The organism is Paenibacillus apis (assembly GCF_018333295.1).
GTDB lineage: Bacteria > Bacillota > Bacilli > Paenibacillales > Paenibacillaceae > Fontibacillus > Fontibacillus antibioticophila.
This window is the reverse complement of the sequence record NZ_BORS01000012.1, coordinates 1-57,671: the sequence shown is the minus strand read 5'-3', so window position 1 is coordinate 57,671 and position 57,671 is coordinate 1. Positions and strand designations below refer to the sequence as shown.

Below are 57,671 nucleotides of genomic sequence, written 5' to 3'. Positions count from 1 at the left end.
ATATTCACGCTCATAATCTCCGCAAATCTTGATATAATTCCGATCGTAATCTCCCCCTGTTCCACTCCGGATTTTTCACCTATGTAAATAATACTCCATTTTGCAGGTCTGGGTTTCATAAACATTCTGGCAGGTGTCAAAAAAAGAGGGCAAGACCACAGTATCGGTCCTGCCCTATCCATATCCTTAGGAGTAAAACGTAAAGACGGTCATTCAAAGTGAACGAATATTAACGGGAAATGACGTGAATTGGATGACCCTCAACCAATTCAGCAGCTTCCATCACGATTTCGCCAAGTGTAGGATGCGCATGAATCGTAAGGGAGATATCTTCGAGCGTCGCCCCCATCTCGATAGCAAGCCCAAGCTCGGCAATCAGGTTGGATGCTTCGATACCAACGATTTGCGCGCCGAGAACAACCTCGTTCTCTTCATTCGCTACGATCTTGATGAAGCCTTCAGGCTGATTCAAGGACGTTGCACGGCCATTGCCTGCAAATGGGAACTTGCCCGATTTTACCTTGAAGCCTTGCTCTTTTGCTTCCTTCTCGGTAAGACCCACGCTGGAGCATTCAGGATCTGTGAATACAACCGCTGGGATTGCTTTGTAATCCACTACGGATGGCAGGCCGGAAATCACCTCGGCAGCTACCTTGCCTTCGTAAGAAGCTTTATGCGCAAGCGCAAGTCCAGGAACGATGTCGCCGATTGCGAAAATCTTCGGATTGCTTGTGCGGCCTTGATGGTCAACCTTGACCAGACCACGGTCGGTCAATTCCACACCAGCAAGCTCCAGACCCAGATCTCCATCCGTGTTTGGACGGCGTCCAACAGTTACAAGCAGGTAGTCTGCAGTAACTTCCTTGTTCTCACCGTTCACAGAATATTTCACAGTAACACTCTTATCGGTTTGTTCTGCACTTTCCGCTTTTGCATTTGTTACGATTTCAACGCCAGTCTTCTCCATACTCTTCGCAACCAGGCGAGTCATATCCTTGTCAAAGCCAGGGAGAACCGTGTCCATGCCTTCGATGATCGTCACCTTGGTTCCGAACTTGGAGAACATTTGACCAAGCTCTGCGCCGATGTAGCCGCCGCCGATTACAACGAGGCTGCCTGGAACTTCTTGAAGCTCAAGCGCTTCAGTCGAGGACAGGATGCGTCCGCCGAACGGGAATGGCTTCAATTCAATTGGACGGGAGCCAGTAGCCAGGATGCAATGCTTGAAACGGTAACGCGGGGATTCATGATCGTTGAATGCGCGCGCTTCGCTCTCATTGATGAACATCACTTCGCCGCTGAATACTTCAATCTTGTTGCCTTTAAGCAGACCCGTTACGCCTTGAGTCATTTTCTTAACGACACCGCTCTTGAATTCCTGGGTCTTCTTGAAGTCAACCTTTACGTTTTCAGCCGTAATCCCGAAGGCTTCGCCATGAAGTGCAGCTTCATATTGGTGGGCAGCTGCGATCAGAGCCTTCGATGGGATACATCCGCGGTTCAAGCACACGCCGCCAAGTTCCGATTTATCGACGATGACGACCTTTTGGCCCAGCTGGGCGGCACGAATGGCCGCCACATATCCGCCGGGACCGGCGCCTACGACTAGAGTATCAATATCTAAAGAAGCGTCTCCTACTACCATGTTGTTATACCTCCATTACGAGCAGCTCTGGGTTGCCGAGCAGCTGTTTGATATAGTTCATGAAGTTTTGTGCCGTTGCACCGTCGATGAGGCGATGGTCAAAGCTGAGCGACAACGCCATGACAGGAGCCACTACAACCTCGCCGTTTCTCACAACAGGCTTCTCACTAATACGGCCCGTACCAAGGATAGCTACCTCAGGGTAGTTAATGATTGGTGTGAAGAACATACCGCCGGCAGATCCGATATTCGAGATCGAAATCGTGCTGCCCTTCATTTCATTAGCAGACAGCTTGCCATCGCGGCCGCGTGCAGCCAGATCACTGATGGCTTCGGCGATCATCCAGATGCTCTTGCGGTCTGCCGATTTGATTACCGGAACGATCAGGCCGTTGTCGGTATCCGTAGCAATCCCGATATCATAGTGCTTCTTGTAGACAATTTCGTTGTTCACTTCATCAATCGAAGCGTTAAGCGCAGGGAATTTACGGGATGCAGCTACCAGCGCCTTAACGATAAATGGCAGGTAAGTGACCTTGATGCCCTTCTTCTCGGCAACCGGCTTCATCCGTGTACGGAAGGCTACCAGCTCGGTTACGTCCACTTCGTCCATGATCGTAACGTGAGGAGCTGTATAGGCCGATTTAACCATCGCATTGGAAATCGCCTTGCGGATGCCCTTGAACGGTACGCGTTCTTCTTCCAGATCAGCGCTGCTCGAAGCTGCAGAAGCCGCTGCAGGTGCGCTAACCGATTCTTCGGATGCTTGGGAAGCTGCAGCTGCCGGAGCAGCAGAAGCACCGCCACTCTTGAATGCATCTACGTCCTCGCGAGTCACCTTGCCAGCTTTACCGCTGCCGGTTACTTGCGCAATATCAATCCCTTGCTCACGAGCATATTTGCGTACGCTTGGTGTTGCCAGCACTTCATGATTAGGAGCCGCCGGTGCAGCACCCGCTGCCGCGCCTTCTTTAGCGTCAGCAGGACTGGAAGCCGCAGGCGAAGAAGTCGTATCCGCTCCGCCCTTCGCCGAATCGGCTTCTTGGGCTTGTGCTTCTTCATGTGCCGGCTCTTGCTCAGGGATGTCGCCTTCCGCATCAATTACAGCCACAACTTGGCCTACGCGGAAAATCGCGCCATCCGTACCGAATACTTCAAGCACTGTACCATTGACTGGGCAAGGCACCTCAACGACAGCCTTGTCGTTTTGAACCTCCATTACGATATCTTCGTCAGTTACTTTGTCGCCGGCTTTGATGTGCATTTTAATAATTTCGCCTTCATGCAATCCTTCGCCGAGCTCAGGGAAGCGATATTCAAATTTAGCCACCTGGAAGACCTCCTGTTTCAATTTAGGATAGTTATAGTACGTGTTCGAAAAGTCAGATTTTCAGCACCGAGAAGGTTGTGAGAACCCGAAGAAGGAGGAACGGAGTGTAGGCAAAACCTACATGAGCAAAATGCTTCTAAAGGAAGCATACCTCGTAAGCATCCGCTCGGACTTCTAGGGTGAGCGCAAAATTCGATGTCGAATTAACCTCATGAATTACTTCGTGATCAAAAGATGACTTTTTGAACAACCTCTTATGATTTTGTCAATTAAAATTCAAGAACCTTGTTGACCCCTTCAATAATCCGGGCCGGGGTTGGAAGCCACTGATCTTCAATTTGTGCGAACGGATATACAGTATCCGGAGGCGTGATACGAAGCACTGGAGCTTCCAGATGCAGAATAGCTCTTTCATTGATCTGAGCGATAATCTCAGCCGCCATACCTGCGGATTTTTGAGCCTCCTGAACCACGATCGCACGATTTGTTTTCTTCACGGAAGCAACGATCGTATCGATATCAAGCGGCACCAGGGTACGAAGATCGATGACTTCAGCCTTGATTCCCTTTGTTTTCTCCAGCTCTTCAGCGGCCTTCACCGCTGTGTGAACCATCATGCCGTAAGCAATAATCGTAACATCGGAGCCTTCGCGCACAATGTTAGCTTTACCAAGCTCAACCGTATATTCTCCTTCCGGCACTTCCGCACGGAAAGCATGGTACAGATTCAAGTGCTCCATGAAGAACACGGGATCGTTATCGCGAATGGCAGAGATCATCAGACCCTTGGCATCATAAGGATTCGACGGAATAACCAGTTTGATCCCCGGAGTTTGGGCAATCAAGCCTTCGAGAGCATCCGTATGAAGTTCAGCCGCTTTAACACCGCCGCCGTATGGCGTACGGAATACAATTGGAGAATGATAGCGTCCGCCGGAACGGTAACGCATGCGCGCTGCCTGAACCAGAATTTGATCGAGCGCTTCGAAAATAAAGCCGACAAATTGAATTTCCGCTACAGGGCGGAAGCCTTGAATCCCGAGGCCGACAGCCATACCGCCAATTGCGGATTCAGCCAGCGGCGTATCAAATACACGCTCTTCTCCGAACTCCTTTTGCAAACCTTCTGTAACGCGGAATACCCCGCCGACATTACCTACGTCTTCTCCGAACAGCAAGACATTCGGATCCCGGTTCAACTCTACGCGCATCGCATCGCGAATTGCTTCTTTCATATTCATTTGTGCCATTGCTTCATATCCTCCTCAATAGAACTTCTTTCAGGCTTATTTAAAATCCGCTTTTTGCTCTTCCAGATGCTTAGGCGTTTGCTCGAACATGCTGTCAATCAAACCAGGAATCGTCATCTTCTCGGTTTGTTCCGCTTTCTTGATCTGTTCGTTCACTTTTGCCTTTGCTTCTTCCTTCACGCGGGCCGTTTCTTCATCGTTCCAAAGTCCTTTTTTCTCCAGGTACTTGGCAAGACGGACAATCGGATCCTTCTCGCTCCATTGTCCTTCCTCTTCCTTCGTCCGGTACTTACTTGTGTCATCGGACAAGGAATGCGGACGGAAACGGTAAGTCACAGCTTCGATCAACGTTGCTCCTTCACCGTTGCGCGCACGCTCAGCAGCTTCCTGAACCGCACTGATCACGGCAAATACGTCCATGCCGTCGATCTTGATACCGCGAATCCCTGCCGCTACCGCTTTATGAGCAATCGACAAAGCCGCTGTTTGCTTCGAGAACGGAGTTGTAATGGCGTAACCGTTATTTTGCACGAAGAAAATAACCGGCAGCTTATATACGCCTGCATAGTTCAATGCTTCGTAGAAATCTCCTTCAGACGATCCGCCGTCACCGGTATAAGTAATGGCAACTTGCTTCTGCTTCTTCAATTTATAGCCCATGGCAATACCCATGGCATGAAGAACCTGTGCGCCGATAATAATCTGAGGCATAAGTACGTTAACACCCTCGGGAATTTCTCCGCCGTGTTGATGGCCGCGGGAATACAGGAAAGCCTGGTACAATGGAAGACCATGCCATACGAGCTGAGGCATATCGCGGTAACCCGGGCAGACAAAGTCATTCTTGTCCAGTGCAAACTCACTGCCGACCATCGTCGCTTCTTGTCCGGATACCGGAGCATAAAATCCGAGACGACCTTGGCGTCCGAGGTTAATGGCGCGTTCGTCCCAAGTACGTGTAAATACCATACGGTACATTAATTCTTTCAACTGATCGTCCGACAAATTCGGGACCATATCTTTGTTAACAATTTCTCCATCCGGCGAAAGCACGGTTAAAGCTTCGACTTCCTCCGTATATACTTCATAAGGAATCTTGCTCATTTTCTTCACCTCGACAAAATATTTGATTATCATGTTCCTCTGTTATAGAATTATTATACAACTGTTTCATCCGATTAGTCAAAGGGATTGCGATAAAATGACTAAACTTTTTATCTTTGTACGTATAACAGTCGATAAATAATTGTATAACAGAAATCCTGCATTTGGCTTGTATGCGTTTTCTGTACTACTGGATATCTTAGCTTAAAGAGACTCCAAAAGCAAAATCTAAGAAAGCAGGGAGTGTGCCTAACTATGACAGATTCGCGTTATTTAAAGCGGACGATTATTAAGGAAGAGCTCGAAAGCCGGTATCTCGGAGAGAAGCGAAAGCTTCGAATCTACCTGCCGCCTGGCTATAACGAAATCTTAAGTTACCGCGTTGTATATTGTCAGGACGGTGAAGAGTTTTTTAACTTTGGGCGAATCGCGACCCATGCCAATCAGCTGATATTAGATGAAGGCATTGATCCATTCATCATTGTCGGCATTGAAGTCGATACTTCGATCCGAACTGAAGAGTATGCTCCCTTCGGGAATCGCTTTGAAGCCTACATGAACTGTATAACTGATGAGATTATTCCCTTCATTGAAAACAAATATCCCGTGCGGCGGGAGAAGCAAGAGCGTATTCTGGCCGGAGACTCGCTTGGCGGCTCCTTCTCTCTTCACCTGGCAATGAAACACAGCGATCTGTTTTGCAACATTATCAGCTTATCCGGCGCATATTACGAAGCATCGTTGAACATCATCGAATCCCACTCGGATCTCTCTTCCCTATCCGTCTTTATGGTTGTAGGTCTTCAAGAGCAGGCCTACACGACAGACACGGGAACCTATAACTTTGTCGAATTAAATCGGAGGGCCAAAGCTTTGCTGGAGGAGCGCGGAGCTAAAGTCTCCTATGCGGAGAAGGACGGGAAGCACCTTTGGGGCTTCTGGCAACAGGAATTACCGGATGCGCTTGTTCATTTTTTAGGCTAACTGCAAATAAAAAAAGTTGAGCGAGAAAACGCAAGGTTTCTCTGTTCAACTTTTTTTAATGTGTTTCAGTACTTATTTCGCTGCAGAAGGCTTCCATGTCAGCAATTTTGGCACTTTCAGCTTCGGGATAGCCCTTTCTTTATCTATAAAAGGCTGCTGTGCTCTGAATTCACGTTTTTGTTCGCGGATTTCAGGGAACGGCGCGGCAGCTTCCATTTAAAATGAACAGATAGCATGCGGGCAAAAACGATCAGAACGAACAGGAATAACAAGCCTACTGTATTACTGAAGATGCCCAGTCCAACACTAAGACCGCCAAGCATTGCCCATACCGCATAAATCTCATCTCTGAGCACAAGCGGCTTCCGTCCGGCAAGACAATCCCGAATCATGCCTCCGCCAATCCCCGTAAGCACGGCAGCAACGACAACCGCAATTAATGGATGGTTCATGTTTGTAGCATATAGAGCCCCTTGGATTGCAAAGGCGGATAAACCAATTGCATCAAACAACGCTTCCGTCTTCTTCCAATGGGGAATCCATTTGATCGGAAGCAAAAAAGCGGCAAGGATCGATAACACCGCCCACAGAATCAATTCCCCTTGTGACCATAAGGTTGTAACAGGAACTCCAATTAATACATTGCGGATGACCCCGCCTCCAAAAGCCGTTACTAATCCCAGGACAAGCACACCTAGGATATCATAGTCCTCCTCCATTGCCACGAACGCGCCTGACATAGCAAAGGCAGCTGTGCCAATGATGCTGAAAATATCAAATAAATGCATTTTCTGTTCTCTGCTCCCTCTCACATGCAATGTTTCTCCGTCCATTGTATTCCGGGCAGCTTAAATTGTGCAAGCTTAAAAGTTGAATTATACTATATAAGTTGAACTATATACGTAGAAAGGGTATAAGTGTGAAGTGTGCTGTAGAAGCGCAAGCGTTCGCCTTTGTGAGTGGATTTCCACCTTATGATGGCTTAGTTCAATCAGAGAAATCCGCGAGCAACAGCGATCGTAAGCACACTTCACACGTTGCCCTCAAACGTAAAATTCAATAGTTCAACTTATATAATATTTAATATTGATAAGATGAACTACCGGATTGAGACCAAGAAAGGAAGATTTCAGACATGGAAGAGAAACGGGTATATATTTTTGCCGGCGGCCAAATTGACCCCTCCTGTCTTGAGCAAATCGCATTCACTGAAACTGATATGATCATCGGAGCTGATCGCGGCGCTTTATTTCTAATCCAACACGGCCTGTCTCCTGATATTGCAGTCGGTGATTTTGATTCCGTCAGCCCTGAAGAACTGGATTTGATCACCGCAAACAGCAAGCAATTCATTTCTTGTGATGCCATAGACAAAGATTTAACAGATACGGAGTTGGCTTTTGATCTGGCAATCGACAATAAAGCCACCGAAGTGACGATGCTCGGCGTATTGGGAACCCGGTTTGACCACTCTCTGGCCAATGTACACATTATGATGCGCGGGCTGCAGCATCAAATCACAAGCTCCATCTGGGATGCGAATAATTATATTACCCTGACCGGAACGAGCTGCGAGCTGGAAGAACGAGGCTATACATATGTATCTTTGCTTCCTCTGACCACAGAGGTAACAGGAATAACACTGGAAGGCTTCATGTATCCCCTGGAGAACGCAACGATTAAGATGGGACAATCCCTTGGTGTCAGCAATCGCCTGACCCATGGCCGAGGAGTAATCCGGATAGACAGCGGCTTGCTGTTAATTATTCAGAGCAAGGACTGAAACAGAAGAAAACGTCTTTAAAAATGACAGAATCGTAATATCTGCAAGTCTATCTTTATACGAATTAAAAGCACGGAAATCCCTTGATGTATCAAGGAATTTCCGTGCTTTTTCTTTTCCTCCCCCACTTAAATTCTTACTTTTTTGTAACTTTAATCTGTTTTTAATAATCAGAGGCAATCCCTTGCCCTGCAAGCAATACAGCAATTATGGATGATTTTGGGTAAATAAAAAGCTGTTATACTCGGTTTACAAGCTAGTCGACAAAATACAAGAAATTTGGAGGTATACTAACATGAACAGACACACACTATTCCAAAAAGTACTGACAATTGGAATCGCATCGACTATCGGATTCGGCACATTGCTTGCTGGCGGAGCCGAAGCGGCACCGGTACAACAAGCGGAAAGCACTGCAGTATCTAAAGGCACACAGGTTGTTAATTACGGAAAAAAATTCATGGGTACCCCATATAAATTCGGAGCCTCTACGTCTACAACCAGAGTATTTGACTGCTCTTCCTTTATGAAGCATATTTTCAAGAAATACGGCGTGACATTGCCTAGAACTTCTGCTCAACAATCCAAAGTCGGCGTTGCCGTATCCAAATCTAATCTGAAGGCAGGAGATTTAGTATTCTTCTCAAGCGGCAGCCGCTCCACCGGAAAAAATGTTACCCATGTCGCCGTATATATGGGGAATGGCAAAATTCTTCACACGTATGGCAAACCAGGCGTAACTGTATCCAACTTGAATTCTTCTTTCTGGAAAAAGGCTTATGTTAAAGCTCGCAGAGTACTCTAGTAATTGATCTCATAGCATGACCTCGACCGCACAAGGGCTGCTGCCTGGCAAAACTGCCAGAAGGCAGTCCTTTTGTCATCGAAGCACATATCCCGTTCCCCTTACGGTATGAATCAGCTTATGGCGATGACCTTTATCAATCTTTTTTCGTAAATGCCTGATGTATACATCCACCACATTCGTGCCCGTTGAGAAATCATAGCCCCATACCTCCTGGAGAATAAGTTCTCTCGGGCAAACCTGTTCAGCCCGCTTCACCAGAAAACGCAGCAATTCAAATTCCTTGACAGTTAATCTAATCAACTCTTCGCCCCGAAACACCCGCTTGGCCTTGAGCTCCATCCTCAAGTCAGCATATGCAAGCTCTAAAGGATTGCCGTCCGCAATGCGTCTGAACAACTCAATCCAGTGACGTACACGAATGGCTAGCTCCTCGGTTGGGATACTTCCCTGCAATACCTCATGCGCTCCAGCAGAATAGGCTTGGGCTAATTGCCCGCTGGTCCAGTCCTCTACAATAAAAATCCAGGGCAAGGATAACCGGATATCCCAGGCTCTCAGCCGATTCCAGGCAATATCTTTCAGCGATGACGCGAAGATAAGGCATGCTTCCGGGGCGATTCGATCCATGTGCGCCTTCGCTTCATCTATATCCGGATACAGCCAAGGCTCAAAGCCAAGCTGCTCCAGCTCCTCCTTGCGCTCGGAAGCGTCAAAATGATTTGCCTCAACGATTAATATACTGTCCTTCATTTCATCTCTGCCTCCAGCCTTGTTAGATCCGGGTAATTCCAATTACAGTTAAGATGGGCAAAATAAAAGCAAACCATTCCTTACCGAAATGGTCTGCTCCAAGAATACTGTATGCCGCTACCCCCCCACTAGAGCACTTCAGCGCAACAGCAGGCGAACACGGGAGCCTTCAGCGGCAATTCCACTCATAGTATCCAGCCTCTGCGGCATCTCGTTTATGGGCATACACTTCCTCCGCTGCAAAAGGCAGATTGCAAATTCCCGATGAGACATAAGGAAGTCCTGATACGGAATCCTTATCGGCCAGAAATCCCTTGGCTCTCACCACTCTCCCTCCCCCCAGGGCATAGTTGTTGAACCGGCTTACTCCTGCAGGAATCCCTTGGAGAAATACCAGCATACCGGGTTCATCCAGCGTATTGCTCCAATCTTCCTGTGAAATTGTCGGCATCGTGAACAAGTAAGTCCATCCAAGCCGCCGCACGGCCGTATTGTGGCTTTCTATAGCTCGGGAAAGGTCCTGTTCAATGGAGCGCACAATCGTCGATCTTCGCAGCTGGTCGAATTTCTCTGGATCTGAGAGCAAATTCGGAAACAAGGTATCCGGAAGCTCCCCGCGCTTGCCTTGAATTTGCTCACCTGTCAGATGGTCAATGACAGTAACCTGATCATCCAGTGTAAATGCGGCACTATAGCCTTGCTTGTCCTCATAGATAAACGGTTTTTTGGGCATCCATTGATGGGAGGACTGGATAACATGGCTCCCGTCCATTTTATCCGCAAGTTCATACATATAGTATCCGTCATAATCAATAACAACCACTGCCGGAATGTACAGCATGAATGCATTCATCGCCGCCTTATCGTCTGCAATGTCAAAATTGTAGCCTAGAGAGCTCTGCAGCACGGATAGCGCCTCTTCTTTGTTTACCCTTGATTGCTTGTCCGAAGCATAGCCGTACTCGTCAGCCTGTAAATAGTTGCGAGTCAGAACAACACCCGCATCCTGCACTGCTGTCCTAAGCGCTGTTGTATACTGGATTTCCAGCACTCGAGTCTGCCGGAGCTGTCCGGTGTCCCATCCCGCCATCACACAGAGCGGCAAGAGAATGATCACGAAGATCAATGACCAATCAGTAATCTTCATTTAGGATCATCCCTCCGTATGTAAGTTTTCCGCTGCTCCCTTCTTTCCCGGTCAGCCCAACCAAGTACCCGGATAAAATCTCATAGGTCGATCGTGAGCGGGGAATAAGTGTCACCACCCAGAAGTCTCCCAGTTCCATCATATACAGATTTCGGTCCAGACTCGCATTCCCGCCGGAGTCGTCAGGATATAACACCTCCATCACATCTTCAGTAAAGTAAGCATCATAGACCACCTTAAATTCATGTTGAAAGGTCGCTGCATCTGCCGGGTCACCGTATTCCGGATGGTATTTCTTGTGTCTATGCTCCAGCTCAATATCGAACACGACACCGCTGCGCGCAAGCTCCCCGCTGAAGTCCTCGACCATCTCTGGCGATACATACCCTTTATTTCTTACCGCATCGGTAAATTGCACCAGACTGTTATAAGCAGCAAGCATGCGCAAATCCTCTTCGCGCTGAGCTGTCTGCATGAACGGGAAAAACAGGATCAGCACAATGGCCAGCAATGCGGCAGTAATTGTTGATAGCGCATTCCCCACCTTTCTCCCCCTAATCTTTGTTAAATTGGATGGTTATCAGACCATCAGCTCTTCCCGTTGTTACCGAAGCCGTATAGGATGCTGATAAATCAATCACACCAAGCAGGCTGCGAAGATCCTGATCGTATAATGCAGCGGGATCATTCAAATCCGGAAGAATCGGCTGGATGACCTCCCCCTCAACCACGATTTCGGCACCTTCGGCCGCCCAGCCGCGCATTCCGTACAAGACCTGCAATCCGCTGTATGCACCTGGACCCGGAATGCCCGACCCATCAATTCTAGGCAGCGCCTCTTTGCCATAGGCAACGGTGTGCTTCTGATTTTGAATATAGGCTTCAGTATGTTTGAGAACAGCATCCTGCATTTGAGCCTGCTGCAGGACACCCCATAATGCCATGACAGCGATCGAGGCTCCGGTGCCTGCCCACAGCAACACTTTAATCGGACTATTCATAGCAAGGTTCTCTTACGGACTAACTGTAGTTTGCGTGAAGACCAGACCGCGTACAACATTTGAATTGTCTTTAATCACCTTGGCCTTGAACTTGCCGCTTGGATTCACGTATTCGTCAAGCTTCTCATTCCAGGTATTGCTGATATTGGCCCCGCTCGCCCCGATAACAGAGCCATACTGCTCATTCGTCAGAGTCCCTGTGATACGCAGCATATCCCCGTACCATTCACCGGCTGCATTTTTACCCGTCTTTACCTGAATTCCAAACTCTACGCGATCCTTGAACTTTCGCAGCGCATTGGTGACCTGGGATCCGCTGACTGTGGTATCGTCATACACCGTGAAGGAAGCTTGCGACAGCTCGGTTTGGATATCCGAGAAATTATTTTGCGCCGTTTTGGTAGCCTCCTGTGCGGATACAAATAAAATGACCACAATCGTAATCAATGCGATTGTCAAAAAGATTCCTGCGGCTACTTTCAAAGCGGAAGACGCATTATTCATAACTATTACCTCCTGTGAATAAGTAAATTGCTTTTTGAACTCACATTATAAGTGCTGAATTTGTTCAAAATAGATGTCCATCTGCCGGAAGCTCATCCAGATTAACGGGATGACCAAGTATCCGAATATCAGGGAATACATCGGTGCGAACCCGAAGATCCGCCCCAGCTCAGCCTTCGTATCCAGCGATTTTTCAAAATGAAGGCGTCTTTGTTCAAATTGAAAGGACATGTCGCTTTCCAGATCATCAAAAGCCGCGTGAATCGTTATTTTCTCATTGGCCAGGATCAGCTTGTCTACAAGCTGGCGAAATTCCTCCAGTCCGGCTTCTTCTTTTAGTTCCAGAAGAGCAGCTTCCGATCCATGCGAGAAATGCAGCAGGCATTTTTGCAGCGGCTGTCTGAAGATGACGGCATAGCTGTACATCCATTCCAAAATCTCTTCGACCGAAATCCTGTCTAATTCCCTCAAAATATAAATCATTGTCTGAAACTGATAGACTTCATTCTTTCTGTCCATCATCCTGATTCTTCGCTTTAGCAACAGCATCAAGTACGGCATGTAATAACCGGCCATACCGATTCCGGCCGCCGCCGGAAGCTCCCACCACTTAAAATACTCCCGATCAAGCCGGTTCAGCTTATCGATAATCCGGGCAGAAGCAGCCTCTGCCTCGAGCTCTGGTGCGGATCGCTTATGGCTCCTTTCTATTGCAGTTCTCATAATCTCGGCCTTTAACTGCTCCCTGTCCATCTCTGAACGAACGGCACTGGAGTGTAGAAGCTGCTTGTCCATGGCAACAGCTCTTTCAGCAGCCTCCCGATCCTGGGAGGAAAGCGAGCCGAAGAAGGTGTATCCGGCAGGAGGCTCATTCTCGATCCACTGCTTGCTTTTCCAGTGCATACTGAATGCTCCGCCCACTGCGAGCGTCGTGCACAGGATAAACAGCAAGATTCGGCGAAGCTGAAACAGCTCCAGGCTCTGTGAATGGTTGGTGTCCTTCAATAGCTGCTGGAGGTGAACCCGTGCTCGGGAGCCCGGGAGCGGGATAAAGCAAAGTGCGACTTTCCTGAACCCGCGAAGCCGGTAGAGCTTCGTCTCCCAGTTTAATTTGTCTTCCCGGTGACGAGCAGCGTACTCTTCCTCGCCCTTCAGCTTCTGCAGCAGCAATGTACTCATCAATACGATGAGCAAAAGACCCGCCTTCACAAGAAGCCCTGGCTTGCTTAAGTAGAACTGCTCTGTTAAAGGAAAGCTGGAAATGGCCCAGCGTTCGACCAACCGGGTAAAGAATACCGGAAGCAGCGCGATGAAGCTTAGTCCTTTCAGCAGATAATCCAGTCTTTTTCTACGAAGCACATCCAGCTGAATTTCTCCGGTCAAATTGCCCAGTCCGCGCAAATAGAGCGATCCCTTTCCCTTGTTCTGATCCCCGAACTCCATGATTAACTGGGATATTCCGGCGAATGCCTTCAGAAAGCGATTAGGAGCGGTCTCATAATAATGCTCCAATGCTTCTGCAGGCTTGCTGTCCGTAAGCGCATCATGAATGAATCTTGCATGGCGGCGGATCGGTTCAGCGGCATCTTCCCCCGCTTCTTCAACTGCGTCCGCTGCCATACCATGTCGTTGATAAGCATGTCTCACACCCGACAAAAGAGAGAGCATGCCCTCAAGCAGCATGACCTCCATCCGATTCACCTTCAGTTCCAGCAGCAGGCCTTGAATGACCGCGCCGACGATGATCGAGGTAAGGGCGAAGATTACGCCGGGGTTCATGACCAATAGGCCAACTAATGTTGCCGCATTTATTCCGGCCAGCGCATAGAGCATTTGCATACTCTGGATCCGGAGTGTTCGTTCCTCATACATTTGCATTACCGACATTCTTGAACGTACCTTCATCAGCAAGTAGCGTATCCACGCCGTCCTTACGGCAAGCGAATAAGATCTCAGCAGGAATTGCTGCCAAAGCCCTTTATAGCCTGCTTGGGACTGCATTTCTTCACTTGATCCCGCAGTAACAGCTTCCATCCTTCCCTTGCGCCGGCCAAGCATCATAAGAAGCAGGAAGAGGACAAGGGAACCGCCGGCCGTCAGCCAAAGCAGGGCTCTAAGCTCCAATATTCTCCCTCCAGACCTCATCGGTAAAATCCAGAAATGAGACAGCATCCTGACTTTGCATGGACTTTGCCATTTCTGTACGGCTAATCAAGGATAATGGCTCGACAGCTACATAAGCCCCATCTCTGTATTCCACAATCGTCCGCTCATTGTAGCTCTTTCTCCTTCCGAGGAACCCTCTGCCTGTCTCCTCGTCGCCGGCCTCTCTGCAGCATTCGGTAATCCGCTCAATATACCGATTTCCCTGGGCATCCTTGCACAGGTGAATATCAAAATCGATGACATCGGCTACCTGTTGCTCAGCAATAGTCTCATCACGGAAAACACCGCTTTTCAGCAAAGAATTGCGTAAGGACTCGATCAGATTGCGGAAGGTTTTGGCGTGATGCGTGAATACGGTAAACAAGCTTGCCACTTGTGCTGTCTGAATCATCCAGGAGGCGACCTCATCGGTTGCCACCTCACCGAGGATATGTACTGTCCCGTCCGTCTTCTTCTGTAGATCCAGTCCGGCTTGCCCTGAGACTGTATTTGTCTCTTTAAAGCTGAGAATATTCCGCGAAGAATAGATTCGCCGCAAATTCAACTCGAAGGACATCTCCTGAACACGCAACGTATAGGTCGGATCGATATGTCTGACCAAAGCCATTAGCAGAGTTGTCTTGCCGGAGCCCTGCGCTCCCGTAATTGCCGTAATTCTTCCGCCCTTCATCAAATATTTCAGCAATGTAATGGGAAGGACGGCGTTTCTGCCCAGAATCAAGTCCGGCAATGTGGCATTTTGAATATCAAATTTCCGGATAAAGAATGCCCAGGTCTCGGCAAATGGCGGCCGCACCACAACAACACGGGAACCGTCCTTCATTTCATTGACCTTATAGCCGTTTGCTTCCGACAATTGTCCAGGCAAATTGTACTTATAAATGTTTTGACACACACGCTTTAATTCAGCCTCACTGCCAAAGGTTAGGAATGATAGCCGGATACTTTTCCCCTTATAAAAAATCCAAACACTGTCCCAAGCCGAAGTTACCGGCAACCCGTCGCCATCAAGCCCCTTCCCTTTGTCAGGGGGGTCCGATTGATCCAAAATATTTCTTAGCGTAGTACCGGTAACTCCGCTCACCCCGCCGCTCACGCCATCAATCCGCTGCTCCCGAATGGCATCAATGACGGAATAACCTTTATACAATTGATAAATCCGCTGAACGACCAGCTCCAGCTTCTCTTCAAATAACAGCCGCCGGCCTTCCCGATAATAAATGTCGCAGATGTCATCCGCATTGATCTCATAATATCCGCCCAGCTCCCCGCCAGGAGGATGTCTAAGCCTGTCCAGTTCATATTCCTCCATTAATGCTGTGAGAGCCCTCTCACCATGCCTCAGCGCATACAGATAAAGAAGGATCTCGAACTGGTCCTGGGCGCTTAATCGCTCACGCTCTTCAAAGGGAATAACTCTGTCAATATTATCCGGCTGAACCCCATAGCCATTAAGCAGTAAATCTTTAATAAATGACTTAACGTACGCCTTGTCCTGCACATCGCCAAATGCGGCTCCTCTAAGCGCCTGTCTCAGCTCTGTCCGCACCCTTACCCTTCGTGCCCAGGCCTCTTCGTTCAAGCTCCATTCGCGCTCGGGGTTTCGGCTTAATTCATGGAGCTCCCGCTTTACGTATTTAATGAGCTCAGGAATTGCATAAGGATCATGGACAGGCAAGATACTTGCCGAGGCCGAATTGTATGTGCGTATTTTAAACCACAAAAAGGCAAGCATTGCGGTAATGATCGAGACCAGGATGAATGTATTCCACCCATGAGAGTTCATCCATCATCTCTCCTCTCCGCCAACGGCTGACAGTGTCCTGCCCATCGGTATTTGCTGCATAATCTGCTCCGACAATCTCTCCAGACCGGAGAAGAACGGACCTGATGTCCTTTTGCCAAGCGGTTCGGAGGTGTAATAGTACATGAACCTCAATAAGTCCCGATGATTGACCGCATCCCGGAAAGCAGTACAATAATCCAGTGCGATGACCGGAACGCGGGCTTTATACCGGCGCCGGATGTTGTTCACGGTCCAGCGGGAGTTCCTGTCAAAGTCTCTCAACACCAATACCTCACATGATGACCGAATGTCAGATCGATCTGCTCTGTCCTTTTCCTCAAAAAATCTTTCCAGCAGCATTCGATTTTGTGACAATACAGCAACTCGGGGCTCAGAATGGGGCAAGGTCTGAACCTCGCTGGAATATGTAATTGTGAGCTCATAAATCTGCTCGGCTAAACGATAAAGTCCAGCAGCGGGTATCTTGCCATGAACAAATCCGGAGACGACGTCCAGTTGCTCCGCGATCAAGGAGTAGGTATAATCCCTGAAGTTAACCGCAGACAGCCTTTGATTAGCCTGTAATCTGAGCAACGACTCAATACCATGCTCGCGAACCTGGAACCCCGAGGAATCCTGCAAGCCATCGACATGAAGCTTCAGGCCAGACTCCAAGCCTTCCCCCACTTTATGCTCATTGAGCAGCAGGACCTTTCCGGGCCGTTTTAATCCATGGTAGACAGCAATAGCAGCAGCGATATCAGCAGCCCCGCCATCTCCGTAATCCCAAAATAAAATCCGGCTCATGCGCCTCTCCTTTCTGCATGACGAAATACACCCCTCACCTCAGTGCGCGTCCAGCCCGTAAGCTCCCTTACCAGTTCTATTAAAGCTTGCTTGTAGGCTCTGGTTATTCGTTTCATCCGAATCATGCCAGTATGCTCATTGGAGAAGCGAATCTCTTCATTTCCTTCATTCCACGGAATCGAGATCATCTTCTCCTTCCAGACCAGCGGCAGCTCGGTAAGCAAGTCAAGTGCATAATCGTGATTCCTGATGGCATCCAATGCCCTGATGAGGACTGGCTGAATCTCCCTTCCATGAAACTGCGGATATTGCTTACAGATATTATGGAGCCATTCTTTACTTCGACCTAACTCGCAGTGATCAGACGTACTTACCCAGACCAGTCTATCTTCGCCTACTAATTGCATATCGATAGATTCACGGGCAGTTCCTATGTCATACAGACAATAGTTATACTCTGCTAATTCTGCATCCTCCGTTGACCAGGTAATATCAAATCCGTTGTACTCTGTTACTGCCAGCTCTTCTATCCCTGTTTTGATCAAATAACGGTACGAATGTCCGTCTGTCCAATCCACCAGCAGCACTTTGCTTCCGCCAAGCGCCATCATTTTGCAGGTATACAGCAAAAGATCCCGCTTATCGCATCCACCCATAAACAGCCATTGCTTCAATTCATTCTCTCCTCTCCCCGCAAGATGTGCATCAATCGGACGGGCTCATCACAAATTGGGCTTCATTGTCGGAAATCCTTCGTTGACCGGATGTTGAGCTTAAGCCAGCTGCATAGGCCGCGGATGACTGTCCGTCCAGAACGGCTAATTCTCCATCCAGTCTTGCCCGGGCGGAAGCCGCCAGCTCAAGCTCAGCTTGCTTTACAATATTAGGATCCTTCTTCATCAATTGAAGAACGGCTTCATTAGCCGGATAGGTTGGGATGGCCTCAGCCTGAATGCCCGGTTCCACATAAAGCAATGCATAAATAGAAGCTTTATGAAGATACGCATCGACGATGGCACTGGAAAGGGACAACAGTTCCTTCTCATCCAAAGTCATGGTCACAACTCCATCCTGGTCACGAAGCTCGCTGATTTTCTTTTTCGAAAGCAATATGTAATCCTGGCCGGTCGGAAACTGAATACGCACATCTACCATACTTCCATTGCCGGCAGCTTCAGGAAGCTGAATAAAGCCCATCTCCCGGTATCTCAAATCATGAGAGAGCGGTTCATTCTCCCAGAGCAGGTTTTCCGTCAGCGGCATGTTCGCTTGAAGAGACAGCTTGGCGACACGGCCAACAATATCCTCGGAAGAGGTAAGTAACTGGTCCGGAATCCGATCCTTGGGCAGCTCTTGCTGCGTCAAGTCTTCGAGCGTAATCATTTGACCGGTCTCCAGCGGTTTTGAAGGAACCCACACTTTTACGGTGCTGTGCTCCACAGCTTCCTTCAGCGCAGATAGCTCCTGATTCCATTTCTCCTCGGCAGCTTGCCGTGCTTCCCTTACCTGCTGCGCATATGCCAGCCATAATGAACCCGCAATAAGAGCAGACAGTATGAAGCCTGCGCCTGCCGCAAAAAGCAGATGGCGCGTCTTTCGTCTCAGCTTAAACATTACATTCTTCCTTTCCAGCGTTGTCTTAATCGGGCAAAGCTGCCGAAACGCTTGACAGGCTCCCCTATCGTCGGGAATATCAGCTTGAGCAATTGGCATGCCGCTTCGATTGCCGCCGCTCCGGGTTGAAACGGATTATCTTCGGCCGGCAAGGCATATACGGGGACAGGAGACTTCAGCCTGCGCATCCGCTTGACGGTTGTCTCTGACGCAAAGGGAATTACGCATATTAATCCCCGCCGCCCGGTCGCAGGACAAATCTCATAAAACTCTGCTTCCGCTCTGCGCCAGACTCCCGCCCCTTCGACCCAAATTGCGAGATCTGCACGGGCAAATTCCTCGAGATCCTCTTTGCTCCGGCTTGCCCCTTGATCGAATATAATACATGCTCTATCACTTGTTAGTAGTTCAAGCCGCTCTGCACGCGACGGTGAAGATAGGTACTCAACTCCTTCCAGACAGAAAGCGCGTGCCGCTTCCGCTTGCTCATCAATCAGCCCTTCTTCGATTGCTGCTGCGGCAAGCTTCCGAAAAGCTGAAGCCTTGCTGTCAGTTTCTATTACAGCTGTCTCAAATCTCAGCTTGGCAAGAATATGAGCTAACAGAATCGAAGTATGCGTAGAGCCTGCTCCGGGAAAACCATTCATAATCGCAATCGTAAGCGGTCTATGCGCGCTTGCTGCAACACTTCCGCGATGCTCTCTTCCGCTTCCGGCGGATGGCTGCTGCGAACAGCTCTGCAGGATGCCTCTTAATGCAAAATAAGTCTGATCCGCGGATTCATATCTTTCTTCCTTCTCTTGCGCCAGCAGCCTGGACAGTACCGGATTCAATGAGGATAATCCTCGTCTCCCCAAAAGCTGCTCCGCCTTTTCGCACCAGAAGCTATACCGGCCCTCCGTCGCCAAATAAAGCAACACGGCTCCAAGCGAATACAGATCACTCCTTCCATCACTCTGGCTTCCGCCATACTGCTCCGGTGCGGCAAAGCCGACAGTGCCAAGCTTTACCGTATCCTCATCACGATGGAAGCTGTACCTTCGCGAAATGCCGAAATCGATGAAGCGAATGTCACCGCTTGCGTCAACCATTAGATTTGACGGCTTTAAATCCCGATGGATTATAGGCGGATCAAGTCCATGCAAATAAGATAATCCTTCACAGATTTGCATTCCGATGACAGCAAGACGCTCCACCGTCAGACGCTGCTTCAGATCGCTTACATATTGATCGAGATGTCTGCCGTCTACGTAATCCATGACTAAGTAATCGCAACCCGTCAGCGGATCAGTCACAAAATCAATAATGGTCGGCAACCGATGATGATTCAATGCGGTTAAAAGATGCGCCTCCTCTTCAGCATCAACTCCCGCTGTTTCTCCGGCGGCAGTGATCTTGACGGCCCACCGCTTTCCGGACAGCTTCAGATCGGCAGCAAGATACACCTTGCTGATGCCGCCTTCTCCCAGCAGCTTCAATAACCGATAGCGTCCTGCCACTACATCGCCGCAATCCGGACCACTCATTTTTCTTCACCTCCTTGGGAACGCAAAAAAGGAAAGTTTCCTGCCTTATCCGCAATCAGCGGACGGACAAAGGATACTTTCCCATGCGTCATTTGTATAATTTTGGAACCAGTATAGACCATACCGGCTATCTTTGTAAAGCAATATTTTGTCCTAATTTAATTAATCGCATTAATATTTCACCATATATAGTGTAATTTCATCCCGGTTGTGGAAGAGCTGCTTGGCCCGTTGAATCTGGAGTCTTGCATCCTGGAAGGTCGTCATGACCTCCTGAATCAATGCCATTGGTTTCTTGGTCAGTAGCTTTACTGTGATAACCGCAGTCCCCCCTGGAACCAAGCAATACAACAGCTCAGTTACCAGCTTGGCAGTCAGCTTCGGACTCCAGCTCATATCGCAGACAAGCAGGTCGAACTGATTATCCTTGAATTGCACTCTCCCGGCATTCTTCTGAATATAAGTCAGTCTAGGTGAAGCGAGCACGGAGGGATGCAGTTTCGCTGGATCCACCGCAGTAACATCAAGACCTCTTTCCAGCAAAAAGGAGGTCCACCCTCCTGGTGCAGCTCCGATATCCAGAGCTTGATGGAAGGAGGAAAAGTCTATTCCGAACACCTTCTCCGCTTCCAGCAGCTTGAACTTGGCCCGGGAGATTTGGCCCTCTTCCTTTTGAAACCGGACAGCGCCGCCATTCCAGTCCGATATATTATGTTCAGGCTTAGCAATCCCCATATACACGGCATCAACAGCTGCGAACACCGAGATAATCCAGTCCGCATCGCGAACTACAAACTCGGCATTCAATTCATCCAGGCCGCCCTGGATCGCATCCTTTAGCTCTGCCGCTGATGAACTCCATGCGGATTGCTCGCTTTTTCTTGTCTGAATGGCAATCCGGCTTTGCTGCAGCCTATCATCCTTTTTCAGGAGTCCCTGTAATTCAGATATCCAAGCAGGATGAACAGCATCCTCTCTTTCGGCCCCGGACTCTCCTTGGCCAGCGACTTCCCAAGCCTGATCAACGACGAACATATGCCGCAGGAAAATTGGAGGCTGGCTTACCAGTTGCTCTACTACATTCTCTGCCGGCTCTTCCAGCGCAGCCACAAATACTTCTCCCGGCACCAAGAAACGGCTCTTTACAGCACCGAACCGGCGACGCAGCTCTTCCTGTGCATATGGTGCAAACCCGTGATTTGCCGAGCATATTAATCTGGTTGTCAACCTAGTATCCCCCTGCTTTACGTTCAATTTCATCCAGGAGATCAAACGGAATCGGGCCGGTATGCAGAATGACATGGTCCGGCTTATTCTGATGCAATATGTCATACATGCTTCTTCTTCCGTACATGCTGGAGGAATGCAGGTAAATTTCACGGGCATACAGCCCCTCCATTGCAATAGCAGTAGCTACATCATTCCCCGTCTTCTCATTGGGTCCCATATCAAAATCAAGCGACAAAATGTCTACCTCTGCTTGCCTGAGCAGCTCCAGACATTCATCGACCGATCTTGCCAAGGTGAATCCTTCGGGACATCGTCGAAAGTCATCCATATATACATGAATCACATTAATTCTTCCTTTCCGCAATTATTCCGGTTGTTCTGCCTCTATCCATTCAAAAACACGATTAATATCTTCCAAGTAGGTACCGTCTTCTCCCGATTCGCTCTCCATAATCATCGGCTTCGTCCGGATTACAGGATGGCTTAACAGACTGCGAAAGCCTGCCTTGCCAATGAATCCCTGACCGACTCTGGCGTGTCGATCCTTCCGGGACAAGACCGGGTACCTAGAGTCATTCAAATGAATGACTTCGAGCGCAGCCAAGTAACCGAGTTGCTCCGCTCTTGGTATAAAGTCAGCATCATTCTCGCCGCGCCACATTCCGGATGCAAACGCATGGCACGAATCCAGGCAAAAACCAATGCTGTCCGGCGCTTGGCACAGGTCTCGAATCTGCACCATTTCTTCCAGTGTCATGCCCATCATGCCATGGTCGCCAGCCTGATTCTCAATCAGAAGCTTGGCAGTACCTCTCCAGCCGGATAGCACTTCATTTATACATTGTATAATATTTTGATATCCTTGTAAGGGGTTTCTTTTCTTATATGTGCCAAAATGAACAACAATTCCCACCGAGCCGCAGCTCTCCGCAATCTCAAGATCATTTCTGAGCGACGACACAACGGCTGCGTATTGCCCTCCATTCTCTTCTTGCCCGATAGCCAGATTTGACGGATAGGGTGTGTGGGCGACCGACACGATTCCATGCTTTAAGCTGATTTCCTTGCAACGGAATGCGTCTCTCTTATCATAATCTTTCACTGCCAAACTGCGAGGGTTTTTCGGAAAATACTGAAACGCCCCGGCACAATGCAGTCTCGCTTCTTCTGCTGCCTTCCCGTATCCTCCCCTGATACTGAGATGGCCGCCGATCCTAATTTTATCGGCCATCCTGACAGCCAGGGCTGTAGAATACTTTGCGTCCATTCATTTCTTCCTTCACAATGCTGTCACCGCACCTTGGACAAGGCTCTCCCTCGCGGTCATAGACCTTCAAGAGGTCATTTGCGCCGCCGGTCACGGTATCCTCTTGTGTTAATGGCAGCTCCATATAACCTCCGGCCTCGGTCATTTCAGACAAAGTCTCCCGCATTGCTTCATACAGCCGCTCAAGATCATCCTCTCCGAGACTCTGTACCTTCACAGTAGGTCTCAAACCGGCCGCAAATGCAATCTCATCGGCATAACAGTTGCCAATACCTGAGATCACATCTTGATTGACCAGCACCGTCTTTAGGCTGCCCCGGCGCTTTTGCAGCAGTTTCTTGAACAGCTCCGGATTCATTTTTCGTCCAAATGGCTCCGGGCCCAGATGGGACAAGGTTTCGTCCGCCTCACGAGCGCTCAATTCATGTAAATATCCCAGCCGCAGCCCGATGAAATAGAGAACCAGCTCAGGACCGAATTCGATTTCGATCTGGGTATTGCGGTTAGGCCGGTCGTCTTTGGCACCTAAATAGATTAAGCCTCCCAGCATAAGATGAAGCAAGAGCCGACGCCCGTTATCCAGATGAAACAACAGATGCTTGGCCCGTCGTTCCACGAAAATAATCTTTCTTCCAACTACCCGTTCTTTAAACAGGTCTGCGGTTATATTCAACGATTTTTCCCTGTTAATCTGCACATCCGTAATTTCTTTGTCCAAGAGGTGCTTGGACAGCTCAATTCGGTAATGCTCCATTTCCGGTAATTCCGGCATCCTCATCGTCCTTTCAACTATTTAAGTCGAACTACTGAATTTTACATTTTGGGGCAACGTGTGAAGTGTTCTTACGATCGCTGTTGCTCGCGGATTTCTCTGATTGAACTAAGCCATCACAAGGTAGAAATCCACTCACAAAGGCGAACGCTTACGCTTCTTCAGCACACTTCACACTTAAGCCCTTTCTACGTGGCTCTTATAGCTCAACTTATATAGCTTTGCATTTACATCTACATTGAACCAAATGATTTTTTTAAGTTGGGGCAACGTGTGAAGTGTTCTCAATTCTTAGAATGCACCTGTGATGCTCTGACGCAATTCATGCAAATCACGGTAAATCAGATCCGGCTGTACTCCCGCATCAGCAATATACCTGTGATGCTCTGACGCAATTCATGCAAATCACGGTAAATCAGATCCGGCTGTACTCCCGCATCAGCAATAAAGCTCTGGAGATTCGCGTCGGTTGTAAGTCCGGTAAGTACAAGGATGGTTCCGCATCCGGCTTGCACGCCTGCAGATATGTCCGTCAGCATATTATCACCGACAACCGCAACATCTTCCGGGCTGAATCCCAAACGATCGATCGCATGCTTCATAAGAATCCCCGAGGGCTTGCCGATGACAACCGGCTTGCAGCCGGTAGCTGCTTGAATCGCGGCTGACAGAGTTCCTGCCCCCGGCATCAGCCCGCCATTCGCAGGCAGCAAGAGATCCGGGTTGGTTAACACATACTTGGCTCCATTTCTGATCCAGCCTGCCGCATTTGCAAGCTTGTCATATGTAAAAGAAAGATCGATCCCTTGCACTACCACTTCAGGATCATCCTCCACAAGCCTCAATCCGGCATCCGCCAGCGCGCTGGACAATCCCTGTTCGCCGATATAAGCGACCCGGCATCCAGGCTGTTCCTGCGCTATATATTCAGCTGCCGCCACAGCCGAGGTGCATACGTGATCCGCCTTGGCAGGAATCCCCATGGAGGATAACCGCCCGGCAACCTCTTCCGGCGTCTTTGAAGAGTTGTTCGTTACAAAGAGATACGGGATCGAAGCCTGCTGTAGTCCCGCTATCAAAATATCTGCTCCATCAATCATACGATTTCCATGATATAAAGTTCCATCAAGATCAATCAGATAAGCTTTCCATCGCATCATGGCCATGTTCATTTATTCGCCCTCTGATCTCTATTGTACCTATAAATACAAAGAGCAGGCAAATTCCTCCAGTTGCTTATTTCCAAAAACTATTTTATTTCCAAAAACAATTTAAATCAGCCTAGATTTTGTCGAATACGCTCAAGAACAGTCCAAATGGCAAACTTATAGCCTGCTAACCTTGGTAGCAACTGTCATTTCCTGCGCTTTCCCGGAAAATATTTTATTCTCCTCGAAGGACCGGGTACAGCTCATGCTCCTGAGCCAGATAGGAGTCCGGAAAAACCTCTCTTGCCTCAGACAGCAGTTGTTGCAGCTGATGCTCATATTTGTAACGCGAGCTAAAGTGGGTAAGATACAAGCTTTTACATTCACTTTGCTTGGCAACCTCGGCGGCTTGGCGCGCCGTACTGTGATGATAAGTATAGGCTGTTTCAGCCAGGTCATGCATGAAGGTCGCTTCATGCACTAATACATCCGCTCTATCTGCAAGCGGATGCTCGGCCGGACAAGGACGCGTATCTCCGAGAATGGTCACGATTCTTCCACGCTTCGGTTCTCCTAGCACATCCTCAGGACGCAGAATGGTCCCGTCCGATGTCCGTATACTCTCCCCTCGCTTCAATTGACCATAGAGAGGCCCCGGCGAGATGCCATGCTTGGCCAGAAGCTCCTGGTTCAGCTTACCGGGCTGACTCTTCTCCACGATTCGGTAGCCGTAGCTGTCAATCCGATGATCCAGCTTCGCAGACTCTACCCGGAACGAGGCATCCTCAAATAAGCTGCCCCCTTCATGCTCTACGATCTCCAGTTTGTAATTAATTCTGGATTCGCTGAGCTCGAGCACAGTATTCACAAACCGTTTGACCCCTGGAGGTCCAAACAGTACGAGCGGCGTATCTCCCCCCTGATAGGCCCTGCTCGACAATAATCCGGGCAGGCCAAACAGATGGTCACCGTGTAAATGAGTGATAAAGATAAATTCAAGCTTGCTCAGCTTTAACGGTGAACGCAAAATCTGATGCTGTGTCGCCTCGCCGCAGTCGAACAGCCAGAAGCTTCTCCGCTCATCAAACAATCTTAATGCTAGGGAGGTTACATTTCTCTCCAGAGAAGGCACTCCGGCATTGGTTCCCATAAAGTACAGATCCATAATTCGCCTCCATCTCATTCCCGGGAATCACCCGCATTGTCAAAACCCTCCGAGATCTCGGAGGGTTCCTGGAACGGGGATTCTAAGCTTTGTCGACATTAAAGTACTGTGCTTCAGGATGCGCGAAGACCATCGCCGTGACCGAGGCCTCCGGCTCCATCATGAAGCCGTCAGTAAGCTGTATTCCGATGTCTTCCGGCTTCATCAGCTCAAATAGCGGCTGCTGGTATTCCAGATCCGGACAAGCCGGATAGCCGTAAGACACTCGAATACCTTGATATCGGGCACCATGCCGCTGCTTCATTGTCATTTCAGGCGAATCCGGAAAGCCCCAGATATCGCGCATGATATGGTGAACCCGTTCTGCAAGCGCCTCTGCCGTCTCCAAAGCAACGGCTTGAAGAGCATGTGAACGCAAGTAATCGCCGTTCTGCTTCCATTGCTCCGACTGCTCGCTGATGCCTTGACCTGCTGTAACAACGAGGAAGCCTACGTAGTCCATAACCCCGCTCTCAACCGATTTAAGGAAATCCGCAAGACACAGGAAGGGCTCGACCCGTTGTCTTGGGAAGGTAAAGGTGTGGAGCACACGAGAAGGATCTGCAGGGTCATAGACCAGAATATCATCTCCCCGTGACTGTGCAGGGAAGAAACGGTACATCGCTTGTGCCTTTATCGTACCGTGCTGCACGGCCGATTGCAAAATAGAATCGACTGTTTCCTTCAACTGTATTGCCTTCTCATCGCCGGAAGCCAGCAGTTGCTCCACGGAGCCTCGCAAGCCGAGATGATGGCCCAGCAGCATTTGCATATTAATGTACGGAATAATGTGATCAATCGGATAGTCCCGAAGCACGTGGCGATCGAGATCCGGCGGGATATACACCGGGGCATCCGGAGAGATGTTTGATCTCAGCGCACGGGTTAGCGTCGGCAAAGGTTGAACAGGCTTCTGGACCGCATCCGCCTCGAGCTCCTTAATCTGTTCCTGCCGGATCAGCTCCCGGCGGGAAGGATCCATCAATTGGTTCGCCAGATCAAGCCCGTCCATTGCATCCTTCGCATACAACACCATGCCTTCATATTCCGGCCGAATTCTTGTTCTAGTAAATTTTCGGGTCAGGGCGGCACCGCCAACCAAAATCGGGACATCGATACCTGCCGTCCGCAAATCTTGTGCGGTGGTAACCATCTGCTGGGCAGACTTCACCAGCAGTCCGGACAAGCCGATCGCATCCGGCTTCTCTTCCCGGCAGGATTCAATGATCCGTTCCGGTGGTACTTTTATACCCAAATTGATGATTCTGTAACCGTTATTGGATAGAATAATCTCCACCAGATTTTTGCCGATGTCGTGCACGTCGCCTTTAACGGTAGCCAGCAAAATCTTCCCTTTTACCGAGCTTTCATTCTTCTCCATATGAGGCTCCAGGAAGCCTACCGAGGCCTTCATCACCTCTGCGCTCTGCAGCACTTCGGCCACGATCAGTTCATTCTTGTTGAACAACCGGCCTACTTCCTCCATCCCGGCCATCAAGGGACCGTTTATGACCTCCAGCGCAGAGTATTTGCCCAGCGCTTCCTCCAAATCCGGAATCAGGCCTTCCTTCGAGCCTTCAACAACATAAGATGCCAGGCGCTCTTCCAGGCTCAGGAGGACTGCCTTTTCTTTCTTCTCCGTCTTCTTATTGCGGAATGCAGCAACAAAGGCAGCCAATGTCTCATCATTTGTATTGTAGATTAATTCTTCAGCGAGTCTGCGTTCTTCCTCCGGAATCGAGGCATAGCGTTCCAGCTTCTCCGTATTGACGATGGCATAATCAAGACCCGCCTTGGTGCACTCATACAGGAATACAGAGTTAAGCACCTCGCGTCCTGCCTCCGGAAGCCCGAACGAGACATTACTGATCCCAAGCACAGTCTGGCAAGCAGGAAGCTCCTGCTTAATCAGCCTGATTCCTTCAATCGTCTCCTTCGCTGAACCGAGGTATTGCTCATCCCCCGTGCCAACAGGGAAAACAAGCGGATCGAAGATCAGGTTTTCCGCTTGAAGACCATATTTGTGCACAAGCAGATCATGAGACCGCTTGGCAACCTCCAGCTTGTCCATCCGTTTGATTGCTTGTCCCCGCTCATCTATGGTTCCTACGACAACCGAAGCGCCATATTTATGAATCAGAGGAGTAACATGCTCAAACTTTTCTTCCCCATCTTCAAGATTAATGGAGTTAATAATCGATTTCCCCTGGCTGTAGCTCAACGCTAAATCCAGCACCTTAGGGTCGGTGGTATCGATCATCAGCGGTACCTTCACTTTTTTAGCAACCAGTTCAAGGAACTTCTTGATGTCTTCGGCTTCATCCCGGTCCGGGTCCTGAACGCATACGTCAATGACCTGTGCACCGCTCTTTACCTGGGCTCTGGCAATTTCGGAAGCTTCCTCATATTTGCCTTCCACGATTAAGCGTTTGAATTTGCGAGAACCCAGAACATTCGTTCTCTCTCCGACCATATAAGGCCGATTGTCACTCTCAATATATACCGGATCAATTCCGGATATGGCAGGCAAATGATTGCCGGTTAACGGCCGCGGAGGATACGCCTTCAATTGCTCGGCCATCGCCCGGATATGGGCAGGAGTTGTGCCGCAGCAGCCTCCAGCAATATTCAGCCAGCCTTGCTCGGCAAAACCAGCCATTTTCTTGGCCAGCGAATCCGGAGACTCATGATAATTTCCGTTTTCGTCAGGCAAACCGGCATTTGGATAACAGCTCACCCCTGCCTTCGCCATTTCGGACAAGGTGCGAAGATGATCACGCATAAATTCCGGTCCGGTCGCACAGTTCAAACCTACCGAAATCGGCTTGAGATGCTCAAGCGAAATATAGAAGGCCTCGATATTTTGACCGGCAAGGGTTGTCCCCATCGGCTCAATCGTACCCGAGATCATGAGCGGCAGAGATTTCCCTGTCTTCGTATACGCATTGCGTATTCCGATGCTGCCTGCTTTTACATTCAATGTGTCCTGAGAAGTCTCAAGCAACAGTGCATCAACACCCGCATCAATCAGAGCAATCGCCTGCTCTTCATAGGTGTCGATCAATTCCTGAAACGTAACTCCTCCGGTAACAGACAGTGTCTTTGTCGTAGGTCCCATCGCGCCAACCACATATCGGGGGTGCTCAGGCGTGCTATATTTGTCCGCAGCTGCCACAGCCAATTTAGCTGCCGCAAGGTTAATTTCGCGCGAGCGATCCTGCAGGTCATATTCCGCCAGAACCACCGAGGTTGCCCCGAAGGTATTCGTCTCAATTAGATCAGCGCCCGCCTCAAGGTACTGTTCATGTATGTTTTGAATCAGCTCAGGTCGTGTAAGCACGAGAATTTCGTTACATCCGTCCAGCTCTTCGCCGCCGAAATCCTCGCTTCCCAGATTCTCCTGCTGGATCATGGTACCCATAGCCCCATCAAGTATTAATATTCGTTCTTTCATCATCATTTCCAAGCTAGGTTTACTCATGATCAATCCCTCCCGTAAAACGTTATGTTTTAGTTTAGCAGAAGCAAGCCGTTAAGAAAAGGGATAATCTTCTTAAGCTTAGCAGTTGCTCGTTTCATTAAGTATAGTAATCCTATTTATTTAGTGTAGTTAAATATTTCCGAACATTAATTAAATAGATTCTGAAAATCGTTCGAATGTTTGAAAGCATAAGAAAAGAGCGCTTGGCAGGCGCTCCTCAAATAGCTTATTCATTCACAATGAATGTCTCCGATGGCATGGAGTGCTGATCCAATGCCGTAACATGGGAAGTCACTTCATACTCCCCGGCTTCATCAAGGGATGTCTCCCACACATAAAGGCCCTCTCCCGAACTCGATACCGTTTCCATGACGCTTTCATCAGTCGATCCGTCTGTTCTAACTAATTCAAACATAACCTCTTTTGCATCATCCACCGGCTGATCCTGATAGGTCACTTTTGCCTCAAACCTGATGCTTTCCCCGACCTTCACCTCGCCCGGAATGACGGTCAACTCCACCAGAATCGCCTCTGTCACACCGACGGAAGCCTGGTTATACGGTTCCTGTTTGTTTCCGCAGCCCCCAAGGAGAAGGATTAAAGCGCATAATGCCGGCAGCAATAATCTCTGTAGACATATTTTCATCCTTCTTTCCCCTCCTTTATTTTGATCAACAAGGTAATATCCTGTTCATGACTTAAGCATGAGCTTCAATAATAGCATGCAGTTCTGACAAGTGCTCAATTTCATGGTGCGGAACGATCTCATCAGTGCGCGCCTTATGCTCACGGTTCACCCATACCGTTGTCATTCCGGCCCCAAGTCCGCCGCAAATATCTGTTGTCAGCTTATCGCCGACCATCAGACACTCATCTGCATTCAGCTCCAGTTTCTCCAATGCGTGCTCAAAGATCGTCAGATCCGGTTTTCCTTTTCCGAAAGATCCCGAAATCACAATATGATCAAAATAGGGCGCCAGCTCAGGCACGCCGTTAATCTTCTCTTGCTGCAGCGCCGGACATCCGTTCGTCAACAGAAGCAGCTTAACCTTCCCCTTCAACTCGTCAAGAATGCGGAAGGTCTCCTCGTACACATGAGGGCGGCTGCGGCGTTCCCGTCCAAACAGGTCAGCGAGTTCTCCGGCAAGCCTCTCATCATCCACACCAAGCGATAACAAACCTCGAAGCCACGATTCCTTGCGATAGACCGGGGCCAGCTGCTCCAGCTTACGAAATTCCGGTTGTTCTCCCGCCGAAAAGGTAGCCCACAAGCCTTCGAACGGATTGATGCCGATCATTTTTGTAAATGGGAATGTCTCATAAGACTCGTACAACTCTCTGGCTTCTCTGCGTACAGCTTCCTCCAGCTTAACCGGATCGGTTCCGGCGGCCTCCTGTGCCTTCAGACAGGTTGCCTCAAAAGCTTCACGGACGCTGCGATCATCCCATAACAATGTATCGTCCAAGTCAAAACATACGGCCTTAATCGTCATTCCACTCGCACTCCCTGCTTAGAACAATTTTTTTATTCCGTTTCAAATGCTACATGGTGTACTTTTGCATATTGCTCCAAATGAGCAGCCATGGCTTGAGTATCAAACAGATTGCGGCTGCGGGAGAATACCCAGTTTACGTCCTTGCTCTTAGGAACAATCGTGATTTTGCTGCGGTTTTTGCTCACTTTGATCTTGCTGATATTGTTCGCTTCAATGATCTTGTCCCGGTTGTACTTGGAAGTGTAGAGCCAGTTTCTGTCGATTCTCAGATAGGGTCTTCTAAGGAAAATCATCAGAGCCAGCAGCAGGTACAAGACGATCGTCAGCCAGAAAATAGTAGAACTTAGCTCAGCTGTGTTTCCGACCGTTCCGATCACGCCATACAGTACGGCCAAGAGCGCCAATACGACAGGCAGAATAATCTTGCGGCCCTTAAAAATCTCGCCATCCCCCTTTGGGCCAAGCGCGGTGCGGGGATCCCTGTTTGATCTGGTCTTTACGGCAGGCCCCTTCCCACTTTTGTACATCTTCTTTTGATTCCGTTCCACTTTCCGGTCAAACGATCCCATTCTTGCTCCTCCTAGTTCAATGATGAAGTCAATGTTGCTTTGCTTTATTTATCCACAATTTCGATGGATTCCAGCTGCTGCCGGAAATTTCTCCGGACATTTTGCAGATAAACCTCACGCAGATGCGCTCTTTCCAGCTTTTCATCTTCCGTTAAGCCCTCGGAATTATTCTTCCGGGCCAGTTCGTTGATTCGTTGAATCAAAGCATCTATATCCATGGTGTCCCTCCTGACATCTAGTAGAAAAAAATAATACAACAATCTTACTTTGACATGAGAAAAAGAGCTTGTCAAGGCAAGTCAATCCTTGAGTCAAGCTCTTTCTGGGAAGCAATGAAATTGCTGTAAATCCGAACTCATGATATGGATTAAATGCGTCACCAACCCATAGGGCTGATCAAGGCATTTTCAAGGTATCGCCAACCCGGATATTACTTGAATGTAAGTCGTTAAACCGCTTGATTCTCTCTACATAGACACGCGTATCCTCGATTGCAGGCTTATGAGCCAAGGCAATCTCCCACAGTGTATCCCCTCCATGAACAACCACCACCGTAGCAGATTCCTGTTTATTCGAAGGACTGTCAGATGAAGCAAATGCAGAAACGACCCCGGTTCCCGTGACGCTTAGAAGTAAAAGAAACAGGACCAACTTTACAGCCCCCTTTCCCCATGTCTTCATAAAGGATTCAAGGAAGGAAGCCGACGGAGCCGATTCGGGTGTCTCATAGATACTTTTATATGTAGTGTATTTTAACATTATTCTCATCCTCCAAACAAATGTTCTCGTTCTTGTTTTTTAATATAACACGAACACTTGTTTGATTCAATACTTTTCAGAACAATTGTTCCCTTTATTTTTATTTTAATTTAGAACTTATGTTTGTACGAACGGCAGTTCTATGTTATAATTTTCCCAAACGTTACTAATGGGGGATATTGAAATGTCCAAGGTGTCCAGCCGTCAACAGGCAATACTAGAATTTATCCGCAACGAGGTCCGTATGAAAGGCTACCCTCCCTCCGTCCGTGAGATCGGGGAAGCTGTTGGACTGGCGTCCAGCTCGACCGTTCATGGTCATCTTGACCGCCTGGAGAAGAAAGGTCTGATCCGACGGGATCCTACCAAACCGAGAGCCATTGAAATACTCGGCCAAGAGGATGAGGATGGACTGGCTTTATTCACACATAGCATTGCCCGTGTTCCTGTCGTAGGCAAGGTAACAGCCGGTGTTCCTATCACGGCTACCGAGAATATCGAAGACTACTTCCCGCTTCCGCAGCATTACGGGGAAGAAGGAGAAGTATTTATGTTGTCCGTTGTGGGTGACAGCATGATCGAGGCTGGCATACATAGCGGAGACTTTGTCATCGTCAAGCAACAGCAGACCGCCAACAACGGAGATATTGTCGTTGCCATGAATGAAGATGATGAAGCTACTGTCAAGACCTTCTATAAAGAAAAGGATCATATCCGCCTTCAACCCGAGAACCCGACCATGGAGCCTATTCGCTTGAAGCAGGTTACCATCTTGGGCAAAGTTATCGGCCTGTTCCGGGATTTGCACTGATTGTTGATACTGTATGTAGGAAAAGACGCCTTAGGGCGTCTTTTTGAATGCAGAAAAACTCCTAAGTTCTTTTGAGGACGAGGAAGTTTGTCTGTACATGTGGGACCTTACGCATAGGGTATGGTCGTCTTTGACAATAAAAAGGGGTCTCGGCCCTTTTTTAAGTAACGTTAACTTGTATAAAAACGAATAGAACAAAGAAGATAAACGTAAAAAACCAATGGGAATCTTTGTTTTCATGCAACTCTTTTTAATAACTCTTCCCAAATAAGGGTTCACATACTCGTACATTAATACAATTGCGACCAATTGAATCCCCTGCGGTAAAAACAACACTATGAACAATACTCATTAAAAAATCATTTAGTTTGCTTTTTAACCAGTAGTTAGCTCCTAACTTGATTCCCTGCTTCCTATCGTTCCTACGGCAAGTAAGAAACTGATTTGCGAGGGTACAAGTAATCCTTTGGTTTGGGCACTATATTGCACGAGTAATTTCTCACTCTTATCCTCCCTGCAAAAAAACGTAAATGCTTATTTCGTAATCCACTCAAGGGGATCGCCCGGTTCCAATGTTCCGTAATTTATCAGCGTGGCCTCTCCTGTTTCTGGATTAGTTGGTTGGTCAATTTGATACAAATATCCGTTTTTTCCGTATCTGGCGTGTTTACTTTGGTCGTAGCGTTCGCTATCCATACAAATATTGACGGCTTTCAATGCAATCGCCGCCTCCTGACCTCCCTCGAAAAGCTCATGTTCCCATAGAAACTCACATTCGATATTCAAAAAACACTCTTTGATTCGCGGCGCATTAACCTTTGAAGCTTTCTCCGCCGTTAAGCCGGAGGCGGTGATTTCATCCGTTTCAAACTGATTGTTGCCAATTGTTTTAATGCAACGGTCATAAATATATTTTGAAGGAAAGTTTAACAAGGAGGAGTATCTTTGGATGTGCTAACGGACATTTTGAACTATTAGCCGACTTTTTCGCACATTTTTGGAGGGTAACGGACATTTTCGGCATTTAGAACGCTCATAAGGCTCTGATTCACGCAACTCACCTATCTTAGCAGCCAAAATGTCCGTTACATTTCTGGCTTCATCAATAGTGGCCTTTAAGGAGACGTAATGTCCGTTAAACCAAGCACTTCTCCGGAGCAAATGTATCGATTGCGATGCTTGCATGCTGTCTGCATTGTTGCTTGAATTGCTCTAGTTACAACGCATCAGTCAAGCTCGAAAAGAAGGATATCGTCCTGTTAAGCGTGTTCGTATATTGTTATACTTCGTTGACGGATTGAGTATTCCTAAAATTGCTGAGCTCGTAAATGTCACGATGCCTAAAATTCAACCATTGTGTGGATAAAGCATTAAAACAAGGTACCCCAGCAGTGCTCCATAAGGAACAACGTTCAGGTCAACCGTCAAAAAATGTCTGTTTTTTTCAGAATGGCTGAGTTTTTTGCGAATCTAACTGTACTCTATACACCTATTTTTAAATGCAGAGCGAAAGTTCAGAAATTAGGTGCCACCCTTGTTCCCTCCACCCGCATAGCGGCTGGTTTTCTGTTTCACACGCTTCGCGTGCTCAACTGGTTAAAGCCGCAATAAAAAAAATCCCCCGAAGCCATCGGCCTCGGGGGATTTCTCGATTAATACAAAGTCATATATTGATCTCTTTCCCAGTTGTGAACTTGCGTGCGGAAGATATCCCACTCAATTTCCTTCAATTCGAAGAAGTGGGTCAGGGCATGATCGCCGAGCGCTTCCGTAATGACCTCATTGCGGATCAATTCGTTAATCGCTTCCTTCAGGTCAACCGGCAAGCTAGGGATTCCCTCTTCGATTCTTTCCTCTTCGGACATTACATAGATGTTGCGATCCACCGGATCCACCAGCGGAAGCTTGTTCTTAATGCCGTCCAGGCCTGCCTTCAGCATAACCGCCAAAGCAAGGTAAGGGTTCGCAGCAGGATCCGGATTACGAACCTCAATCCGTGTGCTCAGTCCGCGCGATGCAGGAATACGAATCATTGGGCTGCGGTTGCTGGAGGACCAGGCAACATAGCAAGGTGCTTCATAACCAGGAACCAAACGCTTATAAGAGTTGACGGTCGGATTAGTGATCGCCGCAAATGCACGAGCATGCTTCAGAACACCCGCCATGTAATGGCGAGCCTCTTGACTCAGTCCCAGCGCATCGCTTTCCTCATAGAATGCATTTACATTGCCGCGGAACAACGACTGGTGACAGTGCATGCCCGAACCGCTAACGCCAAATAGCGGCTTCGGCATAAATGTCGCATGCAATCCATGCTGACGGGCAATGGTCTTTACAACCAGCTTGAAGGTTTGAATTTGGTCTGCAGCTTTAACCGCATTTGCATATTTAAAATCAATTTCGTGCTGACCAGGGGCAACTTCATGGTGAGACGCTTCGATTTCAAAGCCCATCTCTTCCAGAGTCAATACGATTTCGCGACGGCAGTTCTCGCCAAGATCCGTAGGAGCAAGGTCGAAGTACCCGCCCTGGTCATTCAGTTCCATGGTTGGATTGCCTTTTTCATCCGTCTTGAACAGGAAGAATTCCGGCTCAGGACCCACATTCATGGAAGTGTAGCCCATTTCCTCAGCTTCACGCAGTACGCGCTTCAGAATCCCGCGAGGATCGCCGGCAAAAGGAGTGCCGTCCGGCATATACACATCACAGATCAGACGAGCAACGCGGTCTTCTGCTACCCAAGGAAATACAACCCAAGTATCCAGATCCGGGAAAAGATACATATCGGATTCTTCAATGCGTACATACCCTTCAATGGATGAACCGTCAAACATCATCTTGTTATCAAGCGCCTTTTCCAGCTGGCTCACCGGGATTTCAACGTTCTTGATCGTACCGAGCAGATCCGTGAACTGCAAGCGGATAAAGCGAACATTCTCTTCTTTGGCAATACGTATAATATCTTCTCTAGTGTAACCCAAACCAATCTCTCCCCATGTTTATAATTTGAAAAAGCTGGACAGTTCTCCCTGGATCAACGATACCTGACCCGGCCGTGTTCCTCCAGTTAATAACTGCTGCTTTAACATCCGGTACAGTTGGGAATCAGACATTTCCTTCCGCTTCACTTCGGTATCCTTCGTAATTACGGTAGCCTCTTGAGAATCCTTGGTCATCGGGTTCATCACCTGCTTGATGCCGGCAATGTTAACCCCTTTATCAATAAGACCCTTGATCTCCAACAAGCGTTCCACATCGTTAAACGAGAACAATCGCTGATTGCCGGATGTGCGTGCGGGAACGATTAATTGATGCTGCTCGTAATAACGAATTTGCCTAGCCGTTAAATCCGTGAGCTTCATTACAATTCCAATCGGAAACAAGGCCATATTTCTGCGAATTTCGTCACTCATCGCTCTCAACCTTCCAGTTAGATAATCATGTTATTATTCTATGTAAAGTATCCTGACATGTCAATACTTATGTGAGATTAACTTACAAAAAGAAGCACCTCCCGAATTTATCAGAAAGGTACTTCTTTTTCAAATCTATTAGCCGGAAATCTCTAATAACTTACGTTCCAGCATTAATTGCAGCGCGGTTAAAATACCGAATTTCACATGAGAATAGGTGAGTCCGCCTTGCATATAAGCAATATAAGGCTCGCGGATCGGGGCATCTGCCGACAGCTCAAGACTCCCTCCTTGAATAAAGGTACCGGCGGCCATAATGACCGGATGCTCATAGCCGGGCATATCCCATGCTTCCGGCACCACATGCCCATCCACGGCTGCAGCTCGCTGTATACCCTGAACGAAGGCAACTAGTTGCTCTTCACGCCCAAAGGAAATGGCCTGAATCAAATCGGTGCGCTTGGCATCCCAAGCCGGACGACTCAAGAACCCCGCCTTGGCAAATACAGCTGCAGCCAAAATGCTTCCCTTCACAGCTTGTCCGACCATCACCGGAGCAAGAAACAGTCCTTGGTAGATGCCGCGGGTCGTGCCCAGCATAGCGCCAACCTCTCCGCCAATTCCAGGCGCAGTCAATCGATAAGCAGCCAATTCTACCAGCTTCGCTTTGCCGCAAATATAACCTCCGGTCTCCGCCAAGCCTCCGCCGGGATTTTTGATCAGTGAGCCTGCGATCAGGTCAGCACCTACCTGGGTCGGCTCCAGTTCCTCCGTGAACTCGCCGTAGCAGTTATCGACAAACACAATACAATCAGGATGCAGACGCTTTACTCTGGCAACCATTTCCCCGATCTCGGCAACGGAGAAGGAATCCCGCCAATCATAGCCGCGGGATCGCTGGATTCCGATGACCTTGGTGTGATCGGTCATCTTGTCACCGACACTATCCCAATCTACGGTGCCGTCCGCAAGCAACGGAACTTCATCATAATTGATTCCGAAATCCTGAAGCGATCCGGTGCCATCGCCCGGCGTACCAATTACCTTGTGCAAGGTATCATAAGGTGTTCCTGAAATGTATAAGAGTCCGTCACCAGGACGAAGCACCCCAAACAGCGCCGTGGCAATCGTATGCGTCCCGGAAGCGAAATGCGGGCGCACAAGCGCGGCCTCCGCACCGAACACCTCGGCATAGACCTGATCAAGAATCTCTCTTCCTCGGTCATTGTAAGCATAACCGGTCGATCCGGCAAAATGAAAGTCGCTGACCTGAAACTTCTGGAAAGCCTCGATCACCTTCCATTGATTCAAATCGGCGATCCGGTCAAGCTCGCGAAATCTGTCCGTCACCTGCTCCTCCGCCTCTTGAACCCAGCGGACAATCTCTTCTGAAAATGCTGCCATGTTGATAATCCCTCTCCCATCCAAATTAAAACCAACTAAAAGACTTAATGCTTCATGGGCTCTCCCTGATCCTCTGTAGCAAACGGAGCCAGCAAGTAAGCATATTTATCATATTCCCCCCGGCTGACATCAATCGAATAAATGGTATCCGTTTCATCATACCGGTGATTTACGACTTGTCCAATCCTGTACAAAACCGGCGTCAAATCTCCCCTTGCTGCGGGAATCCGGAAGGTACGGAGCCCGGCTGACAGGGATTCCTGCACTGCTTCACGGATACGGTCCATATCATCCGCATTCAAGGCGCTTACCTTCAGATAGACGCTGCCGCCATGCAGCATCTCCTTCTGCCGTTCTTCACAGAGATCCATTTTATTGTAGAGCACAAGCTGCGGCTTTCCTCCCGCTCCCAGCTCATGAAGAATGCGGTCCACTACCTTTTGCTGCTCATCTCGCATAGAGGACGATGCGTCGATGACATGCAGAATCAGATCAGCCTCATTGACCTCCTCCAGCGTCGCCCGGAAGGCTGCCACCAGATCATGCGGTAGATTCTGAATAAAGCCAACGGTATCGGTTAGCACCACTTCTCTGCCCCCGGGCAGTTCCATCGTTCGCGAGGTTGGATCCAGCGTAGCAAACAGCCTGTTCTCAATCAATACATCCGCATCTGTTAATGCTTTTAATAAAGTCGATTTCCCCGCATTGGTGTAGCCCACCAGCGCGACCTGGACAATCCCGGTTTCCTTTCTTCTGGAACGATGCAGTTGACGATGCCGGGTTACTTCATGAAGCTGCCGCTTCAGTTCCCCGATTCGTCTGCGGATATGCCGTCTGTCGGTCTCCAGCTTGCTCTCACCGGGACCTCGCGTTCCGATACCGCCGCCCAGCCGGGACAGATTCTTGCCATGACCAGACAGTCTGGGCAGCAAATAGGTCAACTGAGCCAGCTCTACCTGGATGATCCCCTCCCGGGTTCTGGCACGCTGTGCAAAAATGTCCAGGATCAGCTGAGTACGGTCGATAATCCGCACATCAAGCAGCTGTTCCAGATTGCGCACCTGCGCTCCGGACAGCTCTTGATCGAATATCGCCGTATTCGCTTCCTGCTCCTGGAGCAGTTCCTTCAACTCCAGCGCCTTGCCTTTCCCCAGCAAAAAACGGGGGTCCGGCCTGTCCCGATACTGAACAATCTGCCCGGTAACCTCTACCCCTGCCGTATCAGCCAGTTGAATCAGTTCCTCCAGTGAATTTTCCGGGGATATCCCTTCTTTTTTCATATCCGGTGTGATCAGACTGGCAACAACAGCCCGATCGGGTTCCATCGTCCTGGTCTCATAGGTTAATCTTGACATGACTTGATAAGCCCTCATTTCTTCTCTAGCTTCAAATCCTCAGTTCGAATCGTCATCAGCTCCAGCTTGCCCGGTGATCCGCCGCTGTATTGTTGAAGCAGCCTGACTGCCTGCTGGCGGATAGACCGCTCAATCACATTGCGGACATATCTGGCATTACTGAATAGATGTTCCGTCTCGCTTTTCTCGTGAAGCAAATGCTGCTTAATTTTGAGTATCGCCTGAGGCATCAAAATATAATCCCGTTCCTTAACCATTCCTTCAGCAATTTGAATTAATTGATCGATCGAGTAATCCGGAAAATCCATCTGAATCGGAAAACGGGAGGGCAGACCTGGATTTGTAGCCAGAAAGAAATCCATTTCATCGGAATACCCAGCCAAAATCAAGATGAATTGATTCTTCTGATCCTCCATCGCTTTTACAAGCGTATCTATCGCTTCCTTGCCGAAATCCTTTTCTCCGCCGCGAGCCAGGCTATAGGCTTCATCAATGAACAAAATGCCGCCAAGCGCCTTTTTGACCAGGTCTCTCGTCTTCTGTGCGGTATGTCCGATATATTCCCCGACAAGATCCGCTCTCTCCACCTCGATCAAATGTCCCTTGCTGAGAACTCCCATCCGCTGAAACATTTTGGCCACAATTCTTGCTACCGTAGTCTTTCCTGTTCCCGGGTTCCCCTTAAACACCATATGAAACACCTGAGGATCTGAAAGCAAACCTGCCTCTGAGCGCATTGCCGCAATTTGCAGCAGAGCGAATATCTCAAACATGAATTCCTTAATATGATCCAGACCAACTAGGCCGTCTAATTCCTTTTGAAGCTCGTGAAACAGGTTTTGCTGCTGCGAATTGCCCTTGGCCCCCGCGACCTGCAGCCCCTCACTCTCTTGTGTCTGAGGCTGGGATACAACCGGAGGCTCGGAACTTCGAAGAATGACATTGATCTGTCTTGAAGGTCGCTCTTCAGGAAATCCGTTTCTGGCCACAACACGTCCTGACATCTATGGATCACCTCTAACCAATGGGATAGCTTATAGAGAAGTTGTTCAAAAGGCGATTTTTGAACACGCTTATAGAATGTATTCTCTCTTCTGCTCCGTTATTAGAAGTTTTGCTATTTCCAGCCCAAAGCGAGTCTGATCTGATCCATCTTCCACTTCGTGTAAGCCAAGACCTCCCGCAGTACAGTCTGATTAGGCTTCAGAACCTTCGTCTCCGTTAAGGATAGTCCCGGGCGATCATAATTCAGCACCTCTGCAATCTCATAGGCCCGGTTTCCATGATAGGTATGTGTGATAATGACTGATGATTTCAGGCCATGCTCCTCCATGATCTCCTGGCTGAACAACAAATTCTCATAGGTGCTTGTTGCTTCATTCTCCAGCAACAGCGCTTCCTCGGGGACGCCCTGTGAGATCAGAAAGTTCGCCATACCTTCTGCCTCTGTATACTTGTATTCCGGCTTATCCAGTCCGCCGGTCAGTATGATTTTTTCAAACCTGCCTGCTTCATAATCTGCCAACGCCTGATTGAGACGCTCCTGCAATCCGGGACTCGGCGTATCTCCCCACATAGAGGCTCCAAGCACGATCCCTGCATCGGCTGGCTCCTGGTCATATCTGCTGATTGCCGGGTTCCGGTCTATACTGCCGATTTGATACAGGCAAAATACGATCCACAGCAATCCGGCCAGCACACAGCACACAAGAAAAAGCAGGAGACGTCTACGCAACCTGCTTGTCCTCCGCCTAGATCCCCTTGCAACCGGACTAATCCGATAATCCATCTTTACCTCCCGCGCGCGGTGAACCCAGCTCAAGAACAAGTCTCTTGAAGTCCTCCAGAGACATCGAAAAATAGGGGAACCGATGAGCGCGGATCTCCCCAAGCAGCTCGCGAGCTGTCTCTGTCGCCAGGTCATAATCTTTCACCGTAATCAAGCCTCTGCCTAAAGCATCGTCAAGCTCATCCTCATCCAGCAGGAAGACCTCTCCATTTCGAAGCACTACAATATCCAGATACAAATCATCGAACCAGGGCACGCCTTGATCCGTAACCCCCTGGGTTTTGCACACATCAATATACCATTCCACAATCTCGCCTTGATTATCAAACATCGCAGTAACGATAAAGTGTGCCCCCTTCGGATAATACTGGATCCAGGTGTAGCCCTTGTCGGCAATACGGAACGTATGCCCTCCATAGGTTTTCCAGAGGGGGTCTCTCAAGGCATGGATATTATACAGCGTTATGTAGCCTGTAAATGCTTCGCTTTCCACATATTTGGATTTGAACTGGCGCTGGGTTATGCGCCGCCAATTCGCACGGTCTCCGAATTTTCTCTTCATAGGCTGATCCCTTTCAACACAATGTATAATCAGCTTACCATATTTGATAGGGAGTCTCAAAAATGAAATTTGGAATTCATAGGTTGTCATAAAAAACAGGCATCAGCATGAAAGCCGATGCCCTGTTCTACTTATGCCAATAGCGAAAGTGATCATCCGCCGGTATTGGGATCTACTTGCACCTGGGCAGCCGGATCATCTCCGCCCTGTCCTTCCTGTACCGGTGCTTCTGCATCTCCACTGCCCGGAGGCTCCTCTGAGCCCCCGTCAGGATTACCGCCGTCTTGTCCCTGATCAGGATTCTGGCCGTTCGGATCTCCATTGCCGCCGTTATCTCCATTGCTCGGACCATTTCCATTGCCATGACCGTTGCCATTGCCATTGCCATGACCGTTGCCATTGCCATTGCCGGGACCATTTCCATTGTTGTTTCCATTCCCTTGTCCCGGTCCAGGACCCTGGCCATTGCCGCCTTCCTGTCCGGTGTCGTTCCCCGAACCCGGATCAACAATGGTACCATCGTCAGGGTCGATATCGTCCATTGGCGGATCATCCGCCACAATCAGCACCTGTGCAATATTGGACGGATCGCTTTCCTCATCATTCGCTGGGTCATAAGCCGTCACATAGTATTCATAACCGGAACCAGCCTCTGCTGCAATATCCTCTGCAGACGTTGCTTGGGTCTCGTAATACAATACAAAATCCATCTCCGTAAGCGCTCTGCGGTACAGGCGATATACCGCCCCCTCGGTGTCCACACCATCCCAGGTCAGGGCAATAATACCTGTATCCTGATTGTAAGAAGCGGACAGGTTAGCAGGATTCAGGACCAGTTCTTCTTCCGGCTCAACCGGCTCCAGATTTGCCGGTACCGGGAAGTCCTTCACAGGCACTCCAGCCAAAGCCTCTTTCATAATCGTTGCGAACAGACTAGCAGCCTGGCCGCTGCTGCCGTTGAGCAGATGATTTTTATCAGGCTGATCGTAGCCCATCCAGATCGATGCGGTCCATTCCGGCGTATAGCCTACGAACCAGACATCTCTGTTCTTGCTGCTCTTAAGTCCGCTGATTCCGTGCTGCGTTGTTCCCGTCTTGCCGGCTACAGGACGGTCGATCTTGGCCCGTTTCCCTGTTCCGTCATTGATAACATTCTGCAGCATGCTCGTCATATAGTAAGCGGTCTGTTCGGAAATCACCCGCTTGGTCTTCGGAGCATTGTATTTGTATTTCTCTACACCGTCATGATCCTGAATCGACTTGATGGAGTAAGGCTCATTGTAATTGCCCCCATTAGCAAATACGCTGAAGGCTCCTGCCATCTCAAGGGTATTCGTACCATAGGTAAGTCCGCCAAGCGCAATCGCAAGATTGCGGTCGTCCTTATCCATCGTAATCCCCATATCCGAAGCCATCTTCAAGCCTGCGCCAACGCCCACTTCATTAAGAAGCCAGACCGACGGGATATTTTCCGATTTCGTCAATGCAGTAGTCATATCAATCGTTTTGGAATAACCGTGCAGGTTTTTCGGACAATAGTCTCCGAAGCACTGCTTCTCATTACTGATCAGAGAGTTCGGTTTGAACTTGCCGCTCTCGAGTGCAGGCGCATAGGAGACAATCGGCTTGAACGTGGACCCCGGCTGACGCCGGCTTGTTACCCGGCTGAAGCCCTTCCGTTCATAATCGCGGCCGCCCAGCAGGGCGATCAGACTTCCGTTCTCATGATTCTGAATAACAATGGATGCCTGCACCTGCTGATCGTCGACGCTCTTTTCAAAGAAATCGTCATTGGCAAAGGCCTTTTCTACAGCCTTTTGTGCTTGAATATCCATCGTCGTATAGATTTTATATCCGCCGCGGTTCAATTGGTCTTCCGTCAATCCGAACTTATCTTCGGCTTCCTTCACCACATAATCCATAAACGCCTGATAGCTGCCGCTTTTGTCTGGTGCTACATAGGTGTAATCCACCGCTTTGGCTTGATCTCGCTCTGCTGCCGTAATATAACCCTCCTGGTACATCAGCTCCAGGACGACAGCGCGCCGCTGCTTGGACTGTTCGGGATTGGAGACCGGGTTATAAATGGACGGGCCTTTAGGAATTGCCGCCAAAGTCGCTATCTCCCACAGCTCAAGCTCGTTCAGATCGCTCTCCCCGAAGTAGCGCTGTGAGGCTGCCTTGATACCATAGGACTTCTGACCGAAGAAAATCCGGTTTAAATACATCGTCAAGATTTCATCCTTCGTGTTGTGCCGCTCCAAGGCCATGGCAATCGACATTTCTGTCGCCTTCCGGAAGAAGGTCTTGTCAAAGTCAAGGAACATGTTCTTGGCTAATTGCTGGGTGATGGTACTGCCCCCTTCGACAAGCGAGCGCGCCATAATATCCTTGACCGCAGCCCGGCCGATCGCCCACAGATCGATCCCGTTATGCTCGTCAAAGCGGCGGTCTTCAGTCGCCTTGAACGCATTTTTCACTAATTCAGGGATATCTTCCTCTTCTACAGGCTCGCTCCGGTTAACCGACAGCTCACCCATCAATTTGCCGGTGCGGTCATAAACCTTGGAGGTCTCGTAAATAAACAGCTTATCTTGATTCTCGGCCAGAATCTTCTCACCGCTGACCGTAATGTACATATAGCCTGCAATCGCACAGAAAATCGCAAAGGCAATCGTGAAGAACGAGGTCCACAACAGCTTTTTTGCGGTAATCCGTTTCTTTTTCTTTTTCTGTCCTTTGGAAGCCCCTTGCTTTTGCGCCGGCTTGCTGCTTCTCTCCAGTCTGGAAGTTCTCTTGTCTGGCATGAATTGTTGACTCCCTTCTTACCGATCTTTCGATCTTCTCTCTATTTTACTTAAACTGCGAGCATTACATTGAATTGACCCCGGAAAGAAAAGAACAACCTCTCTCAGGTTGCTCCACTCTTCTTCCTATACACTTAAACGTCTTGCAATTTAAAAAGTTTCAGATGCCTTATGCATCATTTTGGGATTCTTGCATCAGGGACACGTTGCGCTGCGGCTGGAAAGTAGAAATCGCATGCTTGTACACCATTTGTTGACGGCCGTCACTGTCGATGACGATGATATAGTTGTCAAATGCCTTGATTGTCCCTCTGATCTGGAAACCGTTCGTCAGAAACACCGTAACAGGAATACTCTCTTTGCGCATTTGATTCAGGAATGTATCTTGGATATTAATGGACTTGTTCATTAGCCGTACCCCCAATAGGAATCATTTAGTGTTTAGAATTATATTCAAGATCTGATGAAAACTTTCCTGCTATTATAGCCTGTGCATCCTTGAAAATTGACTGAAAATTTTGGCCGTCCCCCACATCGATCCAGGAAATATCCTTCATATGGCGGAACCAGGATAACTGCCGCTTGGCAAAATGACGGGTATCCCGCTTTAATTTGTACACCGCGGCCTCCAGTGGAACTTCATCCTCCAGATGCTCGACGATTTCCTTGTAGCCAAGTCCCTGCATGGATACCGTATCCCGTGGAACGCCTCTCTCCAGAAGCTGGCGAACCTCTTCAACCAGTCCTGAAGCGACCATTTCATCAATACGCTGTTCAATACGGTTATATAGCATTTGACGGTCCATTGTCAAACCGATGAGGCAGAGCTCATATGGCGATTCCTTCTTCTGCCGCTCCAGACTGGCGGATAACGGTTCGCCTGTAACATGGAATACCTCAAGAGCCCGGATCACCCGCCGGATATCATTCGGATGCAGCCGCTCAGCGGATTTCGGATCGACCTCGGCGAGCTTGGCATGAAGCGCCTCCGGTCCCTCCAGCTCATAAATCTGCTGCTGCCGGGCCCTGAACTCTTCGTCGGCAGAAGCCTCAGTGAACTGAAAGCCATAGCAGACCGACTCAATATACAGGCCTGTACCGCCTACTATAAAGGGCAGGCGGCCTCTGGCATGGATCTCCGGAATCAATTGCCCGCACCATTCCTGAAACAGCGCGACCGAGAAAGGTTCGTCCGGCTCCAGCACATCAATCAGGTGGTGAGGAACTCCCCGCATTTCTTCACGGGTTATTTTGGCGGTTCCAACATCCATTCCCCGGTACACCTGCATGGAATCCCCGGAAATAATCTCACAGGAGAACGCCTTGGCCAGCTCAATGCTCAGCCTTGTCTTGCCTACCGCTGTCGGACCAAGTAAGACCACCAGCTTCGGTTTATCCAATGTTGTCAAGCTCAATCACTCCGTACACAATTTTGGCCTGGGAACGGCGGCAGATCGTGAAGCCCAAACGTTCGAATTCGCCGCTGTCCTTCTTCTCCTTCAGCATAACGACCTTGCGCGCTACCCGGCAAGCCTCCTGAACAGCTTCCTGGCTAAGACAGCTAGTATTCGCAAATGCTCTCAGCGGGGAGATCGCTGACGATTCCGCCACCGGATCCCTGAACATGGGATCGAAGTAGACAACATCGGCGCTATTGTCCGGCAGCCCCTTTAAGACTTCCAGATGATCGCTGCGCAGCAGCTTGATCCGCCGAAGCGCCTCATCAAACTCTTTTACCCCGGATACATAGTTAGCAAAACCTTCATGCAGCAAACTCCACAGCGGAAGGGATTGCTCGAGCGCAAGGACCTGTCCGGCAGCTCCGGCTCCCAGCGAAAATATCGCCGAATCCGAGCCTAGCCCGGCAGTACAATCGACCACAGTATCCCCCGGCAGCAGCTTTGCCGCCTCCAGCATCGGATCGCGCTCCCCGCGGAGGACCCGCTTCGCACGGACAAAAGACATGCTGGGATGAAAGTGCATATCCTCCTCATTCTGCCGATACAGCCTTGCTCCTCCTTCGAGGACCACCAATATGTCCCCGTCTCCCGTTTGAAGGCTCATCTTTGCAAGAGAGGTTCTGTTCCTAGGAAGATAGCGAACGCCTGTCTTGGCTGCAAGGCTCTCGGCTCTTCTCACGGTTGCCTGGGCCGGATGGTCTCCTGTTGTTATAATCACTGGCGCTCGTTCCTCCGTTCTCTAAACGTAATCAAAAGATAACTTTTTGAACTTCCTTACATGACCCGCTTGAATAATTTTTCCAGATCATAGTTACTGAAGGAAATGACAATCGGCCGCCCGTGAGGGCAGGTATAAGGCTGCTTGCAGCTTGCCAATCGGGCAAGCAGGGTAACGGCTTCCTCATTTGTCAGCTTTTGATTCGCTTTGATCGAGGCCTTGCAGGAGACCATGATGGATGATTTCTCCCGAAGCTTGGCTAAATCCAATTGCCGTTCATTCAACACCCACTCCGCCATCTCGGTTATGATCGAGGCCTCTTCCCCCTCCGGAAACCAGTAAGGATAGGCTGCGACGCGAAAAGTTCCGCCTCCAAAGGGCTCAAGAATCACACCCGCCTGCTCAAACCAGCTTAGGCGATCCTTCAGCTTCTCCGCCTCGGCCGGCGTAAATTCAAGCGTCAAAGGCAGCAGCAGCTCCTGGGACGCATCGGCCGGTTTGCCGAATTTCTCGTAGTAATATTCGTAATTCACCCGCTCATGGGCGGCATGCTGATCGATCAAGTACAGCCCCTGCTCATCTTGAGCGATCAGGTAAGTGCCATGGTGCTGCCCGATCAGGGTCAGCTCCGGAAAGGCCGGCAGCTCCGGCGATGCTTCCGGAGCGCTATACAGCGCGTCGGCATCGGCAGGCCGCGCCGGCTGTGCCGCCGCCCCGCGCGAAGCGGGCGGCGCAAAGCCCGGCTGCGCGGCGCCGCCTGCGCTGCCGGCAAAGCTGCCCGGCGCCGGACGCTCGCGCAGCGCCGGTGGCCAGCCCGCGGCGGCCGCTTCGCGGGCCGCGGGGCCGGTGTAGGCGCCGCCGGCCGGAGCGGCGCCGGACATTGCCTGGCCGGCCGTCTCACGGGCCGGCTGCACTGCCGCCGCAGCCGCAGGGGCGGCGGATTCTGCGCTGCTGTCCGGCCGGAAGGCCGGGAAGCGCAGCTGCTCCTGGATCACCGAGCCGGAGCCCGGCTTACCGAGCGGCTGCTTGGCGGCCTGCGGAATCAGCACCTGCTGTGACAAGGCCTGCCTCAGCGTCTCCTCCACAAAGGCATTCAGCTCGCTCTCCTTGCTGAAGCGAACCTCCAGCTTGGCCGGGTGCACGTTCACGTCAACCAGTGACGGGTGCATCTCCAGTTGAAGCACCACCAGCGGGTAGCGGTTGATCGGAAGCAGCGTATGGTATGCGCGCAAAATACTTTGCTGTAGACCCGTATTCCGGATATACCTGCCGTTTACGATCGTCGACATGCCGGTCCGGCTGGAGCGGGTCAGCTCCGGAAGGCCGATAAAGCCGGTAACCCGGTAATCAAGATTCTCCCCTTCGATGGGGATCATTGCTTTCGACGTATTGATCCCGTAGATTGCAGCAATGACCTGGAGCAGGCCGCCGCTGCCCCCGGTCTGGAGGAGCGTATTGCCGTTATGCTTGAGACTGAACGATATTTCAGGATGAGCCAAGGCCTGGCGGTACATTACGTCCGACACATGCCCCAGCTCCGTCTGAATCGTCTTCATATATTTTAGCCTGGCCGGTGTGTTGTAAAATAATTCCTTTATCGTAATATCCGTTCCCTGCGGCGCTGCCGTCACCTCGTTCTCCTTCAGCGTACCGCCTTCAATCGCGATGACGCGGCCAAGGCCGCTGTCGTCGGCAGAGGATACAAGACGGACCTTGGAAACGGCCGCGATACTGGGCAATGCCTCCCCGCGAAAGCCAAGGCTCCGGATCTGGAACAGGTCCCGCCCGTTTGCAAGCTTGCTGGTGGCATGACGATAAAAAGCCTTTTCGCAATCCTCCGACTCGATCCCCGAGCCGTTGTCCGTGACCTTGATCAGCTCCAATCCGCCTTCCTCCACCTGAACCTCAATTTTGGAGGCCCCGGAGTCTACGGAGTTCTCGACCAGCTCCTTCACCACTGAGGCAGGACGCTCCACAACCTCGCCCGCCGCAATCTGGTTTGCGATATGCTCATCCAGCACCGTTATTTTTGCCATGCATGTTCCCCTCCCGTCAACAGATATACTGATTACAGCTGATTCACCTTCTGCTTCAGCTCATTCACAAGCTGCATAGCCTCCAGTGGTGTCATATTCATTAAATCACAATTCTTAATGGCATTAACAATCTGCTTCATGCCGCTGTTGGTGTCTTCCTGCACCGGTTTATGCTTTCTTTCAACAGGCTCATCGCCAAAAATAGATAGCTGCACAACATCAGGCATTGATGCGGCTTCAGATACAACCTGCTTGTCCGATAAAGGCGCTCTTTCCTCTGACTGGACAGGAAGTTCTCCTCCCGCAACCGCTGCGGCCGCCTGCTCCAGGCTTTGAAGCAGGCCATATGCCCGCTCGATGATGCCATTCGGCAAGCCTGCAAGTCTGGCACAATAAATGCCATAGCTCGTGTCGGCCGCCCCGGGCACCAGCTTGCGCAGAAAATGCACCTTGTCCCCGCTTTCCTGCACGGCCATGCGGTAGTTGCTTAACCCCGACAGACTGGTCTCCAGATGGGCAAGCTCATGAAAATGCGTCGATACAAGCGCCTTACAGCCGATATGATGATGGACATATTCAATGACAGCCTGGGCAATGGCCATCCCTTCGCTTGTCGAGGTTCCCCGGCCCAGCTCGTCAATAATGATCAGACTTCTTGAGGTGGCCTTTTCGGTCATAATCTGGATATCGGCCATTTCCACCATAAACGTACTTTGCCCGCCGATCAGATCATCCGCTGCCCCTATTCGGGTGAAAATCCGATCCACAATCGGAATCTCCGCCTTGGCCGCCGGCACAAAGCTGCCGATCTGGGCCAGAATGGAGATCAGCGCCACCTGACGCATATACGTGCTCTTTCCGGCCATATTAGGTCCGGTAATCAGGAGAATGCTGGCCTTGTCCTTTTCCAGCGCTGTTCCATTATCTATAAATGCAGCATCCTTCATAACGGTCTCAACAACAGGATGACGTCCCTGCTCGATGCGCAAATCATACCCGTCGGTCAATTGCGGCCGCACATACCCGCCGTCCGCCGCTACTGCGGCGAGCGCGCAAAAGACATCAATCTTGGAGAGCTGCTCGCCCAGCAGCTGCAGTCGCTCGATTTGTCCGGCCAGCCGCTCCCGCAGCTCGCTGAACAAGCGATATTCCAGATCGGCCATCTGCTCCTCGGCCTCCAGAATAAGCGTCTCCTTCTCCTTCAGCTCGGGAGTCACAAAGCGTTCGGCATTGGCAAGCGTCTGCTTGCGCTCATAGCGTCCCTCTGGCAAGGCGCCCAAATTCGATTTGGTCACCTCGATATAATATCCAAACACCTTGTTATAGCCGATTTTAAGCGACTTGATGCCGGTATGCTGGCGTTCCGCCGCCTCCAGCTCGGCAATCCAGCGTTTGCCGTTACTGCCCGCCTCACGCAGCTCGTCCAGCCGTTCATGATACCCGCTGCGGATGACGCCTCCGTCTCTAACCGATACTGGCGGATCCTCTGCGATGGCCGCATCAATCAGATCGGCCAGATCGCTGCACACATCCATTTCTTCCGCCAATTGCTGTAATGTTGCGGAGCCGGAGGTTTGGCACAGCTCTTTAATGCCCGGAGCCTTGCGCAGGGATAGCTTCAGCGCATTCATATCCCGGCCGTTCGCGCTTCCGAAGGCGATTCGCCCGGTCAACCGCTCCAGGTCGTAGACCTCCTTCAGAGAAGCCCGCAAATCCTCGCGGATGATAAAGCCTTCGCGAAGCTTTTCCACCGCTTCCAGACGGGCTTCAATCTCAGCACGTTTAAGCAGCGGTTTGTCGACCCAGCGACGGAGCAGACGCGCCCCCATCGAGGTCTCAGTCCGGTCGAGCAGCCATAATAGCGATCCCTTCTTGGAACGCTCTCTGACCGTCTCCACCAGCTCGAGGTTCCGCCGGGTGAAAGGATCAAGAATCATATATTGCTCCGGCTCATAGGAAGAGAACTTGGTCAACTGCCCGAGAGAGCGCTTCTGCGTCTCGCTAAGATAACCGATTAACAAGGAGATGCAGCTGCGGCGCTCATGTTCAAGGCGAATCCATGCAGCCTCGCCGAACTGCTTGCGGGACAGCTCCTCCTTGCCTTTATCCCATGCTGTATAGACCACGGTTTTGCCCAAAGGAGCAGCCTGTCCTTCAATATAGGAGAGCAATGCCTCATCCCCGATCAGCTCGGAAGGATCGTAGACGCCGACCTCTCCCTTGAGCCATTCCCAGCTCGACGGCGAAGAGGTGACATACAGCTCTCCTGTGGACAGATCGCAGGCAGCCAGCGCCATTGTGCCGTCCTGTTCTGTCAAGCAGACGAGATAGTTGTTGGCGCCGTCTCCTATCGTTTTGCCTTCCATAACCGTTCCCGGGGTCACGACGCGGATAATCTCCCGCCGGACGACGCCTTTGGCCGTAGCCGGGTCTTCCACCTGCTCGCAGATGGCCACCTTGTATCCCTTCTCGATCAGGCGCTGGATATAATTCTCCGCCGAATGATAGGGCACACCGCACATCGGGATTTTCTCCTCGACTCCGCCGTCCCGTCCGGTGAGTGTAATCTCCAGCTCCTTCGAGGCAAGCAGGGCATCCTCAAAAAACATCTCATAAAAATCGCCCAGCCGGAAAAAGAGAAAGGCATCCTGAGCCTGGGCTTTTACACTCAAATATTGTTCGATCATTGGGGTATATGTAGCCATTCGCAACCTCCAAATTCACTTTCATAGATCTCTATTATACCAGAAAGGCGGTCAGGGTTACGAGTGAAATTACAGTCTCCACATCAGCCGGATGTCTGCCGACTCATCCCAGATTGCCCCGGAGGATATCGCGTCAAGCAATGGATCGATATAGCTTTGGTAGCGTTCGTAAGCAGGAAGTTCTCTTAACTTGCCTGCCAATGGCGGCCACTCTCGTGCCAATACGGTCTTCGTTCCCTTGTAAAAAGCTTCCCGCACCTCATCAAGGTCAAGCGGCCGTTGATCAAGCTCCCTATAGCTTTCAGTAATCACCCTGGCCAGTGCGACAATTCCTTTCGTCACCATAGGAGAGATCAGGAAGCTCGGCAGGGTTCGATATTCGAAGCCGCCGTAATCCTGGAGCCTGTAATCTCCGAGACTTCCATAGCGCGGACGGCGGCGGGCGCTCCGCTCATCCTCCAGAAGCGCAACCGGCAATGCCAAATAATTATCAAGCACTCGAAGCAGCTCTCCGGATAACGGAACACCGCTGAAATGCAAATGTCCTCCCAGGGGAAAGCCTTGCTGCGGCATCCCTCCCGCCTGCCAAATCAGCCGGTCATCAGATATCGCCGCACGTGCTGTACGGAACGCTGCCAGCAGATGAAGGACGACCTCTCTAGGCTCCGAGCCAGGCTTAGGACGCAGCTCGGCAAGCGGAAGCATTCTTCTCCCCCGGTATCTTAGCACATCACACCCAGCTACTCCCTGGCGGTTCAAATACCGGGATGCCGGAATAATCTTGCGGGTGTCCGGGTTATACAGCAAAAACTCCGGATCCATCCCGATCAGCGGAACCCGCGATTCCGACTGCCCTTGGCTCAGCAGCTGCAATTGCTGTCTCATCGCTTCCGCCATCCGATATTCCCAGCCTGGCGACCGCCAATCTGTACCGTCCGTCACATGCTCGACAATAGATTGGCCTTCTCCGTCCGTGCGGAGCATCACCTCTCCATAGTCAAGGCCTAAGGCATATAAGGAGCGAACGGCTGTCCTCGACAATCGCTTCCAGAGCGGAGACCCGGTTACAGGTGTGGCAGCGGACTGAGGCAACACCATGCCGCTTAATGCGTCTTCACCGCTCCAAGGAACCATTTGAAGCGGCTGTAAATGATACACCTGGACCAGATACCGGCGATAATACCCTTTAACAGCAGGCCGCCTGCTTAACTCGGAGGGAATCCCCTCCATGCGCAGCCTGGATTCCATTTGCTTAACCCTTCGGTTTCCAACTTGGCCCGAGCCGAAGTTTATCGGCCACTCGCACGGTTCTCCTCCTGTATAAGCATCCGCAGGTCCATAATAAAGACAATCCTCCCGCAGGCTAACCCGCCCGTTATTCCATCTAGCCTCCGTATCGCGCCGTTCTTCACAAAATTTCTGCAGGCGGCCGTCGGCAAGGTTCAGCACCCGATAAGGCCCTTCGGTACGGTTCAGCGCGCGGATCAGCTTTCTTTTCACTTCCGCATTCAGGAACGGGAGCACAAGCACATGACGGACGCTCATCACAACGACTCTCCTTTTTACAATCCTTGCCCCTACATGAGTACCGGACTTCGAGGGTGAGCGCAAGATTCGATGTCGCATCAACCTCCTTGAATCACTTCGTGATCAAAAGATGACTTTTTAACTACCTTTAAACAAAAAGAGGGCAGCCGCCCTCGACGACGACGCCCCTGCCGCATATAGTAGACCATACTAACCCATCCATCATTGTTGCCGGGAAGCTGTTAGCGGCTCCTCGCAAGAGATGTCCGCAGTCCTACAGCTCGTCGTCGAGGAGGTCTGGATCCAGATCTTCGTAGTCGTCGAAATCCGATCCAAAGTCGTAATCCTTATCTCCGTCGTCACTGCCCGGTACGACAAGCACATTCAGCTTGGTCTCGGCCACAAGCTCTACGGCGAATTCGCGCTCCACGCGAATCGCAACCCGGCCGTCCCCGGTCACATTCGCTTCAACCGTGCTTGGCTCCTGCGTTGCCTCCGCAGTCACTTCCACGGTTGAAGCACGATGTCTGCTGTCCAGATAGCTGAGCGGCACATGTTCAACGTACGATACGGTTTCTTTGGCAACCTCTGTCTGCGAGTTTCTGTCGTAGGAGTACCAGATGTTGATATCGTAAGTACCAATAACTTCAATTCCGTCACCCGCGGCAACCGCCTCATACTGGTGGTTAATAATCCAGGCCCCCAGAATGCTGGTCGGTTTGTGAGGCGGACTCACGGTATGTGTTACGGTAGAGAACTTACGACCTTTTCCGCAGATCGCTTTCGTGATAATCTCTCTACTTTGATATTTCAATGACATGGTTTTATTCCTCCTCCATACATCATTCATTACATATGTATGCAAGAGCTGGGCTAATGTTCCAAGTTGTAAAAGAAAAATACAGAGAGAGAAGCTATATTAAGTTGAATTAATAAGTTTTGCGTTCTGAGGGCATTTTCTCATGCATCACCTGCGGCACGTCATTGTGATGAGGCAAATGCGGTGCCTGAGCCCCGGGCTTTATCCTTCTTGGCAATCTCAAGATAGTGGGCCAGCTCGCGGCAAAGCTGGAGAATGGCTGAACGGAGCTCGAATTCCTCCCTGGTCGAGGGAAGCTCCATTCGCTTGAATTCCTGCTCCAGCTCGGCAAGCATCCGTTCTGTCTCACCCATGTATTCATAGCTGCTCACGTCTCTGCTCAGCGTATCGAAGAGGATTGCCGTAATCTCTCCTTGCGGCATTCGCTGATAGACGAGCGAGATCAATTCAAGCATGCTCTCAATGCGTACAAGCTGTTCCTTTCGCATAAAAAAGTAGATGCTCCAGGATTCACTCGGCGAGATCAACTGATTTTCCAGCGCCCGATTGGCAAGGCTCAGCCCTTCCTGTACGGCTCTCTCCGCCTCAATCATCTCCTTGCCGTCCCACACATGATAGGGGTCGCGCAGGGACAATGCAAAGTGACTGAAGATAATGGAGAACATCCCGTCCACCCTGCTGCGGATCTGCTGCAGCTTGTCCTCCGCCTTTGGCATATACGCCATATTGACCAGCATGGCAGCGCCGAGTCCGATAACGAGCAGCTCGATCTGGGTTAACAGCACATGCCAGCTTAGCTCTTCGCCCCCAAATACCCGAAAGACCACAACCGAGCTGGTCACGATCCCCTCTTTGAAGTTTGCTTTTGAAATTAGCGGGAAGGCAATCAGAATGTACATAATCAGGCTCCAAATGTGGAAGCCGAGCAAATAAAAGATGGCAAAGGCGACAGCCAGTCCCAGCAGAGAGGCAAAAAAGCGCGAGGACACCGTCATAATGCTCCGTTTACGTGTCACATCCACGCCTAATATCGCCAATAATCCGGCGGATAAATGTCCCTCCACCCCTGTCCAATCTGCAATAATAATGGCAAGCAGTGTCGCGACTGCCGTCTTAATAATCCGGAACCCCATGAAACCACCCTTAGTCATAATTTGTTGGCTTTTGCTCTAACATCGTACCTTTTTTTACCGAAAGCGACAATACGAAATCGGGGGCTCCACAGAGTTCCTTGCTTGCAGACGGCAAGGAGCGGTTTACCGCTCCTTGAGCAGCTTGCGCTCCACGTAGACCACCATCTGATACATTGCCGTTGCCACAACAGCGATAATAACCAGACTCGACAAGACCAGCGTGAAATTAAACACCTGAAACCCGTAAACGATCAAATAACCGAGGCCGATCTTGGCGACCAAAAACTCGCCGACAATAACACCGACCCAGGACATACCGACATTCACTTTGAGTGTAGACACGATGGCAGGGAAGGAGGCAGGCAAAATCGCTTTGACAAAAACGTCTCTACGGTTGCCCCCAAAGGTCCGAATGACCTTGATCAAATTCGAGTCCACTTCGTTGAAGCTGTTGTAGACCACTAATGTAGTTACAATGACGGTAATCGATAGCGTCGTCATTACAATCGCGGTAAAGCCCGCGCCAAACAACACGATAAAGATCGGCCCCAGCGCGACCTTGGGCATGCTGTTGAACACAACCATATAGGGGTCAAGCACCTTTGACAGAAAAGGGGACCACCAAATAAGGACCGCAATTAATGTCCCAACCAGCGTACCCAGCAGGAAGCCGACAGCCGTCTCCCCCACCGTCATGAACAGATGCGGCCACAGCTCTCCGGTAACGATATCCTTGACGATCTGGGCACCGACCTTCGAGGGATAGCTGAAGATCAGGACATCGATCCATCGCAGGCGTCCGGCAAGCTCCCATAGTCCAATCAAGGACAGGAGCAGCAACAATTGAGTCGCAAGCACCTGTCTTGCCATCCGCTTCTTGCGTTTACGATGCTGCAGCCATTTCTCCTTGATCCACAGTTCCCGATCGGTTCCTTCTTCGCTGACAGGCGTGGAAGTCAATTCCGGTTCCCCCTCTCTTCCTGTGACTCGAGATCCCGCCAGATTTCATGAAACAATTCATTAAATCCGCTCTCTTCCCGGGCGTAAAAGGGCTGAGCCTTCCGAATGTGTTCGGGGATCCGATACATACTGCGAATTCTTCCGGGCCGCGCCTCAAGCACGATAACCCGGTCACTGACCGCAATCGCTTCCGATAAATCATGGGTAACGAGCACGCCGGTCTTGCCGCGCTGGCGTAAGGTGTCCACGACCAGGTCCTCCAATTGAAGCTTGATTTGATAATCCAGCGCCGAGAAGGGCTCATCCAGTAGAAGCAGATCCGGATTTGTCGCGAGAGTCCGAACCAGGGCCACACGTTGCCGCATCCCCCCGGATAGCTGATGAGGATACTTATCCGCCGTATTTTCCAGTCCGAGTCCATTCAAGAGCTCAAGGACCCCCTCCCTGCTCCGGTCATTCAGCCTCCCCGTCAGCTCCAAACCAAGCAGCGCATTGTCAAGTATGCTCCTCCATGGAAACAAGTAATCTTGCTGAAGCATATACCCCACCTCAGGCGAAGGGCCGCTGACCGGTTTGCCGTGCAGCAGAACCTGGCCTCGGGATGGCGGGATTAATCCGGCAATCACGGACAGAAGTGTGGTTTTGCCGCAGCCGCTTGGGCCGACCAGGCTGATCAGCTCTCCGGAGTACACGGACAAATCAAGTCCCTCCAAAGCCAATACCGCTTCCCGGTCGGTCACATAGATCAGATCCAGATTCCTTAATTCAACGACAGGTACTGCATTCATTGCATACACCCTCCTTTCTGGCCGTTCTGAACTATTCAGCGGATTGCAACGCCTTCTCGCCAAAGGAGTTATCCGCTACCTGATCAAGCTCTACTCTGCTCTTGAGTTCACCTGCACTGTCCATTACATCCAGAAGATTATTCCAGGCCGCTTCATGAAGCACAGGGGATTCCGCGTATGAGCCCTGTTCCAAATAGCGCTTTACAGAGCTGACAAGAATGTCTTCGTCCGTGTCCTTGAAATAAGGGGCAATGGTCTTGGCCGTTTCTTCCGGTGAATGGTCGCGTACCCAGATCTGCGCCTTATGAATAGCATTCGTAAACTTTTGAACCGTGTCTCCATGTTTTGCAATGTAGCTCTGCTTTGTCATGAATACCGTGTAGGGAAGCTGCCCGCTTTCCGTTCCGAACGAGGCAATAACATGCCCCTTTCCTTCGCGTTCAAATATGGAGGCCTGCGGTTCAAATAGCTGCACATACTGCCCTGTGCCGGAAGCAAAGGCAGCAGCAATATTGGCGAATTCGATATTCTGAATCAGCTCCAGATCCCCTTGCGGATCAATGCCATGCTTCTTCAGCGTGAATTCTCCTGCCATTTGCGGCATGCCGCCCTTTCGCTGTCCGAGGAAGGTGCTTCCCTTCAGCTTGTTCCAGTCAAAGTCTCCTGTCTCCTCACGCGCTACCAGAAAGGTCCCGTCCGTTTGGGTTAACTGAGCAAAATTTATGACGGGGTCCTCCGCTCCTTGCTGATACACATAAATCGATGTCTCTGCACCAACCAGGGCTACATCAATCGCTCCCGACAGGAGCGCTGTCATCGTCTTGTCTCCGCCGGCTGTGGTCTGCAGCTCTACTTCAAGCCCTTCTTCCTTGAAAAAACCCTTCTCCAACGCCACATATTGGGGCGCATAGAATACCGATCTCGTCACCTCGCCAATTCGGACCTTTTGAGCCGTGCTGCCGTTGCCGCAGCCGCTGAGCATACTGACCAGCAGAACGACCAATCCGATGGCGAGCACTTCATATTTTCTGAACGACATGCCATTCACCTCTTTCATGCAAATTAGGTATTGACCATGGTTCAATGTATGCGGCACGGGAAGGAATGGTTAAGCCATACAAACGCAATCAGCACCACCCGTATAACGGGTGGTTTGCTCTGCGGCTGAAAGCCTTTGTTACTGGCCAGCCCTGAAAGGGCACTGAATGATCCGCCAACCGCACTACTTTTTTAGCTACCCCTAAAGGGGTTG

Annotated in this window: 53 protein-coding genes (1 of these 53 running past the window's edge); 4 read left to right on the top strand and 49 right to left on the bottom strand. The window is 50.1% G+C overall.

Annotated features, from left to right (window positions below):
* The 5 genes from KI362_RS17210 to pdhA form a co-directional block, all read right to left on the bottom strand.
* Positions 1-65, bottom strand: the 5' end (the start) of a protein-coding gene (locus tag KI362_RS17210; protein ID WP_301628930.1) for a PspA/IM30 family protein. Its footprint begins 622 nt before the window's first position; 65 of the gene's 687 nt are visible here — the first part of the coding sequence; it begins with the start codon at positions 63-65; its stop codon lies off the left edge, out of view.
* Between the two features lie 164 nt (positions 66-229).
* Entirely contained in the window at positions 230-1,645 is a 1,416-nt protein-coding gene (lpdA, locus tag KI362_RS17205; protein WP_044478748.1) for a dihydrolipoyl dehydrogenase, read from the bottom strand.
* 4 nt (positions 1,646-1,649) lie between these two features.
* Complete coding sequence (locus KI362_RS17200) at positions 1,650-2,975, bottom strand: dihydrolipoamide acetyltransferase family protein (RefSeq protein ID WP_044478750.1); 1,326 nt, start codon at positions 2,973-2,975, stop codon at positions 1,650-1,652.
* A gap of 269 nt (positions 2,976-3,244) precedes the next feature.
* The gene (locus KI362_RS17195) at positions 3,245-4,225 is read right to left on the bottom strand and encodes an alpha-ketoacid dehydrogenase subunit beta (RefSeq protein ID WP_044478751.1); all 981 of its coding nucleotides are present in this window, start codon (positions 4,223-4,225) and stop codon (positions 3,245-3,247) included.
* Between the two features lie 36 nt (positions 4,226-4,261).
* Positions 4,262-5,329, bottom strand: a complete 1,068-nt coding sequence (gene pdhA / locus KI362_RS17190) for a pyruvate dehydrogenase (acetyl-transferring) E1 component subunit alpha (RefSeq protein WP_301629159.1) — start codon at positions 5,327-5,329, stop codon at positions 4,262-4,264.
* Between the two features lie 255 nt (positions 5,330-5,584).
* Here pdhA and KI362_RS17185 point away from each other — a divergent pair, with 255 nt between their 5' ends.
* Positions 5,585-6,313 carry an alpha/beta hydrolase gene (locus KI362_RS17185; RefSeq protein WP_301628927.1) on the top strand — a complete coding sequence of 243 codons (729 nt, stop codon included), beginning with the start codon at positions 5,585-5,587 and terminating at the stop codon, positions 6,311-6,313.
* Between the two features lie 143 nt (positions 6,314-6,456).
* Here KI362_RS17185 and KI362_RS17180 read toward each other — a convergent pair whose 3' ends face one another.
* Positions 6,457-7,101: a trimeric intracellular cation channel family protein gene (locus KI362_RS17180; RefSeq protein WP_301629157.1), complete on the bottom strand. Its 645-nt coding sequence runs from the start codon at positions 7,099-7,101 to the stop codon at positions 6,457-6,459.
* Between the two features lie 347 nt (positions 7,102-7,448).
* Between KI362_RS17180 and KI362_RS17175 the strand changes: the two genes are divergently transcribed.
* Entirely contained in the window at positions 7,449-8,096 is a 648-nt protein-coding gene (locus tag KI362_RS17175; RefSeq protein ID WP_301628925.1) for a thiamine diphosphokinase, read from the top strand.
* A 295-nt stretch (positions 8,097-8,391) separates the two neighbouring features.
* On the top strand, positions 8,392-8,901 hold the full coding sequence (locus tag KI362_RS17170) for a C40 family peptidase (protein WP_301628923.1): 510 nt from the start codon (positions 8,392-8,394) through the stop codon (positions 8,899-8,901).
* 75 nt (positions 8,902-8,976) lie between these two features.
* On the opposite strand, the gene KI362_RS17165 is transcribed toward KI362_RS17170, so the two are convergent.
* The 23 genes from KI362_RS17165 to KI362_RS17055 form a co-directional block, all read right to left on the bottom strand.
* The gene (locus KI362_RS17165) at positions 8,977-9,654 is read right to left on the bottom strand and encodes a winged helix-turn-helix transcriptional regulator (protein ID WP_301628921.1); all 678 of its coding nucleotides are present in this window, start codon (positions 9,652-9,654) and stop codon (positions 8,977-8,979) included.
* Positions 9,655-9,823: 169 nt separating this feature from the next.
* On the bottom strand, positions 9,824-10,801 hold the full coding sequence (locus KI362_RS17160) for a hypothetical protein (RefSeq protein WP_301628919.1): 978 nt from the start codon (positions 10,799-10,801) through the stop codon (positions 9,824-9,826).
* Positions 10,788-11,345 (bottom strand): hypothetical protein, encoded by a 558-nt coding sequence (locus KI362_RS17155; protein ID WP_301628917.1) that lies wholly within the window; start codon positions 11,343-11,345, stop codon positions 10,788-10,790. The genes KI362_RS17160 and KI362_RS17155 overlap by 14 nt, the downstream gene beginning before the upstream one ends.
* Positions 11,346-11,355: 10 nt before the next feature.
* A complete protein-coding gene (locus KI362_RS17150) occupies positions 11,356-11,802 on the bottom strand; it encodes a hypothetical protein (protein ID WP_301628915.1) in 447 nt (148 codons plus the stop codon).
* A gap of 12 nt (positions 11,803-11,814) precedes the next feature.
* Positions 11,815-12,306, bottom strand: coding sequence for a hypothetical protein (locus tag KI362_RS17145; RefSeq protein ID WP_044478759.1), 492 nt, complete (start codon positions 12,304-12,306; stop codon positions 11,815-11,817).
* Positions 12,307-12,351: 45 nt separating this feature from the next.
* Positions 12,352-14,430, bottom strand: a complete 2,079-nt coding sequence (locus tag KI362_RS17140; protein WP_301628912.1) for a hypothetical protein — start codon at positions 14,428-14,430, stop codon at positions 12,352-12,354.
* Positions 14,420-16,258 carry an ATPase, T2SS/T4P/T4SS family gene (locus KI362_RS17135; RefSeq protein ID WP_301628911.1) on the bottom strand — a complete coding sequence of 613 codons (1,839 nt, stop codon included), beginning with the start codon at positions 16,256-16,258 and terminating at the stop codon, positions 14,420-14,422. The genes KI362_RS17140 and KI362_RS17135 overlap by 11 nt, the downstream gene beginning before the upstream one ends.
* Before the next feature lie 3 nt (positions 16,259-16,261).
* Positions 16,262-17,065, bottom strand: coding sequence for a hypothetical protein (locus tag KI362_RS17130; protein WP_301628908.1), 804 nt, complete (start codon positions 17,063-17,065; stop codon positions 16,262-16,264).
* Positions 17,062-17,739: a hypothetical protein gene (locus tag KI362_RS17125; protein WP_301628907.1), complete on the bottom strand. Its 678-nt coding sequence runs from the start codon at positions 17,737-17,739 to the stop codon at positions 17,062-17,064. Before KI362_RS17125 ends, KI362_RS17130 begins: the two co-directional genes overlap by 4 nt.
* A gap of 31 nt (positions 17,740-17,770) precedes the next feature.
* On the bottom strand, positions 17,771-18,679 hold the full coding sequence (locus KI362_RS17120; protein WP_301628905.1) for an SAF domain-containing protein: 909 nt from the start codon (positions 18,677-18,679) through the stop codon (positions 17,771-17,773).
* Positions 18,679-20,205 carry a serine/threonine protein kinase gene (locus tag KI362_RS17115; RefSeq protein ID WP_301628903.1) on the bottom strand — a complete coding sequence of 509 codons (1,527 nt, stop codon included), beginning with the start codon at positions 20,203-20,205 and terminating at the stop codon, positions 18,679-18,681. Before KI362_RS17115 ends, KI362_RS17120 begins: the two co-directional genes overlap by 1 nt.
* A gap of 171 nt (positions 20,206-20,376) precedes the next feature.
* Positions 20,377-21,465 (bottom strand): SAM-dependent methyltransferase, encoded by a 1,089-nt coding sequence (locus KI362_RS17110; RefSeq protein ID WP_301628901.1) that lies wholly within the window; start codon positions 21,463-21,465, stop codon positions 20,377-20,379.
* On the bottom strand, positions 21,434-21,775 hold the full coding sequence (locus KI362_RS17105; RefSeq protein ID WP_044479933.1) for a cyclic-phosphate processing receiver domain-containing protein: 342 nt from the start codon (positions 21,773-21,775) through the stop codon (positions 21,434-21,436). Before KI362_RS17105 ends, KI362_RS17110 begins: the two co-directional genes overlap by 32 nt.
* A gap of 24 nt (positions 21,776-21,799) precedes the next feature.
* On the bottom strand, positions 21,800-22,666 hold the full coding sequence (locus tag KI362_RS17100; protein WP_301629154.1) for a deoxyribonuclease IV: 867 nt from the start codon (positions 22,664-22,666) through the stop codon (positions 21,800-21,802).
* Positions 22,656-23,474, bottom strand: a complete 819-nt coding sequence (locus KI362_RS17095) for an Fpg/Nei family DNA glycosylase (protein ID WP_301628899.1) — start codon at positions 23,472-23,474, stop codon at positions 22,656-22,658. Before KI362_RS17095 ends, KI362_RS17100 begins: the two co-directional genes overlap by 11 nt.
* Positions 23,475-23,815: 341 nt before the next feature.
* Positions 23,816-24,634 (bottom strand): TIGR01457 family HAD-type hydrolase, encoded by an 819-nt coding sequence (locus KI362_RS17090; protein ID WP_301628897.1) that lies wholly within the window; start codon positions 24,632-24,634, stop codon positions 23,816-23,818.
* Positions 24,635-24,857: 223 nt separating this feature from the next.
* On the bottom strand, positions 24,858-25,787 hold the full coding sequence (gene rnz / locus KI362_RS17085) for a ribonuclease Z (protein ID WP_301628895.1): 930 nt from the start codon (positions 25,785-25,787) through the stop codon (positions 24,858-24,860).
* Positions 25,788-25,869: 82 nt separating this feature from the next.
* Positions 25,870-29,307, bottom strand: a complete 3,438-nt coding sequence (gene metH, locus KI362_RS17080) for a methionine synthase (protein WP_301628893.1) — start codon at positions 29,305-29,307, stop codon at positions 25,870-25,872.
* 226 nt (positions 29,308-29,533) lie between these two features.
* Positions 29,534-29,953: a FixH family protein gene (locus tag KI362_RS17075; protein WP_301628892.1), complete on the bottom strand. Its 420-nt coding sequence runs from the start codon at positions 29,951-29,953 to the stop codon at positions 29,534-29,536.
* A gap of 52 nt (positions 29,954-30,005) precedes the next feature.
* Complete coding sequence (locus tag KI362_RS17070) at positions 30,006-30,800, bottom strand: HAD family hydrolase (protein ID WP_301628890.1); 795 nt, start codon at positions 30,798-30,800, stop codon at positions 30,006-30,008.
* Positions 30,801-30,832: 32 nt separating this feature from the next.
* Entirely contained in the window at positions 30,833-31,372 is a 540-nt protein-coding gene (locus tag KI362_RS17065; protein ID WP_301628888.1) for a hypothetical protein, read from the bottom strand.
* A gap of 44 nt (positions 31,373-31,416) precedes the next feature.
* Positions 31,417-31,590, bottom strand: coding sequence for a DUF896 domain-containing protein (locus KI362_RS17060; protein ID WP_071784176.1), 174 nt, complete (start codon positions 31,588-31,590; stop codon positions 31,417-31,419).
* 178 nt (positions 31,591-31,768) lie between these two features.
* Positions 31,769-32,131 carry a LysM peptidoglycan-binding domain-containing protein gene (locus KI362_RS17055; RefSeq protein WP_301628886.1) on the bottom strand — a complete coding sequence of 121 codons (363 nt, stop codon included), beginning with the start codon at positions 32,129-32,131 and terminating at the stop codon, positions 31,769-31,771.
* 184 nt (positions 32,132-32,315) lie between these two features.
* On the opposite strand from KI362_RS17055, the gene lexA reads away from it, so the two are divergent.
* Entirely contained in the window at positions 32,316-32,942 is a 627-nt protein-coding gene (gene lexA, locus KI362_RS17050; protein WP_044478777.1) for a transcriptional repressor LexA, read from the top strand.
* Positions 32,943-33,476: 534 nt separating this feature from the next.
* Here the strand turns inward: lexA and KI362_RS17045 are convergent.
* The 20 genes from KI362_RS17045 to KI362_RS16950 all read right to left on the bottom strand — a co-directional run bounded on the left by KI362_RS17045 (position 33,477) and on the right by KI362_RS16950 (position 57,458).
* Positions 33,477-33,875 carry a hypothetical protein gene (locus KI362_RS17045; protein ID WP_301628884.1) on the bottom strand — a complete coding sequence of 133 codons (399 nt, stop codon included), beginning with the start codon at positions 33,873-33,875 and terminating at the stop codon, positions 33,477-33,479.
* A gap of 719 nt (positions 33,876-34,594) precedes the next feature.
* Positions 34,595-35,923, bottom strand: a complete 1,329-nt coding sequence (glnA, locus tag KI362_RS17040) for a type I glutamate--ammonia ligase (RefSeq protein WP_044478779.1) — start codon at positions 35,921-35,923, stop codon at positions 34,595-34,597.
* A gap of 18 nt (positions 35,924-35,941) precedes the next feature.
* Positions 35,942-36,355: a MerR family transcriptional regulator gene (locus tag KI362_RS17035; protein WP_044478780.1), complete on the bottom strand. Its 414-nt coding sequence runs from the start codon at positions 36,353-36,355 to the stop codon at positions 35,942-35,944.
* A 138-nt stretch (positions 36,356-36,493) separates the two neighbouring features.
* Positions 36,494-37,759, bottom strand: coding sequence for a methionine gamma-lyase family protein (locus KI362_RS17030; protein ID WP_301628880.1), 1,266 nt, complete (start codon positions 37,757-37,759; stop codon positions 36,494-36,496).
* Positions 37,760-37,803: 44 nt separating this feature from the next.
* On the bottom strand, positions 37,804-39,114 hold the full coding sequence (hflX, locus tag KI362_RS17025) for a GTPase HflX (protein WP_301628878.1): 1,311 nt from the start codon (positions 39,112-39,114) through the stop codon (positions 37,804-37,806).
* A gap of 14 nt (positions 39,115-39,128) precedes the next feature.
* Entirely contained in the window at positions 39,129-40,118 is a 990-nt protein-coding gene (locus tag KI362_RS17020; protein WP_301628876.1) for an AAA family ATPase, read from the bottom strand.
* Positions 40,119-40,231: 113 nt separating this feature from the next.
* On the bottom strand, positions 40,232-40,849 hold the full coding sequence (locus tag KI362_RS17015; RefSeq protein ID WP_301628874.1) for a YdcF family protein: 618 nt from the start codon (positions 40,847-40,849) through the stop codon (positions 40,232-40,234).
* Positions 40,850-40,886: 37 nt separating this feature from the next.
* Entirely contained in the window at positions 40,887-41,465 is a 579-nt protein-coding gene (locus KI362_RS17010) for a DUF402 domain-containing protein (RefSeq protein ID WP_301628872.1), read from the bottom strand.
* Positions 41,466-41,617: 152 nt separating this feature from the next.
* Entirely contained in the window at positions 41,618-44,272 is a 2,655-nt protein-coding gene (locus KI362_RS17005) for a transglycosylase domain-containing protein (protein ID WP_301628870.1), read from the bottom strand.
* Positions 44,273-44,441: 169 nt separating this feature from the next.
* Positions 44,442-44,681 (bottom strand): RNA chaperone Hfq, encoded by a 240-nt coding sequence (hfq, locus tag KI362_RS17000; RefSeq protein ID WP_044478789.1) that lies wholly within the window; start codon positions 44,679-44,681, stop codon positions 44,442-44,444.
* A gap of 25 nt (positions 44,682-44,706) precedes the next feature.
* Positions 44,707-45,681, bottom strand: a complete 975-nt coding sequence (gene miaA / locus KI362_RS16995) for a tRNA (adenosine(37)-N6)-dimethylallyltransferase MiaA (protein ID WP_301628868.1) — start codon at positions 45,679-45,681, stop codon at positions 44,707-44,709.
* Complete coding sequence (locus tag KI362_RS16990; RefSeq protein WP_301628867.1) at positions 45,665-46,450, bottom strand: class I SAM-dependent methyltransferase; 786 nt, start codon at positions 46,448-46,450, stop codon at positions 45,665-45,667. Before KI362_RS16990 ends, miaA begins: the two co-directional genes overlap by 17 nt.
* Before the next feature lie 56 nt (positions 46,451-46,506).
* On the bottom strand, positions 46,507-48,486 hold the full coding sequence (mutL, locus tag KI362_RS16985) for a DNA mismatch repair endonuclease MutL (RefSeq protein ID WP_301628865.1): 1,980 nt from the start codon (positions 48,484-48,486) through the stop codon (positions 46,507-46,509).
* Positions 48,487-48,518: 32 nt separating this feature from the next.
* On the bottom strand, positions 48,519-51,191 hold the full coding sequence (gene mutS, locus KI362_RS16980; protein WP_301628864.1) for a DNA mismatch repair protein MutS: 2,673 nt from the start codon (positions 51,189-51,191) through the stop codon (positions 48,519-48,521).
* A gap of 69 nt (positions 51,192-51,260) precedes the next feature.
* Complete coding sequence (locus KI362_RS16975) at positions 51,261-52,736, bottom strand: putative amidoligase domain-containing protein (RefSeq protein ID WP_301628862.1); 1,476 nt, start codon at positions 52,734-52,736, stop codon at positions 51,261-51,263.
* A gap of 256 nt (positions 52,737-52,992) precedes the next feature.
* A complete protein-coding gene (gene cotE / locus KI362_RS16970) occupies positions 52,993-53,538 on the bottom strand; it encodes an outer spore coat protein CotE (protein WP_044478799.1) in 546 nt (181 codons plus the stop codon).
* A gap of 161 nt (positions 53,539-53,699) precedes the next feature.
* On the bottom strand, positions 53,700-54,671 hold the full coding sequence (locus KI362_RS16965) for an aromatic acid exporter family protein (protein ID WP_301629152.1): 972 nt from the start codon (positions 54,669-54,671) through the stop codon (positions 53,700-53,702).
* A 123-nt stretch (positions 54,672-54,794) separates the two neighbouring features.
* Positions 54,795-55,541 (bottom strand): ABC transporter permease, encoded by a 747-nt coding sequence (locus KI362_RS16960; RefSeq protein ID WP_301629151.1) that lies wholly within the window; start codon positions 55,539-55,541, stop codon positions 54,795-54,797.
* 86 nt (positions 55,542-55,627) lie between these two features.
* Positions 55,628-56,419, bottom strand: coding sequence for an ABC transporter ATP-binding protein (locus tag KI362_RS16955; protein ID WP_301628859.1), 792 nt, complete (start codon positions 56,417-56,419; stop codon positions 55,628-55,630).
* A gap of 31 nt (positions 56,420-56,450) precedes the next feature.
* The gene (locus KI362_RS16950) at positions 56,451-57,458 is read right to left on the bottom strand and encodes an ABC transporter substrate-binding protein (RefSeq protein WP_301628858.1); all 1,008 of its coding nucleotides are present in this window, start codon (positions 57,456-57,458) and stop codon (positions 56,451-56,453) included.
* Positions 57,459-57,671: the final 213 nt, after the last annotated feature.

Coding starts and splice junctions, on each gene's coding strand:
- KI362_RS17010 (WP_301628872.1), bottom strand. CDS start 41,465: ATGAAGAGAAAATTCGGAGACCGTGCGAATTGGCGGCGCATAACCCAG.
- lpdA (WP_044478748.1), bottom strand. CDS start 1,645: ATGGTAGTAGGAGACGCTTCTTTAGATATTGATACTCTAGTCGTAGGC.
- KI362_RS17035 (WP_044478780.1), bottom strand. CDS start 36,355: ATGAGTGACGAAATTCGCAGAAATATGGCCTTGTTTCCGATTGGAATT.
- KI362_RS16950 (WP_301628858.1), bottom strand. CDS start 57,458: ATGTCGTTCAGAAAATATGAAGTGCTCGCCATCGGATTGGTCGTTCTG.
- metH (WP_301628893.1), bottom strand. CDS start 29,307: ATGAGTAAACCTAGCTTGGAAATGATGATGAAAGAACGAATATTAATA.
- KI362_RS16975 (WP_301628862.1), bottom strand. CDS start 52,736: ATGAGCGTCCGTCATGTGCTTGTGCTCCCGTTCCTGAATGCGGAAGTG.
- mutL (WP_301628865.1), bottom strand. CDS start 48,486: ATGGCAAAAATAACGGTGCTGGATGAGCATATCGCAAACCAGATTGCG.
- KI362_RS17175 (WP_301628925.1), top strand. CDS start 7,449: ATGGAAGAGAAACGGGTATATATTTTTGCCGGCGGCCAAATTGACCCC.
- KI362_RS17070 (WP_301628890.1), bottom strand. CDS start 30,800: ATGACGATTAAGGCCGTATGTTTTGACTTGGACGATACATTGTTATGG.
- KI362_RS17095 (WP_301628899.1), bottom strand. CDS start 23,474: ATGCCGGAATTACCGGAAATGGAGCATTACCGAATTGAGCTGTCCAAG.
- KI362_RS17065 (WP_301628888.1), bottom strand. CDS start 31,372: ATGGGATCGTTTGACCGGAAAGTGGAACGGAATCAAAAGAAGATGTAC.
- KI362_RS17030 (WP_301628880.1), bottom strand. CDS start 37,759: ATGGCAGCATTTTCAGAAGAGATTGTCCGCTGGGTTCAAGAGGCGGAG.
- KI362_RS17165 (WP_301628921.1), bottom strand. CDS start 9,654: ATGAAGGACAGTATATTAATCGTTGAGGCAAATCATTTTGACGCTTCC.
- KI362_RS17100 (WP_301629154.1), bottom strand. CDS start 22,666: ATGGCCGATAAAATTAGGATCGGCGGCCATCTCAGTATCAGGGGAGGA.
- mutS (WP_301628864.1), bottom strand. CDS start 51,191: ATGGCTACATATACCCCAATGATCGAACAATATTTGAGTGTAAAAGCC.
- KI362_RS17075 (WP_301628892.1), bottom strand. CDS start 29,953: ATGAAAATATGTCTACAGAGATTATTGCTGCCGGCATTATGCGCTTTA.
- pdhA (WP_301629159.1), bottom strand. CDS start 5,329: ATGAGCAAGATTCCTTATGAAGTATATACGGAGGAAGTCGAAGCTTTA.
- KI362_RS17005 (WP_301628870.1), bottom strand. CDS start 44,272: ATGCCAGACAAGAGAACTTCCAGACTGGAGAGAAGCAGCAAGCCGGCG.
- lexA (WP_044478777.1), top strand. CDS start 32,316: ATGTCCAAGGTGTCCAGCCGTCAACAGGCAATACTAGAATTTATCCGC.
- KI362_RS17145 (WP_044478759.1), bottom strand. CDS start 12,306: ATGAATAATGCGTCTTCCGCTTTGAAAGTAGCCGCAGGAATCTTTTTG.
- KI362_RS16960 (WP_301629151.1), bottom strand. CDS start 55,541: ATGGCAAGACAGGTGCTTGCGACTCAATTGTTGCTGCTCCTGTCCTTG.
- KI362_RS16965 (WP_301629152.1), bottom strand. CDS start 54,671: ATGGGGTTCCGGATTATTAAGACGGCAGTCGCGACACTGCTTGCCATT.
- KI362_RS17195 (WP_044478751.1), bottom strand. CDS start 4,225: ATGGCACAAATGAATATGAAAGAAGCAATTCGCGATGCGATGCGCGTA.
- KI362_RS17135 (WP_301628911.1), bottom strand. CDS start 16,258: ATGAACTCTCATGGGTGGAATACATTCATCCTGGTCTCGATCATTACC.
- KI362_RS17130 (WP_301628908.1), bottom strand. CDS start 17,065: ATGAGCCGGATTTTATTTTGGGATTACGGAGATGGCGGGGCTGCTGAT.
- KI362_RS16955 (WP_301628859.1), bottom strand. CDS start 56,419: ATGAATGCAGTACCTGTCGTTGAATTAAGGAATCTGGATCTGATCTAT.
- KI362_RS17170 (WP_301628923.1), top strand. CDS start 8,392: ATGAACAGACACACACTATTCCAAAAAGTACTGACAATTGGAATCGCA.
- KI362_RS17160 (WP_301628919.1), bottom strand. CDS start 10,801: ATGAAGATTACTGATTGGTCATTGATCTTCGTGATCATTCTCTTGCCG.
- hflX (WP_301628878.1), bottom strand. CDS start 39,114: ATGTCAAGATTAACCTATGAGACCAGGACGATGGAACCCGATCGGGCT.
- KI362_RS17115 (WP_301628903.1), bottom strand. CDS start 20,205: ATGAGTGGTCCGGATTGCGGCGATGTAGTGGCAGGACGCTATCGGTTA.
- KI362_RS17020 (WP_301628876.1), bottom strand. CDS start 40,118: ATGTCAGGACGTGTTGTGGCCAGAAACGGATTTCCTGAAGAGCGACCT.
- KI362_RS17180 (WP_301629157.1), bottom strand. CDS start 7,101: ATGCATTTATTTGATATTTTCAGCATCATTGGCACAGCTGCCTTTGCT.
- cotE (WP_044478799.1), bottom strand. CDS start 53,538: ATGTCATTGAAATATCAAAGTAGAGAGATTATCACGAAAGCGATCTGC.
- KI362_RS17060 (WP_071784176.1), bottom strand. CDS start 31,590: ATGGATATAGATGCTTTGATTCAACGAATCAACGAACTGGCCCGGAAG.
- KI362_RS17055 (WP_301628886.1), bottom strand. CDS start 32,131: ATGTTAAAATACACTACATATAAAAGTATCTATGAGACACCCGAATCG.
- KI362_RS17185 (WP_301628927.1), top strand. CDS start 5,585: ATGACAGATTCGCGTTATTTAAAGCGGACGATTATTAAGGAAGAGCTC.
- KI362_RS17090 (WP_301628897.1), bottom strand. CDS start 24,634: ATGATGCGATGGAAAGCTTATCTGATTGATCTTGATGGAACTTTATAT.
- KI362_RS17120 (WP_301628905.1), bottom strand. CDS start 18,679: ATGTTTAAGCTGAGACGAAAGACGCGCCATCTGCTTTTTGCGGCAGGC.
- KI362_RS17110 (WP_301628901.1), bottom strand. CDS start 21,465: ATGAAATTGAACGTAAAGCAGGGGGATACTAGGTTGACAACCAGATTA.
- hfq (WP_044478789.1), bottom strand. CDS start 44,681: ATGAACAAGTCCATTAATATCCAAGATACATTCCTGAATCAAATGCGC.
- rnz (WP_301628895.1), bottom strand. CDS start 25,787: ATGGATCTGTACTTTATGGGAACCAATGCCGGAGTGCCTTCTCTGGAG.
- KI362_RS17150 (WP_301628915.1), bottom strand. CDS start 11,802: ATGAATAGTCCGATTAAAGTGTTGCTGTGGGCAGGCACCGGAGCCTCG.